The sequence below is a fragment of the Serratia sp. EC4 genome (assembly GCF_059652115.1).
The window spans coordinates 1-57516 of record NZ_JBNIDE010000007.1 but is presented as its reverse complement, the minus strand read 5'-3'; the positions used below and the strand labels follow the sequence as shown (position 1 = coordinate 57516).

Genomic DNA, 57516 nt, shown 5'->3' with positions numbered 1-57516 from the left:
CTGTTCCCTAACCTGACGGTGGCGGAAAACATCGCCATCCACCGTTACCTGCCCGGCGGCCACTTCTGGGTGCGCAAGCGGGTGATGCGACAGACGGCGCTGGACGCCATGGCGCGGGTCGGCGTGCACATCGATCCCGATAAAAAGGTGGAAAAACTGTCAATCGCCGATCGGCAGCTGGTGGCGATTTGCCGCGCCATCGCCGCCGAGGCGCGGTTGGTTATCATGGACGAACCGACCGCCTCGCTGACCCGCCAGGAGGTCGACGGCCTGCTACGGGTGGTTAACGAACTGAAAGCAGCCGGCATCTGCGTGGTGTTCGTCAGCCACCGATTGGATGAAGTGATGGAAGTCGCCGATCGCATCAGCGTGATGCGCGACGGCAAACTGGTGGGCACCTGGCCGGCCAGCGAACTGGACAGCCATGAACTGGCGTTCCTGATGACCGGCCAACGCTTCCATTACAGCCCGCTGCCGCCGCTGCCGCCGGCCGAACAGGCGCCGCTGCTCGAGGTGCGCAACCTCAGCCGCGGCGAGAAATACCGCAACGTCAATCTGGCGCTGCGCGGCGGCGAGATCGTCTCGATCGTCGGCCTGCTCGGCGCCGGCCGCACCGAACTGTGCCTCAGCCTGTTCGGCATGACGCGGCCGGACAGCGGCGAGATCCGCATCGAGGGCCGGGCGGTGCAGCTGCACAACAACCGCGAAGCGGTGCGCCACGGCATCGGCTATGTGTCGGAGGATCGCCTGACGCAGGGGTTGATCATGGAGCAATCGATCTACGACAACACCATCGTCACCGTCTTCGATCGGCTGCATACCTCGCTCGGGCTGTTGGATCACGCCAAGGCGACCGAGCTGGTCAACCGGCTGATCCGCGATCTGAACATCAAGGTGTCCGACAGCGCATTGCCGGTGAAAACCCTGTCCGGCGGCAACGCCCAGCGCATCGCCATCGCCAAATGGGTGGCGACCCAGCCGAAGATCCTGATCCTCGACTCGCCCACCGTCGGCGTGGACATCGCCAACAAAGAGGGGATCTACCAGATCGCCCGCGATCTGGCGCAGCTGGGCATGGCGGTGCTGATGATCTGCGACGAGATCCCGGAAGCCTATTACAACAGCCATCGGGTGATGGTGATGCGCAAGGGCGAACTGATCGCCGAATTCGCGCCGCACCAGAGTACCGAACAACAGATCGCCGAGGTGGTGAATGGATAAGTCATTATTGGCCCGCCTGGCCGGGCGACACGAGTTTTATCTCGGCCTGTTGGTGTTGCTGCTGGCGATCGGCCTGAGCGCCGGCACCGATGAGTTTCTGACGCTCGGCAACCTGACCGATGTCGCCACCAGCTACGCCATTCTCGGCATCCTGGCCTGCGGGCTGTTCGTGGTGCTGATCGCCGGCGGCATCGATATTTCGTTCCCGGCGATCACCGCCATCGCCCAGTACGTGATGGCCAGCTGGGTGATCCAGCACGGCGGCAGCTTCCCGCTGGCGTTCGCCCTGGCGATCGGCGTCGGCCTGCTGCTCGGGTTGGTGAACGGTTTCCTGGTGTATTGGCTCAAGGTGCCGGCGATCATCATCACCATCGCCACCCTCAACCTGTTCTACGGCCTGCTGGTATACGCCACCAACGGCACCTGGCTGTACGGCTTCCCGGACTGGTTCATGAACGGCATCAACTGGTTCTCGTTCCAGGGCGCCGACGGCTACGACTACGGCCTGACGCTGCCGCTGCTGTGCCTGCTGGCGACCATCGTCGTCACCGGCGTGCTGATGAACCGCACCCGGCTGGGGCGCCAGATCTACGCCATGGGCGGCAACCGCGACGCGGCGTCGCGCCTGGGGTTGAACCTGCTGCGGCTGCACTTCTGCGTCTATGGCTATATGGGCATTCTGGCCGGCGTCGCGGCGGTGGTGCAGGCGCAGATCACCCAGTCGGTGGCGCCCAACTCGCTGCTCGGCTTCGAGCTGACGGTATTGGCGGCGGTGGTGCTGGGCGGCACCAGCATGAGCGGCGGCCGCGGATCGTTGACCGGCACCCTGCTCGGCGTGGTGCTGCTGGCCTTCCTGCAAAACGGGCTGACGCTGCTCAGCGTCTCGGCCTATTGGCACCAGGTATTCAGCGGCGCGATCATTTTGATCAGCATCAGCACCACCGCCTGGAACGAAAAACGCAAGCTGCTCAAGGAGATCTGACATGACGCAGTTAACTCGGTTGATCCCAAACGATCGGATCATTCGCCTGCAGGGCGCGATCATCATCGCGGTGGCGCTGCTGTTCGCCGGGCTGCTCGGATCGCGCTTCTTCAGCCTCGGCAATTTCCAGTCGATCGCCTCGCAGCTGCCGATCCTCGGCCTGCTGGCGCTCGGCATGGGCATCACCATGCTGACCGGCGGCATCAACCTGTCGATCATCGCCGGCGCCAACGCCTGTTCGCTGGTGATGGCGGCGATCATCGTCAGCCATCCCGACCAGCCGCTGTTCCTGGCGCTGGCGCTGTTGGCCGGCCTGTTGGTGGCGGTGGCGATCGGCGCGCTGAACGGCGCGCTGGTGGCCTGGATCGGCGTTTCGCCGATCCTCGCCTCGCTCGGCACCATGACACTGATCACCGGCCTGAACATCCTGCTGTCCAACGGCGCGGTGATCTCCGGCTTCCCGGCGGCGATTCAATTTCTCGGCAATGGCGCAGTGCTCGGCGTGCCGGTGGCGCTGATTCTGTTCCTGCTAGTGGCGGTCGGGCTGTGGCTGCTGCTGGAGCACACCACGCTGGGGCGCAGCCTGTACCTGATCGGCTCCAACGAGCAGGCCACCCGCTTCAGCGGCGTGAACACCGCGCGGGTGCAGATCGCGGTGTATATCCTGTCGGCGCTGCTCGGCTGGGGCGCCGCGCTGCTGATGATGGCCAAGTTCAACTCGGCCAAGGCCGGCTACGGCGAATCTTATCTGCTGGTGACCATTCTGGCCTCGGTGCTGGGCGGCATTAACCCGGACGGCGGTTTCGGCCGCATTCTGGGGCTGGTGCTGGCGCTGATCGTGCTGCAAATGTTGGAAAGCGGCCTCAATTTGCTGGGGGTCAGCAGCTACCTGACCATGGCCCTGTGGGGCGGCGTGCTGATCCTGTTTATCGCGTTACAGAATCGAAAAGCTTAGGAGAAAACAGATAATGGCGAGCTATTTTATTGGCGTAGATGTGGGCACCGGAAGCGCGCGCGCGGGCGTATTCGATCTCAATGGGCGCATGGTCGGCCAGGCCAGCCGGGCCATCGATCTGTACCGGCCGAAGGCGGATTTCGTCGAGCAGTCGTCGGATAACATCTGGCAGGCGGTGTGCAATGCGGTGCGCGACGCGGTCAACCAGGCCGACATCAACCCGATCCAGGTCAAAGGGCTGGGCTTCGACGCCACCTGTTCGCTGGTGGTGTTGGATAAAGAAGGCAAACCGCTGACCGTCAGCCCCTCCGGCCGCACCGAGCAGAACATCATCGTGTGGATGGATCACCGGGCGATCGCCCAGGCCGAGCGCATCAACGCCACCAAACACCGGGTGCTGGACTTCGTCGGCGGCATCATTTCGCCGGAGATGCAGACGCCGAAACTGCTGTGGCTGAAACAGCACATGCCCACCACCTGGGCCAACGCCGGTTACCTGTTCGATCTGCCGGACTTCCTCACCTGGCGCGCCACCCAGGACGCCACCCGTTCGCTGTGTTCAACGGTATGCAAGTGGACCTATCTCGGCCACGAGCAGCGTTGGGACAAGAGCTACTTCCAGCAGATCGGGCTGGAAGACGTGCTGGAACACGACGCGGCCAAGATCGGCAGCGACGTTAAAATGATGGGCGAGCCGCTGGGCCACGGCCTGACTCAGCGCGCCGCCGCTGAAATGGGACTGATCGCCGGCACGGCGGTGAGCGTATCGATCATCGACGCGCACGCCGGCACCCTCGGCACGCTGGGCGCCACCGGCGTCTCCGGCGAGGTGGCCGACTTCAATCGCCGCGTCGCGCTGATCGGCGGCACCTCCACCGGCCATATGGCGATGTCGCGCACCGCCCGCTTTATCGGCGGCGTCTGGGGGCCGTATTACTCGGCGATCCTGCCGGAATACTGGCTGAACGAAGGCGGCCAGTCCGCCACCGGCGCGCTGATCGACCACGTCATCCAGTCGCACCCGTGCTATCAGGAGCTGCTGGCGCAGGCGAAAACCCAGGGGCAGACCATCTATGAGGTGCTGAACGCCATTCTGCGCCGCATGGCCGGCGAACCGGAGAACATCGCCTTCCTGACGCAGGACATTCATATGCTGCCGTACTTCCACGGCAACCGCTCGCCGCGCGCCAACCCGACGCTGACCGGCATCCTGACCGGGCTGAAGCTGTCGCGCACGCCGGAAGACATGGCGCTGCACTACCTGGCCACCATTCAGGCCATCGCGCTCGGCACCCGCCACATCATCGAAACCATGAACCACAGCGGCTACAGCATCGATACCATCATGGCCAGCGGCGGCGGCACCAAGAACCCGATCTTCGTGCAGGAGCACGCCAACGCCACCGGCTGCGCCATGCTGCTGCCGGAGGAGAGCGAAGCAATGCTGCTGGGCGGCGCGATGATGGGCACCGTGGCGGCCGGCGTATTCGACACCTTGCCGGAGGCGATGAGCGCCATGAGCCGCATCGGCAAGACGGTTACGCCGCAGACCAACCAGATAAAAAGCTACTACGACCGCAAATACCGGGTGTTCCACGAACTGTACAACGACCACATGAAATACCGCCGGCTGATGCAGGAGGAGGCGTGATGCAGCAGGAATGGCGGCAGGCCGTACAGGGCTGGCAAACTTACAGCCGGGAACTGGCGCAGCTGGGCGAGCGCCTCGACGCGCACACCTGGCAGCGGCTGCTGGGGCTGCTGGCCGGCTGCCGCGGTAAAATCGCCGTCACCGGCGTCGGCACCTCGGGAATTGCGGCGCGCAAGATAGCCCACATGCTGGCCTGCGTGGAGCGACCGGCGGTCTACCTCGACGCCACCGGCGCGGCGCACGGCGATCTGGGCTTTCTGCGCGCGGACGATCTGCTGATCCTGATCTCGCGCGGCGGCAATTCCGACGAGCTGACCCGTCTGCTGCCGACGCTGCAGACCAAGGGGGTGCCGCTGATCGCGGTGACGGAAAACCCGCACTCCGCCATCGCGCAGGCGGCGCAGCTGACGATCGCCACCGGGGTGCAACAGGAAATAGATCCGCTGAATATGCTGGCCACTACCTCGATCGTGCTGGTGTTGGCGATCTTCGACGCCGCCTGCGCCTGCCTGATGGCGCGCAGCGGTTACGACAAGAGCGCCTTGCTGGCGGTGCATCCGGGCGGCGGCGTGGGGAAAAGTTTGCGAGAGGAAAACTGAGGGCCCGACACGGCGGGCCCGGCAGGACATTACAGCGGCATGTAGATATCGAAACGGTGGCTTTTGGTCAGCGTGGCGGCGTGCGCCGGCACGTCGGCCAGCGGCGGCGCGTAGTCCGGGCGTTTCACCACCACGCGCTTGGTCGCCAAACGGCGCGCCGGTTCCAGCAGGCCGTCGGCGTCATCGTCGCTGCCCACCAGCGATTGAAACACCCGCATTTCTTTCTTCACCAACGCGCTTTTCTGCTTGTGCGGGAACATCGGATCGAGATACACCACCTCGGGGCGCGGGCTGAGATCCGCCAGCGCCGTCAGGCTGGAGGCGTGCAGCAGCGTCAGACGCTCGCGCAGCCACGGGCCGATTTCCGCATCCTGATAGCCGCGCTGCAGACCGTCGTCCAGCAACGCCGCCACCACCGGATTGCGCTCCAGCATCCGCACCCGGCAGCCCAGCGCCGCCAGCACGAAGGCGTCGCGCCCCAGCCCGGCGGTGGCGTCCACCACGTCCGGCAGGTAGCTGCCCTTGATGCCGACCGCCTTGGCCACCGCCTCGCCGCGGCCGCCGCCGAAGCGGCGCCGATGCGCCATGGCGCCGGAGACGAAATCGACGTAGATCCCGCCCAGCTTCGGCTCGTCGCGCTTGCGCAGTTCCAGCCGCTGCGGGGTCAATACCAGCGCCATCGGCGCGTCGTCGTCGGACGTCAGCCGCCAGCGCTGCGCCAAAACTGACAAGGCGCCGGGATCGGCGCCTGCTTCACACAATAAACACACGCTCACGTGTCGGGTTATCCTTTAATGCCGTAATGGCGCAGCATAGCATCCAGCTGCGGCTCGCGGCCACGGAAGCGTTTGAACAGCGCCATCGGCTCTTCCGACCCGCCGCGCGACAGGATGTTGTCGAGGAAGGATTTGCCGGTTTCGGCGTTGAAAATCCCCTCTTCTTCGAAGCGCGAGTAGGCGTCGGCCGACAGCACTTCCGCCCACAGGTAGCTGTAGTAACCCGCCGCGTAGCCGCCGGCGAAGATGTGGCTGAAGGCGTGCGGGAAGCGGCCCCAGCTCGGCGAAGGCACCACCGCCACCATTTTCTTCACTTCCGCCAGCGTCGGCAGGATCTGCGCGCCTTTTTCCGGGCTGTATTCGAAGTGCATGCGGAAATCGAACAGTCCGAATTCCAGCTGGCGCAGAATGAACAGCGCCGCCTGATAATTCTTGGCCGCCAGCAGCTTGTCGAGCATGGCCTTCGGCAGCGGCTCGCCGCTCTGGTAGTGGCCCGAGATAAACGCCAGCGCTTCCGGCTCCCAGCACCAGTTTTCCATAAACTGGCTCGGCAGTTCGACCGCATCCCACGGCACCCCGTTGATGCCGGAGACGCCGGCGGTATCGATCTGCGTCAGCATGTGATGCAGACCGTGGCCGAATTCGTGGAACAGCGTGGTCACTTCGTTATGGGTGAACAGCGCCGGCTGGTCGCCCAGCGGACGGTTGAAGTTGCAGGTCAGGTAAGCGACCGGTTTTTGCAGCGTGCCGTCGGCCTTGCGCAGGCTGCCGACGCAGTCGTCCATCCAGGCGCCGCCGCGTTTGTTCTCGCGGGCGTACAGATCGAGGTAGAAGCTGCCGCGCAGCTCGCCGTCGGCGTCGAACAGATCGAAGAAGCGCACGTCCGGATGCCAGGTTTCCACGTCTTTACGCTCTTTGGCGGTGATGCCGTAAATGCGTTTCACCACTTCGAACAGCCCTTCCACCACCCGCTGCTCCGGGAAGTACGGGCGCAGCTGCTCGTCGCTGATGGAGAACAGGTGCTGCTTCTGTTTTTCGCCGTAGTAGGTGATGTCCCAGGCGTCGAGCTCGTCCACGCCATAGTGCTGTTTGGCGAAGGCGCGCAGCTGCGCCAGCTCTTGCTCGGCCTGCGGGCGGGCGCGTTTGGCCAGATCGCTCAGGAAGCCGATCACCTGCTCCGGGCTTTCCGCCATTTTGGTCGCCAGCGACTTGTCGGCGTAGGTGGCGAAACCCAGCAGCTGAGCCAGCTCGTGGCGCAGCGCCAGCGTTTCCGCCATCACTTCGCTGTTGTCCCATTTGCCGGCGTTCGGCCCCTGGTCAGAGGCGCGGGTGGCGAAGGCGCGGTACATCTCTTCACGCAACGCGCGGTTGTCGGCGTAGGTCAGCACCGGCAGGTAGCTCGGCATGTCCAGCGTCAGCAGCCAGCCGTCTTGCTCTTTGGCCTGCGCCATCGCCTGCGCCTGCGCCAGGGCGCTTTCCGGCAGGCCGCTCAGCTCGGCTTCGTCGGTAATCAGTTTGCTCCAGCCCATGGTGGCGTCGAGCACGTTGTTGCTGTAGGTGGAGCCCAGTTCGGACAGGCGCGCGACGATCTCGCCGTAGCGCTGCTGTTTGTCCGCCGACAGGCCGATGCCCGACAGTTCGAAGTCGCGCAGCGCGTTGTCCACCGCCTTGCGCTGCGGCACGCTCAGCGCCTCGAACGCCGCGCCCTCTTTCAGGCTGCGGTAGGCCTGGTACAGCCCTTCGTGCTGGCCGACCCAGGTGCCGTACTCGGACAGCAGCGGCAGCGCCTGCTCATAGGCGGCGCGCAGCTCCGGGCTGTTTTTCACCGAGTTCAGGTGCCCGATCGGCGACCAGATGCGCGACAGGCGATCGTCCGACTCCGCCAACGGCTGACACAGATTGTCCCAGGTGAACGGGCCCGGCTGCGCGACCACGCGCTCTACCGCAGCGCGGCAGTCCGCCAGCGCGGATTGCACCGCTGGCACGATATCTTCAGGGCGGATCGCCGAGAAAGGCGGCAGGGAAAACGGGGTCAGCAACGGATTTGTCATAGGGCAGTCCTGATTAGCGTTGGGGCCCGCCGCACGGGCGAGCCTTAAAATGCGTATGAATCTCTAACATGGAGCCAGGCAGCAGGAAAATCAATGCCCGGCGTTGATCGTTCGTGCCTTAAATGGCGCTTTGGCGGATGCGGGCAGCCAGCGCCGCCAGCTGCTCGTCGTCGGCACGCGCGGCGTCATGGGAGGAAATATAGCCTTCGTAACGCGCGAAAAACTTCGGCGAGGTCGATTCGATCGGCCGCCACTGTTCCAGCGACGCGGTGCCGTGCAGCGGGATCAGTTTGGCGTGCACGTGGTCGACGCCGTAGCCCTCAAACACCATGCCGCAGCGGCCGACATCGTCGAACGCGCGATCCAGCTGCTTTGCCACCCGCTTGGTCGCCAGCATCAACGCGCTCAGCACCTCGTCCGGCAGGTCAAAGGCGTAGCTCGGGTGGTGCGCCTTGGGGATCACCACGCTGAAGCCGTCGGTGTTGGGAAAGATGGACAGGAACGCCAAATGGTCGTCGTCTTCCCAGATTTTATGGCACGGCGCCTTGCCCGCCACGATGTCGCAAAAAATGCAGCTCATCCTTTCTCCTTGTGATTCACAGCGTTTCAACCCATTCGAACTCTTCGAACACCAGCCACATGTCCGGCGCAAAGGTGCCCTCGCGGGTGAAGAACGCCTGATGCCCCTGGCGCCAAAACGCCAGGCTTTTGTCGCCTTCACCCTCTTTGGCCGCCATCTCGGCGGTCACCCGATCGTAGCGCACCAGGCGCAGCGCCAGGGTTCTGATCACGCAGGCCGGTTCGCCGCGGCCATCGAGAACGATGCTGTAATCGCCGATCCGCGGGGTTTGTTCCCGACGATAGCTCGCATAGGAACTGCAGGTGGCGGTTTTATCCCCGCTCAGCACCAATCCCAGCAGTTCGTCGGCTAACGCCGGGCCGTCGCCGAACGCCCAGCGCGCCGCGTCGGGGTAATTCGCCAAAATCGCCTGTTTGCTCATCGTCCTGTCCCTTTCTGTTAACGTCTGCGGCAACGGAGTCCGGTTTTTCCCGGCCAGACAGTTTATACTGTGCAGATTATAAGCCTTATTGCATTGAATGCTCCGTCTGCGGAGCACAAGGAACCGCCACCCGTCATGTTAAGTTATCGCCACAGTTTCCACGCCGGCAACCACGCCGACGTGCTCAAGCACACCGTTCAGAGCCTGATCATCGAGTCGCTGAAGGAAAAAGAGAAGCCGTTCCTGTATCTGGATACCCACTCGGGCGCGGGCCGTTATCAGCTCAGCGGCGAACACGCCGAACGCACCGGCGAATACCTGGAAGGCATCGGCTTGCTGTGGCAACGCGACGATCTGCCGGAAGAGCTGGCGGCCTACATGAGCGTGGTGCACAACTTCAACCGTTCCGGCACGCTGCGCTACTACCCCGGCTCGCCGCTGATCGCCCGCCAGCTGCTGCGCCCGCAGGACAAAATCCACCTGACCGAGCTGCACCCGAGCGACTACCCGCTGCTGCGCAGCGAGTTCCAGAAAGACGAGCGCGCCAAAGTGCAGCGCGCCGACGGCTATCAGCAGCTGAAATCCCAGCTGCCGCCACTGTCGCGCCGCGGCCTGATCCTGATGGACCCGCCGTATGAAATGAAGACCGATTACCAGGACGTGGTCAAAGGCATTCAGGAAGGCTACAAGCGTTTCGCCACCGGCACCTACGCGCTGTGGTACCCGGTGGTGATGCGCCAGCAGATCAAACGCATGCTGCGCGATCTGGAAGCCACCGGCATTCGCCGCATCCTGCAGATCGAGCTGGCGGTGAAACCCGACAGCGATCAGCGCGGCATGACCGCCTCCGGCATGATCGTCATCAACCCGCCGTGGAAGCTGGAACAGCAGATGAAGAACGTGCTGCCGTGGCTGCACAAGGTGCTGGTGCCGTCGGGCATCGGTCACCATCTGGTGAACTGGGTGGTACCGGAATAATCCCCATCAGGGCGCGGTTTGCCGCGCCCTGCGTCCACCTATCGCAGCCATCGACGCAATCTTTGCGACAAACCCCGGTCAGGCGTTAAACTCTTACCCTCTTCAAATTCACAACTCATGGAAATCCCAGATGACGAAACATTACGATTATCTAGCAATTGGCGGCGGCAGCGGCGGTATCGCATCGATCAACCGGGCAGCCATGTACGGCCAAAAGTGTGCGCTGATTGAAGCCAAAGAGCTGGGCGGCACCTGTGTAAACGTGGGTTGTGTACCGAAAAAAGTCATGTGGCACGCGGCGCAGATCGCCGAGGCCATCCATCAGTACGGCCCGGACTACGGCTTCGACACCACCGTCAACGCCTTCGACTGGAAAAAGCTGGTCGCCAACCGCACCGCCTATATCGACCGCATCCACAATTCCTACGACAACGTGCTGGGCAAGAACAAGGTCGACGTGATCAAAGGCTTCGCGCGCTTCGTGGATGCGCACACCGTGGAAGTGAATGGCGAAACCATCACCGCCGACCACATCCTGATCGCCACCGGCGGCCGCCCGAGCCATCCGGCTATTCCGGGCGCGGAATACGGCATCGACTCCGACGGCTTCTTTGAGCTGGACGCCATGCCGAAACGCGTCGCCGTCGTCGGCGCCGGCTATATCGCCGTAGAGATCGCCGGCGTGCTGAACGCGCTGGGCGCGGAAACGCATCTGTTCGTGCGCAAGCACGCGCCGCTGCGCACCTTCGATCCGATGATCGTCGAAACCCTGGTGGAAGTGATGAACACCGAAGGACCAAGCCTGCACACCGAATCGGTGCCGAAAGCGATCGTCAAGAACGCCGACGGCAGCCTGACGCTGCAGCTGGAAAACGGCAAGGCATTCACCGTCGACTGCCTGATTTGGGCCATCGGCCGCGAACCGGCGACCGACAACCTGAACCTCGGCGTCACCGGGGTGAAAACCAACGAACAAGGCTACATCGACGTCGATAAGTTCCAGAACACCAACGTCAAAGGCATCTATGCGGTGGGCGACAACACCGGCGCGGTAGAGCTGACCCCGGTCGCCGTGGCCGCCGGCCGCCGTCTGTCCGAGCGCCTGTTCAACAACAAGCCGGACGAACACCTGGATTACAGCAACATCGCCACCGTGGTGTTCAGCCACCCGCCGATCGGCACCGTCGGTCTGACCGAGCCGGAAGCCATCGAGAAATTCGGCGCGGACAACGTGAAGGTGTACAAATCCTCCTTCACCGCCATGTACAGCGCCGTGACGCAGCACCGTCAGCCGTGCCGCATGAAGCTGGTGTGCGCAGGTAAAGAAGAGAAAATCGTCGGCCTGCACGGCATCGGCTTCGGCATGGATGAAATCCTGCAGGGCTTCGCGGTGGCGGTGAAGATGGGCGCCACCAAGAAGGACTTCGACAACACCGTGGCGATCCACCCGACCGCGGCGGAAGAGTTCGTCACCATGCGCTGAGGCGCAACCTCGCCGGGTTCCGGCGCGTAACAGGCCAGGCGCGAAAGCGTCTGGCTTTTTTATTTATCTCGCTCGCCTCACGGCGCCCGGCGGTAATGATCGCGAAGAAACACCGGCAAATCGTTCGCCGGTGAAGCAAAGGGCACCTGATAGAGCATATCGCCGACAAAACCGCGATGATAGGTAGCGTGGTTGACGACATGCAGCACGATTTCCTGGCGCGTCATGCGGCCTTCCCCCCCGCCGACGAACTCGAAATGCACCACCTGCGCCAGCGCCTCCGGCGACCAGCTGTCCACCTGTTCGATATACCAGCGGTCCATTTCCTCCACCGCGCACCGCAAGTCGTCAAGCGCAGGCGTTTGCTCGGTGTTGCGCGCGAGGTAGCCATGCTTGCGGCCTTGCAGATGGTGCCTGAAGATATCGTCCACCACATACACATGATTCAAGGTATGCACCATATTGCCGAAACGGGTCGGGCGCGGCCGCAGCGCTTCGCCTTCCGGCAAGGCCGCCACACAGTCAAAGGTCAAGGCGTTCGCCCAGGCTTTGTAACGCACCAGCATTTTCAAGGTATCGATGGCCGTTGCAGACATACTGCTCACTCCTTATCGGATGAAAATCGATATTCAGCTCAGCCGCACGCGGTGCGGCGGCGCGTTCTACGCCGCGCCAATCCCTTGCAGCCGCCCTTCGACCTGCGTGCGCGTATCGCCGCCCACCCAAATCCGGCCGCTCGCGTCGCGGGTGACATGCACGCGTCCGTTGCGCCCACGGCAGCGCCCCTGAGCGGCGATATAGCCGCCGCTGACCACGCCGGTTGCGAACAACCACTGGGCCAGGGAGGCATTGAGGCTGCCGGTGACCGGATCTTCAACGATAGCGCCAAGATGATCGCTCAAAAAGGCGCGAACTTCGAAGGCTGCGTCACCATCGGCATGTGGGCCGACGACGCCAATGTCGACCCTGCGCGACCAGCTTCTCGCCGGCGTCAGGGAAAGCACACGCTCGGCGCTGGCCAGCCGGATCCCCAACCACCCCGGACCGTTATCGATCCAGGCGGCATCGAGCGCCTCCTCAGGCGCGATCCCCAAAAACCGCAGCGCGTCGGCCAACGCCGCTTCTGAAGGCGCCCCGGAGCGAATCAACGGCGGCGCGGCAAAACACAGCCGTCCGGCCTCGCGGCGAATGCTCACCAAGCCCGCCCCGCACTCCTGGATGATCTCCGTCTCATTGCGCGGCATACCCTCCGCAGTAAGCCAGGCATGACAACTGCCGAGCGTCGGGTGCCCGGCAAACGGCATTTCACGATCCAGCGTGAATATCCGCACCCGGTAATCCGCCTGGGGGTGCGTCGGCGGCAGCAAAAAGGCCGTCTCCGACAGGTTGAACCAACGCGTCAAACGCTGCATGTCCTCCGTCGACAACGCTTCGGCGCCCGTGATCACCGCCAACGGATTGCCGGCGAGCGGCCCGGCGCCAAAGACATCCACCATCTGCATGCCAAAAACCATCGCTTCTCTCCTCAGGTTAACGCCGGGCGTTCATTACCCCCGCGATATCAACAGCTCCAGGCCCGCCAAAGCGAACAGCAGCGCAAGCGTTCCTTCAATCCAGCGCCTCACCCGGGTGTAAAACGCGATCATCGGCGCCGTTGAGAACAGCAGGGCATACCCCCCGAAAATCGTCACGCCGAGCAGCGCGCAACCGCCAATAATTGCCGGTAAAACCTGCTCAGGCGCGCCTTGCCGCAATCCCAGCGACATGATCGCCATCCAGGACATGATGGCCTTGGGATTGCCGAGATGCATCAGCACGCCCTGCCGATAAAGCGCCCGATAAGGCCGCGCATCGCGCCCCGCGGCCATGCCCGACGTCGCGGCGGACGTGCGTAACGCGGACTTTCCGGCGCGCAGCGCCAGATACAGCATATACACGCCGCCAACGATCTTGATGGTCCACAGCGCCTGCGCATACGTGGCCAACACGGCGGAAAGGCCGGTCGCGGCCAACATCGCCCAGCACAGCGATCCGGTCATCACGCCGGCGGCCAGCACCAATGCGGGCCTGCGGCCGTCACGCATCGCCACGCCCATGATCGCCATGTTGCTGGGGCCGGGGCTGGCGGTTGCGAGGAGATAGGCGCCGTAAACCAACGCAAGCTGACTGACCATCATGGAAAAACTCCGCTGACCCGCCTTACGGCCGAGCCGTTGTTGAAAACGCCGGGACTCCTCACCAACATAGTATGTGTTACACTTTTCGCCTATTTAAATAGTGTCACGTGACACTATATTCTTTCTCCGGAGAGCGACCATGCGGCTTCAATCCCCCTGGCAACCCCGCCTGGCCAACGTAGAAGCCACTACCGTCGAACGGCTGGTGCTGGCGTTGGCTGACGACATTATCGAGGGCAAGCTGCAAGGGGGCGATCGTTTGCCGGCTCACCGTCCCCTCGCCTGGCAATTGGCGATCGGTCTGGGCACGGTGACCAAAGCCTACGCCATCCTGGAACGACGCGGGCTGGTTCGCAGCGTGAAAGGCCGCGGGATGTTCGTGGCGATTCGCCGCGCCCGTGAAAAACGCGAAATCGATCTTTCATCCAATGCGCCGCCGGCGATGCTTACCGATCGTTTGCTGGCGCGCACGCTGGCCGGCATTGCGCGGAAAATGGATGCGGACCATCTGAACTTCTATTCCCCTCCGACCGGGCATCTGGAGCACCGGCGTTTGTTGGCCCGCTGGCTGGAAAACGCCGGCGTCACGATCGATCCGTCGCACCTGGCGCTGACCAGCAATGCCCGTCAGGCGATTTCGCTGGCGTTTGACCTGGCCTGCGGGCCACGCGGCACGATACTGACGGAAAGACTCACCTACCCCGGCGCGATCGCGCTGGCCCGGCGTAAAGGCCATCGCCTGATCGGCGTGGAGATCGATGCGCAAGGCATGGTGCCGCAGGCGCTGGCGAGCGCGCTCGAGCGAGTCTCCTCCGGCCATACCGCGGTCTATCTGACACCGACGCTGCATAACCCGACGACCGCCACCATGAGCGCCGAGCGCAGGCAGGCTATCGTCGAGATATGCCGGCAGGCGAATGTCTGGATCATCGAGGATGGCGTCTACGCGCTGGGTCACTCTGCGGCGCCTGCGCTCGCGGCTTTAGCGCCCGAGCGGGCGTTCCATGTCAATGGCCTGTCGAAAACGCTCGGCCCGGGGTTGCGGATCGGCATGCTGACTCTGCCGCCCGGCATGCAAACTGCGGCGGAAGAAGCCTTGCAAGATATTCCTTTCGCGCCTTCGCCACTGTCTTGCGCTGTGGTGGAGGAGTGGCTGTCCAGCGGCGCAATCGAGACGATACCGCAAGCGTTGCGCCATGAGGCTCAGCGAAGAGTGCATCTGGCCACCTCGATATTCGATGCCGACGACTGCGTATCGCATCCCGACGCTTATCATGTCTGGCTGCCGATGCCGCGCGAAACCGCCGAGTCGGTGGCCGCCGCCGCCGCATTGGCCAACGTAAAGGTGACGCCGCCGGACACCGTGATGGTGGCCCGCGACGAACGTGCGACGGGCATTCGCCTGTGCCTGGGTTCCCCCTCGCCGGATGAGCTAACGGCAGGCCTGACGCAGCTGGCACAGCTGTTGAAAGAGCATCGGAACGGCTGACAAACGGAAGAGAAAGGTTACGCGCACGGGCCGACCGGCTCAGGACTGTTCTTTTTGTGCGGTTTACTATTCCCTTCGCACCCGCCTGCTTTTTCTGCCATTATTCTGCCTGATAAATTAGCGGGACTGATACAACCTCCCCGCGCCTCTGGAGAACACCGATGCTGTTCAAACTATGCAAAACCCTTGCGATGGCCTGCGTGGCCCTGATTATCGCCCAGAGCAGCGCGCTCAGCTTTACCCTAGAAGTGGCGGGCAAGATCGACAACGTGACCGACCCGGTCAAAAAAAGCTATCTGTTCACCGATAAGCAGCTGTTGGCGATGCCGGTGCGCAGCATCACCACCTCCACTTCCTGGACGCCGCAGAGAAAATTTGAAGGGATTTCGGTGGCCGATATCCTGGAGCGCGTCGGCGCCAAGGGCGAGACGCTGACTTTCTACGCGCTGAACGATTATTACATCGACGTGCCGCTGTCCGACGTCAAGAAATACAACATGATCCTGGCCTACAGGATGGACGGGGAAATGCTGAAGCTCAGAAACTTCGGCCCGCTGTTCCTGGTTTACCCACGCGACGCCGCCGGGCCTGAACTGAACTCGCCGTTGTACAATTCACGCTTTATCTGGCAAGTCGACAGGATCGTGATCAAATGAAGCTGACGACCTTTAAGAACGGCAGCAGGCTGGCGATCCCGGCCATCTTTGCCGCGCTGTTTTTAGTGGCTTCGACCGTCACGCTCTATTACTACAGCGCCACCCTGTCGAAAAAAGGGCTGTATGCCATCGCCGGCACGCAGGAGAATTACTCCTGGTCTATCGCCAAGTTCTCCATCAAGCTGGCGGAGTTCGACACGCTGGTCGAGCAGCAAAGCCATGCCGCGCAGGTGGACAGCGACAATCTGCGGCTGCGGTTCGAAATCCTCTATTCGCGCTTTTACGTGCTGGAAACCGTCTCCGAATCCACGCAACCGCTGTACGCCGAGCCGGGCTACCCGGAAGTGGTCAAGCAGATGCGCCTGCAGATGGATCGCATCGATAAACTGCTGGATAACCCGAAAATCGACTTCAGCCAGGTTTTCGCGGCCATGAAGGCCATCAAGCCTTACGCCATCGAAATGGCCAACCTGACCGACCACGCCGAGGTGAAGCAGCGCACCGCAGCCTATGAGGATTACATCGAGAAACGGCACATTATTTTCTATGGGCTGGTGATCGTCATGTTCTCGGTGATCGCGCTGATCGCCATCACCCTGATCGTGTTCCGCCAGCAGCGGCTGACCATTCGCCAGCAGGCCAAAGCCATTGAGGCGGAGAAAGCGACGCGCACCAAAAACGCCTTCCTCGGCGCCATCGGCCACGAGCTGCGCACCTCATTGCAGAGCGTGATGTCGGCCATCGACGTGCTGGTGAACACCCGAGTGTCGGCGGAGCATGCGGACACTTTCCAGCGGCTGGAGACCGCCGCGCAGCAAATCGAAAGCCAGATGAAGGATCTGACCGACTACGCGCACCTCGACAGCGGCATGATGGAATTGCGCATCGTGCCGTTCGACGCGCAGAAGCTGATCGCGGAAACCGCCAACGAAATCGCCACCCTGACCCGCAAAGAGCAGGTCAAACTGAGCTGCGAAGTGGAGTGCAGCCACCTGTTGGTGCACTCCGATCCGCTGCGCATCCGGCAGATTATCGTCAACCTGCTGACCAACGCCTACAAATACACCGAAAGCGGCAGCATTACGCTGCACAGCTGCCTGCGCCGCCAGCCGGGCGGCAATTCGTTGATCATCGAAGTGACCGACACCGGCATCGGTATTGAAAAAGACCAGCTCGATCAGATATTCAAACCCTTTACCCAGTTGGATCAGTCGCATACCAAACAGTATGCCGGCGTGGGGATGGGGCTGGCGATCGTGCACGGCCTGGTGACGCTGCTCAACGGCACCATCACGGTATACAGCGAAATCAAGAAAGGCAGCACCTTTATCGTCAGCATTCCGGTGCAGATCAGTGAAGAAGAGCGCGCCGACGAGCCCGCCGCCGCCAATGCCCCCCTGCAGCAAAAGCCGCAGCAGGTGCTGGTGGTGGATGACAACAAGTCGGTGGGTGACGCCTTTGCGGCGCTGCTGGACAAGCTGGGCTACCAGCACGAACTGTGCGACTCGCCGGAGCGCGCGTTGCAGAAACTGCTCAGACGCCCTTACGACGCGCTGTTGCTGGATCTGCAGATGCCGGGCATCGACGGCGCCGCCCTGGCCAGGCAGCTGCGCAATCGTCGCGGCCCCAACCGCCATGTGCCAATCATCGGCATCAGCGCCTATACGCCGGAGCAGCTGACGGCGGATCAGCGCGCCCTGTTCGATAACTACCTGATGAAACCGGTTCGGCTGGATGCGCTGTCGAGCGCGCTGGCCGAGGTGTTCCCCGCTAAAGATTAAAACAGCGTTGCAGTGCGGCTTCGATCACATGGAGCCGCACCGGTTTTTCATAAGGACCGAGCACATCGTACTCGCGCATCGCCTGAGCGATCTCCGACTCGCGTCGGTCGGTGCCCAGTTCGCCGGTCAGCACCAGTACCGGCGCGTCCGGGTTGTCGGAGGCGCGGATGGTGGCGATACAGCGATCCGCCGTTTCCTCACCGATCAGCCAGTCCACCACGTAACCGTCGAACAGGCTTTGCTGCAGCGCTTGGCAGAAGCTGTCGACATCGTAAAACGCCACTGCGTTGAAACCGCAGCCGCCGAGGTACTTGGCCAGCTCATCGGCCGCCTGATGCGAATCGTCCAATACCGCGATGCTCAACCGCTCGTCATCGCCGTAACCGGGCCGAATTTCTATCAGTTCGACGCCGTAACGCGGGCCTGCCGGCGCCTCATCGGCGCGATAGATATGCCATTGCCCCTCCACGCGCAGCGCCACAAATTCCGCCGGCCGCCCGGCAGGAAGTTCGTCGCCAATGTGCCCGACGCAGGGCATCGCCACCCCCGCCACGAAAAAGATGGCATCACGCGCCATGTTTGGCTCGGTCGTCTCATGTTCGGCGCTCAAATCGGCGATCGCCGCCGGCGTTTCTCCCAACGCGGCCGCGACGCTGTTGATCTGTTCCAGCGTCCAGGGGCTTTGCCCTTTCAATTTGCGGTGCGCATGTGAAAAACTCAGATCCAAGATGCGGCTGAGTTCGCGGGCATGCTGACGTTTTCCAATCCCGTAATGTAAAAACAGCTCCCTGACCCGATTGGCAATCGACTGTGAATCGAATTTTTGATGATTGTTATCCATTTGTTCCTTCGATTTTTTTTACTGATTTATCAGTCGTTTTGATTATTTCTGCTGAAAAAGCCACACCTAAAACTAGCATCCCATGCAATTATGCGTTAAAAACGTTGCTTGACATACCATGTTGTATCGTCAAACATGGTATCAAAAGAGACATACAGCAATACACTATAAAAAATAACACCAGCACGATTTTTAATAATAACCATAGTAACACCAGGGAAAATTTGTTCCGTTGCCGCTACTGAGACGATGCTCACATCGCTTGGACTGCATAAGCAAAACGGGGCTTGAGCCTTTAGCGCTAATCTGTTTTACCCACTTTTAAGCCGGGATCCGTCAGGGTCCCGGTTTTTTATTGCCCTGGTGCCGCGCCATCATACGGACTCACCCCGCAGCCGCAAATAAAAACGGAGCCGGCATGCCGGCTCCGTTCACCCTGTAATGACCGCTTGGCTTAGAAACGCCAGGTGAAACCGGCGTTGACGCTGTTGTCCTGGTGGTTCTGCGACAGCAGCCCGCCGTAGCCCAGCGACAGCGAGGCGTTCTCGTTCACCGCCACTTCCGCCCCTGCCTTCAGCACCATCCCGTCGCGCGACACCGGCACGCTGTCCACCACGAACGGCGCGTTGCCGCCGTTGAACCGCAGCCCGGTGCCACGCTCCAGCCCGCCGTACTGGTGTTGCCACCCCAGCTCGCTGCGCAGCGCCACCGTCGTGCCCGGGCTCACCTGCCACTCAGTGTCCGCGCGCAGTCCCAGCGTCGACACCGTCGCGTCGGTGTGCTGCTTGTCGCCGCGCAGCGCCGCTGCGCCGCCGCTTTCCGCGATGCCGTTGTTTTCGAAGTTCACGTACGCCAGGTTGACGAACGGCTCCAGGTTCAGCCACTCGCCCTTCACGCTGTAGCCCGCTTCCGCGAACAGCTGCTCGGTGCGCGCGCTGTACTTCGCCGTGTCGCGGTCCGACTGCATCCCGTAGTTCACCGACCGCTTGGTGTCGATGCGGTGCCAGGTGTAGCCCGCCCCGCCGCGTAGCGCCAGCGCCCCGAACTGCTTGTCGCCGTACGCCGCCAGGTGGTAGTTGTCGCTGTCCGCCTTCGACCCGTACCCGCCGTGCAGCGAGGTGCGGGTGTAGCCGGTCGCCACCCCCAGCCGCCAGTCGGCCGCCGCCGCCGAGTCCAGCCCCACCAGCACCCCGTAGGTCGAGGCCTGATAGCCGGTGGCGTTGGCGTCGCCCGACGCATGGTCCCACGCTCCCAGCAGCTGCGCCCAGGCGCCGTCCTCGTCCGCCTTGATGGCCGACGAGCTCGCCAGCCCTTCCGCCTGACGCAGACGCCCGTTCAGCGCCTCACGCAGGTAGCGGCTGTCGTTCACCAGCGCCGACGCGATATCCGCATGGATTTGCCCCGACAGTTGACGGAACGCCTGCCGCGCCTCGCCCGCCGTGCCGCTGTTGAGCAGGCTCTCGTACACCGGGTTGCCCGCCGCCAGCGCATCCGCCGCCGCCGCCACCGCCCGTTCGTTCGGCGTCTGCGCCACGCTGGCGAAGCTTGTGCCGTTGCGCCCGACGCTCAGCGTTACCCCGGTCGGCTGGTAGCTCAGCCCGGTGCCGAGGAACAGGTAGTTCGGCGCCACCGCGTCAAACTGCCCGCTCACCCCCTGCTGCGCGCTCAGGATGGTGTACTGCTGGCCCAGCAGGCTGCGCACCTCGCTTTGCGTCAGCAGGTTGCTGCTGTCCTCCAGCGTGACCGCCACCTCACCGCCGCCGATCGTCGCCGCTCCGCTGCTCTGGATCCGATCGCTCTGGCCGTTCGGGCCCACTTCCACCGCATAGCGCGAACCCGGCTCGAAGCTGACGTTGCCGGCCACGTTCAGGGTGCCGATCGAGTTGCCCGGCGCCACGGTGCCGCCGCGGCGGGCGGTCAGCGAACCGACCGTGCCGCTGCCGCCGACGATGCCGCCGCTCTGCACGCTGACATCCGAGGTGACCGAGCCGTTGATCGCCAGCCGCCCCTGATTGACCAGCGTCGGCCCGGAATAGGTGTTGGCGCCGGTCATGACCAGCGTGCCCCTCCCTTCTTTGGTCAGGCCGCCATGGCCGGAGATGTTGTTGGAGTAGACTTCCAGTTCGCAACTGATGTCGTCACACTTTCTGGCGTGCAGCGTGCCGGCATCCACCTCGGCGCCCAGACCCGGAATATTGGCGACAAACTGGGTCGGGCCGTAGGCCACGCCCGTCGGATCCGGAATGCGGAACTCCGCAGGAATATCTTCGACGGTATAGAACATGCCCGGGCCGTTGATGGCTTTGCCCAGGTTGATCATCCCCCAGCCGTAGAGCGCGTCGATGCCCGGCGCGCCCATGTCGGTGGCGGTGGTTTTCAGCACGTCGGCAATCTGCGCCGAGCTCATGTACGGGAAGCGCTGCAGCAACACCGCCACCGCGCCGGTGACGTGCGGCGTCGCCATCGAGGTGCCGTTTTTATTGCCGTAGTCCGACACCAGGTTGGCCGGATCGGAACCGTTGGCCACGGTGCTGTAGATTTTGCTGCCCGGCGACGAGACGCAGAAGCTGGCGGTATAGCCGCAACGGGAAGAGAAGCTGCTGATGGTGTAAGGCACGCTGTTGGTCGATGTCGCATCCTGCGCCACGCTGGCGACCGACAGCCAGTTCGGCGCGATGTCCGGCACGAAATAGGCCAGGCCGCTGATCACATCCGGCTGATTGTAGTTGCCGTCGTTACCGGCGGCGAACAGCACCAGAATATTTTTGCGCGCCGCGTCGATGGCGCCCTGATAGCCTGCGCCGGCCAAACTGCCGAGCAGCGGTTTGACCTGATCGAACTGTTCCTGCGCATCCTTCAGCTCAAAGTGCAGCGCGTTGGGATCGCGGCCGCCGTCGGACAGGAAATCGGGAATACTGACGCCCCAGCTGTTGTTGATCACCCGCACGCCGCTCTTGATCATCGCCTGCCAGCCGGCATTGGTGACGGCGCCGTCCAGGCCGAGGAATTCGCCGTAGGCCGGGCCGTCGTTGTCATTATCGACGCTGATCACCTGCGAATCGAAGGCCACGCCGTGCATGCCGACGCCGTCGCGGTTCGCCGCGCTGATGCCCGCGACGTGCACCCCGTGATTGCTCAGCATGCCCTGTGAACCGCTGTAGAAGTGGAAGGTGCCGTCGAAGTAAAAGCGATCGCCGGCGTTAATCCCCGGCCGGTGCGGATCGGTATAGGCGCGATAGCCTTCGGTGACCACGTTGATCAGTTTGCCGTCGCCGGCGAACTCGGGATGGCGGTTGACCGGGGTATCGAAAATGCCCACCTTCTGCCCTTTGCCGGTGTAGCCGGCGGCATAGGCCTCATCGGCGTGGATCGCCCCCAGCCCCCAGTTGGCGTTGAATTCGGCGCTGCGCCAACTGGCCGGATCGCCGGCTTGGCCGCTCACCTCGTGCGGCGCCGCCTGCGCATACCCCGCCAGCGCCATGCAGCAGACCAGCGCGTTCAGCCGCCACGGCGAGCGGCGAGCGTTTCCTTTGCTATCAAAACCCGTTGTTGTTGTCATTTCCTTACCTTTTGCTTGTTATTGGCCGACGCCCCAGGTGCGCCGGGTTCTCATTAGCAGGATGTGAAAAAGGAACCGCCCGCAGGCGGTTCCCGTACAAGGATTGAGTCGATGTTGCTTAGAAGCGCCAGGTGAAGCCGGCGTTGACGCTGTTGTCCTGATGGTTCTGCGACAGCAGCCCGCCGTAGCCCAGCGACAGCGAGGCGTTCTCGTTCACCGCCACTTCCGCCCCCGCCTTCAGCACCATCCCGTCGCGCGACACCGGCACGCTGTCCACCACGAACGGCGCGTTGCCGCCGTTGAACCGCAGCCCGGTGCCACGCTCCAGCCCGCCGTACTGGTGTTGCCACCCCAGCTCGCTGCGCAGCGCCACCGTCGTGCCCGGGCTCACCTGCCACTCAGTGTCCGCGCGCAGTCCCAGCGTCGACACCGTCGCGTCGGTGTGCTGCTTGTCGCCGCGCAGCGCCGCTGCGCCGCCGCTTTCCGCAATGCCGTTGTTTTCAAAGTTCACGTACGCCAGGTTGACGAACGGCTCCAGGTTCAGCCACTCGCCCTTCACGCTGTAGCCCGCTTCCGCGAACAGCTGCTCGGTGCGCGCGCTGTACTTCGCCGTGTCGCGGTCCGACTGCATCCCGTAGTTCACCGACCGCTTGGTGTCGATGCGGTGCCAGGTGTAGCCCGCCCCGCCGCGCAGCGCCAGCGCCCCGAACTGCTTGTCGCCGTACGCCGCCAGGTGATAGTTGTCGCTGTCCGCCTTCGACCCGTACCCGCCGTGCAGCGAGGTGCGGGTGTAGCCGGTCGCCACCCCCAGCCGCCAGTCGGCCGCCGCCGCCGAGTCCAGCCCCACCAGCACCCCGTAGGTCGAGGCCTGATAGCCGGTGGCGTTGGCGTCGCCCGACGCATGGTCCCACGCTCCCAGCAGCTGCGCCCAGGCGCCGTCCTCGTCCGCCTTGATGGCCGACGAGCTCGCCAGCCCTTCCGCCTGACGCAGACGCCCGTTCAGCGCCTCACGCAGGTAGCGGCTGTCGTTCACCAGCGCCGACGCGATATCCGCATGGATTTGCCCCGACAGTTGACGGAACGCCTGCCGCGCCTCGCCCGCCGTGCCGCTGTTGAGCAGGCTCTCGTACACCGGGTTGCCCGCCGCCAGCGCATCCGCCGCCGCCGCCACCGCCCGTTCGTTCGGCGTCTGCGCCACGCTGGCGAAGCTTGTGCCGTTGCGCCCGACGCTCAGCGTTACCCCGGTCGGCTGGTAGCTCAGCCCGGTGCCGAGGAACAGGTAGTTCGGCGCCACCGCGTCAAACTGCCCGCTCACCCCCTGCTGCGCGCTCAGGATGGTGTACTGCTGGCCCAGCAGGCTGCGCACCTCGCCTTGCGTCAGCAGGTTGCTGCTGTTCTCCAGCGTGACCGCCACCTCGCCGCCGCCGATCGTCGCCGCTCCGCCGCTCTGGATCCGATCGCTCTGGCCATTCGGCCCCACTTCCACCGCATAGCGCGAACCCGGCTCGAAGCTGACGTTGCCGGCCACGTTCAGGGTGCCGATCGAGTTGCCCGGCGCCACGGTGCCGCCGCGGCGGGCGGTCAGCGAACCGACCGTGCCGCTGCCGCCGACGATGCCGCCGTTCTGCACGCTGACGGCCGAGGTGACCGAGCCGTTGATCGCCAGCCGCCCCTGATTGACCAGCGTCGGGCCGGAATAGGTGTTGTTACCGGTCAGCACCAACGTGCCGATGCCCTGTTTGGTCAGGCCGCCATGGCCGGAGATGTCGTTGCTCCAGAAATCCAGGCCGCACAACACATCGCTGCAGACGCGCTCGGTCGGTTTGCCCTTGTCCAGCACCGCGCCGACGCCCGGCAGATCCACTACAAACTGGGTCGGGCCGTAAGCCACGCCCGTCGGATCCGGAATGCGGAATTCTTCGGGAATATCCTCGGCGGTCACCAACATGCCCGGGCCGTTGATGGCCTTGCCCAGGTTGATCATCCCCCAGCCGTAGAGCGCGTCGATGCCCGGCGCGCCCATGTCGGTGGCGGTGGTTTTCAGCACTTCCGCCACCTGCGCGCCATTCAGATACGGGAAACGCTCCATCAGCACGGCAACGCTGCCGGCCACGTGCGGCGCCGCCATCGAAGTGCCGCTGTATTTGGCGTAACCGGTCGTCAGATTCTCCACGCTGGTGCCTTCGATTACCGAGCTGTATACCCGGGTGCCCGGCGCCGAGACGCAGAGGCTGGCGGTGTAACCGCAGCGAGAAGAGAAGGTGCTGATGCTGTAATCGCCGGTATTGGTCGGATCCTGCAGGCTGGCGACCGACAGCCAGTTCGGCGCGATGTCCGGCACAAAATAAGCCAGACCGGCCATGGCATCGGGGTTATTCAGATTGCCGTCGTTACCGGCGGCGAAGATGGTGACCACGCCGCTGCGGGCCGCGTCGATCGCGCCCTGATAGGCGCCGCCGGGCTTGGTGCCGAGGATCTGTTTGATCTGATCGAACTGCTTTTGCGCATCGTTTACTGTGAAATGCGGATAAGCCGGGTCATAACCGCCCTCATCAAACTTTTCGGTGATGCCGATGCCCCAGCTGTTGTTGATGATGCGCGCGCCGCTGGCCACCAGCGCATCCCAACCGGCCTGGTACACCGCGCCGTCGTTGCCGAGGATGATGCCGTCCTCCGGGCCGGGATCGCCGTTTTCCGCGCTGATGATCTGCGCGTTGAACGCCACGCCGTGCATGGCGCCGCCGTCTCGGCTGCCGGCGGCGATGCCGCCCACGTGGGTGCCGTGCGAACCGAGCGTGCCATCGGAATCCACGCTCGGCGTGCCGTCATAGCGGAAAGCGTCGCCTTTTTTCACCGGAATATAGGGGTCGGTATATTCGCGGATGCCTTCGGTAACCAGATTGATCACCTTATTCTCACCGGCGAACTCCGGGTGCTTGGCGTAGACTGGCTGATCGAAAATGCCAAGTTTGATGCCTTTTCCGGTATAACCGGCGGCGTAGGCCTGGTCGGCGTGGATTGCCCCCAGCCCCCATTCCGCATTGAACTCACTGCTGCGCCAGCTGGCCGGATCGCCCGCTTTGCCGTTCTCTATATAGCTGGAGGCCTGCGCCCCGCCAATCGCCGTCAGGCAGATCAGCATCGCGCTCCATTGTGCGCGATTAACTCCGATTTCAGGCCAGCCGAAGGCCGCCCGAGCGGATTTGACTCCTCTAAGTTTCTTCTCCATCCCAGATACCGTCCGTTGTTGTTTGCAAATGTTTTATAAGATTTTTTGTGTAACAGTTTGGTAACACCAAATAAATAAAGCACAACAATCTCAAGTGCGCTTAATGTGTCATCCGGCAGCTCGACGGGAGGAGAGAATGTTTCAAGGGTGAATCAGGCCAGTGCCGATAAGAAATGACAATGACGTTTGCCGGTATCAAAATGGCGATAACACGTGAAGGGATAAATTATAATCTGCTGATAAATAAAAATATAACCTAGGGAGACATAAAGAATACGGCCGCCTGAAAAGTGCTTAACAGGCGTCTTTTATCACTTTTAATTATAAATTTTGCCAATATTCACTCAGTGAATTATGCTGGTTTTTCACTCGGTCATCGGCAAAAATTGGATTATCCTGCTGATGTTTTTTTGCAGTTCGTCGCGTCCTCTTCCGCCTGACGCAGAATGGCTTTGGCCATCCATTGCGTGACGTCCTGAATGCTCTCAAGCTCCAGCCCCCAGATATCTTTCAGCACCAGGAACACCTCCGAGCCGTAAATCAGCGAGAAAGCATGAATCACTCTCTGCAGAGAGTCCGGCGGCAGTTTGCCCTGCAGCGGTTCCACCGCCAGCGCCAACAGACGCTTGCGGTTGCCGCGCACGAATTTCTCGCCCGGCGTCGCGTGCGCCCACTGTTGCAAAGAGAGTTGCAGCGCCGCGCGCAATGCTCCCTCGTGCCGCTCCATCTGAGGATAGGCGAAAGTCAGCAACTGCCGGATGCGTTTCAGGGCGTCATCGTCTTGCGGGCGCCATTCCAGAATAGGCCCCAGGCTTTCCGCCACCACGGCGCTAATCAGCGCACTCTGGGTCGGAAAATAGCGGTAGGCCGTCGCACGCGATACCTGCGCATGCGCCGCCAGTTCGGTGATCGAAGGAAACGCCCCTTCGTCATACAGCGTCATCGCGCTGGCCAGCAACAAACGGTAGGTTTTTGCCCGGGTGGAAGTCAGTGAAGGATCAAACGGGGTGGGAAAGGCATCTATCGGCACATAAACCTCATGCATCTGCACACGCTTGCGCAACAGAGGATGCGCCTCTGTCGACTGGCTGCCGGCAAAGCGCCGGCCACGTTGAAAAGCTCAAAAATGAGACAGGAGTCCCATTTTGCACTGAGCTGCCCTTGCAAAAATGATACTGCCGTCTCATTATATAAATACATTAATCAATTTAATTTAAACGCCAACACCAGGGCACCCTATAAAAATATAACAAAATGATTTTTAAATAAAAACTAGAAACACCCCAGGGAAATACATGAAAGACACTTCAAATTTTGTCTATATTGCTACCACAGCAGATACGAAAGGACAAGAGCTGGAGTATGTACGGCGGCTGATCGCTGCCCTGAATTTACCCACGCGAACCGTCGATCTTTCCACTCGTCGCTTGCCGTTTGACTCCCCGGCCGATATCGGTCCAGAGGACGTCGCACGCCACCATCCGGCAGGCGCCGACGCGGTCTTCTGCGCCAGTCGCGGCCAGGCGATCGCCGCCATGGCGACCGCTTTCGAACGTTTTATCCTGACGCGCCGCGATATCGCCGCCTTGCTTGGCCTGGGCGGTTCCGGCGGCACCGCCATCATCACGCCGGCCATGCAGCAGCTGCCGATCGGCCTGCCGAAAGTGATGGTCTCGAGCATGGCGGCGGGAGACGTTTCCGCCTATGTCGGCGCCAGCGATATCAACATGCTGTATTCGGTCACCGATCTCGCCGGCCTGAATCGCATCTCGCGACGGGTGCTGGGCAACGCGGCGCGCCAGATAGCCGGCGCAGTGCACTTCGCCGCCGTCGACTATCACGACAACAATCCCGCGATCGGCCTGACGACGTTTGGCGTCACCACGCCCTGCATTCAGGCGTTGGTTGCCGAGCTGGGATCGCAATGGGATTGCCTGACGTTTCATGCGACCGGCAGCGGCGGCAGATCGTTGGAAAAACTGATCGATAACCGCCAACTGCACGGCGCCATCGATTTGACCACGACCGAAGTGGCCGATTACCTGTTTGGCGGCATGCTGCCCTGCAATGCGGATCGTTTCGGTGCCATCGCGCGTACCGGCATCCCGTGCGTGCTCTCCTGCGGCGCGATAGACATGATCAACTTCGGCGCGCCGAATACGGTGCCGGCTCGCTATGCCAACCGTCTTCGTCACCATCACAATCCGCAAGTGACGCTGGTGCGCACCAGCGCACGGGAGAATGCGTTAATGGGACGTTGGATGGGCGAAAAAATCAACGCCTGCGCGGGCGAAGTGCGTTTCGTTATCCCGGCGGGCGGCGTATCGGCTTTGGATGCGCCCGGCCAACCGTTCTGGGATCCGGCGGCGCTGGCCGCCTTTACGCAAGCGCTGGAAGAAACGGTGCACGCCACCGGCAAACGCCGGTTGATAAAAACGCCTTATCATATTAACGACCCGCGCTTTGCGCAGGCCGTTGCCGAACAGTTTCGGCACATTGTCGGCGGAGAATGATGATCACCCACGGCAAAGCCTGCCGGTGATAACGCCAAATAGAAAAAGGGCCAGACAAATAGTCTGGCCCTTTATTATTTACCGCGAGCGAATATTACTGACCGGCGGACATCTGCTCCTTCATTTTATTCATGTGGTCCATCATCTTTTGCTCGCGTTTCTGATAATTCTCATTGTATTGTTTTTTCTGCTCAGGCGTCAGCAGGTTATACATTTTATTTTCCGCTTTGGCGCGTGCCAGCATGCGTTCGGATTGCGCTTTACCGATCGCGTCAATTTGCGCCTTCGCCTTCGCTTCGTCAAAGCTGTCGGAAGCGACCAGATTGTGCAGCGCCTGGCGCTCCTCTTTCATGCCCGGCCCGCGCTTCTGGTGCGACTCTTTCATGATATCGCGCATCTGCTGGCGCTGCTGCTCGGTCAGGTTCAGCCCGGCGAACGGGCCGCCTTTGCCTTCACCCTTGTGATGCATCATTTTCATCGGCGCCGCATCCGCCGCCGGAGCCGTCGCCGTATCGGCGGCGAACGCCGCGGAAGCAGAACCCAGAGCCAGCGTGGAAGCAATAAATAAAGCCGTCAATTTACGCATAATCATTTCCTTAAAAATTTTCTTCATCAGGAGCGCTGTACGTTAACAGGCTCATTCGTTGTCGGAGATAATAATAGGCTGATAAATTTCAAGTAATGCGAGGGTGTGTAAACTTTTTAAAACCCGCCTCGGATTTATTCACCAATTATGAGAAAACTATGAAGATGGCGTTTATTTGATGGAAATTTTAATTTCTCGGCAAAAATCCCCCCGGTGGAGTTATTTTTCCGCTTTCCCCTCATCGCTATAATTTACTCACCTGCACGGCAACCTTGCATCAACCGTTTTCCGATAGCAGGGGAAATCAGTAAGCATCACACGATCCGATGTTCTCCTACACTTTAAGACAAGCAGCGCCGGGCGACGTTTACACCGCAAAACTAATCATTGCTTATATAATAGTTTCCATCACCCGCCCCGCCTGTGAAAACCTGTTATATGATGCACAGATGCGTACGGCGATCGCTTTCGGGCCAACAGGCTGCCCGGGGCTGTGCCGCCCGCCCGCCCGTGCTCTTTTGAGGAATCGTCATGCCCGCAGACCAAGGCCCTGAGCTTCTTAGCGCTCACTTCGGCACCCAAAGCCCCCACTGGCGGCTGGCGTTTGACAGCAATGCCCTGGAGCTGTCCGCCGTTAAGGGCAAAGCTCATATCGCGGTAGCGCTCAGCGCCATGGAAGCGGCGAAAATCCGCCGTCTGACCGGCGTGACCGCCAGCCTTGAGCTGACCATTACGTTGGCCGGTGAACCGCTGCATCTGCATCTGGTCGGGCGCCGCGTCAACAACCTCGAATGGGCGGGCACGGCTTCCGCCTTCAGCGACACCCAATCGGTGGCGCGCGACCTGGTGCACGGCCTCTCCTTCGCCGAGCAGGTGGTGTCCGAAGCCAACTCGGTGATCGTGATCGTCGATCAGCACGGCCGCATCCAGCGCTTCAACCGACTGAGCGAGGAGTACACCGGACTGCACGAACACGAGGTGATCGGCAAAAACGTTTTCCAGCTGTTTATGAGCCCGGAAGAAGCCGCCGCTTCGCGGCGCAACATCGCCGGCTTCTTCCGCAACGGTTCGTCCTATGAGGTGGAACGCTGGGTAAAGACGGTCAAGGGCGAACGGCTGTTCCTGTTCCGCAACAAATTCGTGCACAGCGGCAGCGGCAAAAACGAAGTCTTTCTGATCTGCTCCGGTACCGACATCACCGAAGAACGCCGCGCGCAAGAGCGGCTACGGGTGCTGGCCAACACCGATCTCATCACCGGCCTGCCGAACCGCAACGCCATCCAGGACAAGATCAATCACGCCATCGCCACGCGCGGCGAAGAGAGTTTCGGCCTGGTGTACCTCGATCTCGACAACTTCAAAAAGGTCAACGACGCCTACGGCCATATGTTCGGCGATCGGCTGCTGGTCGAGGTCGCGCTGGCGATCCTCGGCTGCCTGAGCCCGGATCAAGTGCTCGCCCGCCTCGGCGGCGACGAATTCTTGGTGCTGGCGCCGCAAAGCGATCGCGAGCGCCTGCAAACGCTGGCGCAGCGCATTATCGACAGGCTGAAGACCCCTTTTCGCATCGGTCTGATTGAGGTGTATACCGGCTGTTCGATCGGCATCGCGCTGTGCCCGGAGCACGGCAACGATCTCGACAGCCTGATCCGCAGCGCCGATACCGCCATGTACGTCGCCAAGGAGCACGGAAAACGCACCTATACCGTCTTCTCGCCGGAGATGAACAAACGCGTCGCCGAATACATGTGGCTGGACACCAATCTGCGCAAAGGGTTGGAACAAAATCAGCTGGTGCTGTATTACCAGCCTAAAATCGACGCGCACAGCGGCGAAGTGCACAGCGTGGAAGCGCTGGTGCGCTGGGATTCGCCGGAGCGCGGCCTGATCCCGCCGCTGCAGTTCATCTCCTATGCCGAGGAGTCCGGCCTGATCGGCCCGTTGGGCCAATGGGTGCTGCAAACCGCCGCCGGGCAGGCGGCGCGATGGCAAGAGCAGGGATTGAATCTGCGGGTGGCGGTCAACCTCTCTGCCCGTCAGCTGGCCGACGACGGCATCGTCAACGACCTGCTCGGGGTGCTGCACCGTCACCGCATGGCCCCCTGCCTGCTGGACTTCGAGTTGACCGAAAGCAGCCTGATTGAAGACGAGAACCGCGCGCGCGCGCTGATCACCCGGCTGCGCGAACTGGGCGCGCAGGTGCATCTCGACGACTTTGGCACCGGCTATTCGTCGCTGGCGCAGCTGGCACGCATTCCTCTGGACGCCATCAAGCTGGATAAAAGCTTCGTGCGCGGGGTGAATTTCAATCCGGTATCGCAATCGCTGGTACGCGCGATCGTCGCGGCGGCGGAGGCGTTGGCCTTCCGCGTGATCGCCGAAGGGGTGGAGACCGAGAGCGAAAACCACTTCCTCGACGAGGTCGGCGTGGACGAAAAACAGGGCTTTCTGTTCGCGCGGCCAATGCTCCCGGAACAGCTGGAGCATTGGCTGCAGTCCTATCGCCCGCGCTCACCCTCCGCATGAGGCGGGCGCGTTAACGTTAGCCGGCACGACGCAGGTTCAGGGTATGGCGATCCTGCAACATCACCAGCCGCTCAATGTAGGCACGGTCTTTTTCCTCAATGGTAAAGGCCGAGTGCACCCAATCTTCGGTAATGTCCATCAGCTCGGAACGCGTCAGCTGCAACACGCGCTGACGCGCCCGCAGCATGGCGCGCATGCCGTTGAGCTTCGGCCGGATGGTATCGATGAAGGTGCGCGTCGCCAGGTAGGCGTCGCCGGGCTGGAACAGCTGGTCTACCAGCCCGCGGCTCTCGAACCACTCTGCGGTGTGCGACTCGCCGCCCCAAATCAGCTCCTCGGCCAAGCGCATGCCCGCCTTGCGCGCCACCAGCGAGTAACCGCCCATACCGGGAAACAGGTTGAACGCAATCTCCGGGAACCCCATGCGCGCATTGTTTTGCGCCAATACGAAATGGTGCGCCAGCGCCGCTTCAAAACCGCCACCCAGCGCACTGCCTTCAACCATCGCAATGCTGATCGCGCCGGTGTCGAAACCGCGTGCCGCCGCATGCACGCAGTCGATGCAGGCGCGCGCGTAGGCCATCATCGCCTCGCGCTTGCGGTTTTTGATCGCTTCGGCGAAGAACTGCAGATCGCCGCCGACGTTGAACATGTTCGGCACCAGCGAGCCGGTGACCCAGAAGTCGAACCGCAGCGAAGACTCCTTCGCCGCCTGCGCCAGCGTCATGATGTCTTCAATCAACGCCTGGTTGAAGCAGGGGCGCGGCGCGGCGCGCAGCAGCATCCACATGATGTGCCGCCCCTCTTCATAGTAGGCGGAGATCTGCGACAGATTGCCCGCTTCGGTAAACGGACGACAGGTGGGGTGATTAAGCAATTTCATAAGACCTTCCAGTTTTTCTGTTGATGACGGATGAGACCGTTCCAGCCCCTACGGCTGCAGCGGAGCGGCGAGCGGCAAAGCGCGACGCCACATCATGAGTAAACGCTTTCTCGCCGACGAAACAGATAAAAATTGGAGGTAGAGAAGTGAAAAAAACCGAGGCGCCACGGGGTTTTCATAGGAATTTTACCTATCGCGCCATCCCCGGCATTTCATGCCGGGCGCTAACGCGTTAAGCTCGGAAATTGACCGTTTGCCGCCCCGGCGCTCAAAACGCCGCAGGGCTTTGGCTATAATCAACGCTGATACATGCCGTTTAACGTTAAGGAAATCGTGAAGTAATGCCTACAGGACCAGACCAGGAACGCCGCCAGCCCACACAAGACACGCCGCCGAAGCCGCTTATCGCCATCAAGACCGGCCATGAGACGCTCGACCGCCGCATCAGCGGTTTTTCACGTCTGATTGAACGCATCAAAGCCTGGCCGAGCGTGGCGCACCTGCTGCGCGCCGCCGAACGCTTTAACGATCGGCTGGGCAGCCAGTTTGGCGCCGCCATCACCTACTTTTCATTCCTCTCGCTGATCCCGATCCTGATGGTGTCGTTCGCCGCCGCCGGTTTCGTGCTGGCTTCCAACCCGGATCTGCTGGCCCGCTTGATCAACCGGATCGTCGGCAGCATCAGCGATCCGACGTTGGCCAGCACGCTGAAGAATACCGTCAACACCGCCATTCAGCAGCGCACCACCGTGGGATTGACCGGTCTGGCGCTGGCGCTCTATTCCGGCATCAGTTGGATGGGCAACCTGCGCGAGGCGATCCGCGCGCAGTCGCGTGACGTCTGGGAGCGCAATCCGCAGGATCAGGAGAAAATCTATTTCAAGTACACCCGCGACTTCATCTCGCTGACCGGCCTGGTGGTGGCGCTCATCATTACGCTGTCGCTGACCTCGGTCGCCGGGTCGGCGCAGGCGGCGATCGTCAACGCGCTGGGGTTGGACGGCATCGAATGGCTGCGGCCGGCGTTGACAACGATCGCGCTGTCGATCTCGATTTTCGCCAACTATCTGCTGTTCCTGTGGATTTTCTGGATGCTGCCGCGCCACAAACCGAAGAAAAAAGCGCTGCTGCGCGGCACCTTGCTCGCGGCTATCGGCTTTGAGGTGATCAAGTTCGTGATGACGATGACGCTGCCGCAGGTGGCGAAGTCGCCTTCCGGCGCGGCCTTCGGCTCGGTGATCGGGCTGATGGCGTTCTTCTACTTCTTCGCCCGTTTGACGCTGTTTTGTGCCGCCTGGATCGCTACCGCCGACTACAAAGGCGACAAAGCCTTGCCGGAACGCGAGCCGCCGGCCCCCTGAAGCCATGCAATCGTGCCGGTGTTATCGCACACGCCGGTACTTTCCTCTGGTTAATAAGCAAAAACCCAGTCAATCCCTCTAAATCATGCGGCATGACATTCGGAAAACCAGCATAACAAACTACCCATTCACTTTTCTTTCCCGTTTTTACAGCCATTCCCTCTGTATGAAACCCATTTCTCAACGTTTAACGCTACAGAAAAGAAGCCCGGTAAAACATTAGTCTTTTTAACCGGTTAGCGGCGGCGTTGCCCAAAGTTACAGCGTTGAAAAGGCGGAATGCTGTCACTAAGATGGATTTTTACCCCCTCCAACAATAAGAAATAGATATGCAAGCCACCATCGCACCCCCACTCGACGCCGACGACGCGTCTACACCGGTGAATTCCCGCGGGAAAGTCATCGTCGCCTCGCTGGTCGGCACCGCCATCGAGTTCTTCGACTTCTACATCTACGCCACCGCCGCGGTGATCGTGTTCCCGCACATCTTCTTCCCGCAGGGCGACCCGACCACTGCGACGCTGCAGTCGCTGGCCACCTTCGCCGTCGCCTTTGTCGCGCGCCCTATCGGCTCTGCGCTGTTCGGCCACTTCGGTGATCGCGTCGGACGCAAGGTCACGCTGGTCGCCTCGCTGCTGACCATGGGGATTTCCACCGTGCTGATCGGCCTGCTGCCGAGCTATGAAACCATCGGCATCTTCGCCCCTATCCTGCTGGCGCTGGCGCGCTTTGGGCAAGGCCTGGGGCTGGGCGGCGAATGGGGCGGCGCAGCCCTGCTGGCGACGGAGAACGCGCCGGCCAAAAAGCGCGCGCTGTACGGTTCTTTCCCCCAGTTGGGGGCGCCTATCGGTTTCTTCTTCGCCAACGGCACCTTCCTGCTGCTCTCGTGGCTGCTGAGCGACCAGCAATTTATGGAATGGGGCTGGCGCGTGCCGTTCATCCTCTCCGCGGCGCTGGTGCTGATTGGCCTGTATGTGCGGGTATCGCTGCATGAAACGCCGGTGTTCGCCAAAGCGGCCAAGGCCGGCAAACAGGTGAAAGTGCCGCTCGGCACGCTGCTGAGCAAGCATCTGAAAGCCACCATACTCGGCACCTTCATCATGCTGGCGACCTACACGCTGTTTTATCTGATGACGGTGTATTCGATGACCTACGGCACCGCGCCGCAGCCGTTGGGCCTCGGCTACTCCCGTAACAGCTTCCTGTGGATGCTGATGGTGGCGGTGATTGGTTTCGGCGTGATGGTGCCGATCGCCGGTCTGCTGGCGGACGCGTTCGGCCGCCGCAAGACCATGATCGCCATTACCCTGCTGATGATCGGCTTCGCGTTCCTGTTCCCGACCCTGCTGGGTTCCGGCAACCAGGCGCTGGTGATGGGCTTCCTGCTGTGCGGCCTGAGCATCATGGGGCTGACCTTTGGCCCGATGGGCGCGCTGCTGCCGGAGCTGTTCCCTACCGAAGTGCGCTATACCGGCGCGTCATTCTCCTACAACGTCGCGTCGATCCTCGGCGCGTCCGTGGCGCCTTATATCGCCACCTGGCTGGCGGCCCACTACGGGCTGTTCTACGTCGGCATGTACCTGGCGGCGATGGCCGGGCTGACGCTGCTGGCGCTGCTGCTGATGAAAGAAACCCGCCACCAGTCGCTGTGATCCGCTGCGGCCCCCTCACTGCGGGGGCCGCACGCGTTGTTCGTTTCCTGTCATAAAACCGGGCTATGCTGAATGTTTCTCTCGGTAACAGGATCGGCCGATGTCTTTGCGTCGTGGGGTATTTGTCTGCGTGGCGCTGCTGGCGGCTCTCGCCATCGCGCTCTATTACGGGTTGAAGCCTGACCATCCCGATGCGCTATGGCGCATCGTCAGCCAGCAATGTCTGCCCAATCAGCAAGCGCATGACAACCCGGCGCCCTGCGCGCAGGTGGATGTGCCGGCCGGTTTCGTGGTGTTTAAAGATCGCAACGGGCCGCTGCAATACCTGCTGATGCCCAGCGCCAAAATCACCGGTATCGAAAGCCCGGCGGTGCTGGACGCCGCCACGCCGAATTTCTTCGCCCAGGCCTGGCGCGCGCGCCACGTGATGGCGGAGCGTTATGGCAAACCCATCGACGACGGCGATATTTCACTGGCGATCAATTCGGAATATGGCCGCACGCAAAACCAGCTGCACATTCATATCTCCTGCCTGTCTCCGGCGGTAAAACAGCGGCTGGCGCAGATTGGCCCCGATTTCATCGAGCAATGGCAACCGCTGCCCGGCGGCCTGTTGGGACATGACTATCTGGGGCGGCGGGTGACCCCCGCCGAACTGGAACAACAGGGCGCCTTCCGCCTGTTGGCTTCCGGCCTGCCGCGCGCCGACGGGCGCATGGACAGCTTCGGCCTGGCGATGACCGCGCTGCCGGACGGCGATTTCCTGCTGCTGGCGACCGAGCGCAGCCTGCTGCCGTTTACCCTGGCCTCGGCGGAAGAGATCCAGGATCACGACTGCCGGGTGCTCACGCCGCCGCCGCACGCCTGATTATTTTTTGCCTTTCATCTCCCGCAGGATCTGCCCGCACGGATTCTCCTCGCCGCCCTCACTGGGCGAGACCAGCGCCAGCAGCGCCGCCGCCGGCGTCAGCACCGCCCCCAACGCCACCGCCGCCGCACCGCGCGCGATCAGCGGTCCGGCTTTCACCCCGGCGTCGGGGTGCTTGAAGGTCCCTTTCACGTACAGCGGCGAGCGCAGGGTCAGCACGCGCATGCCCTTGCTTTCCGGATCGATGGACAAATCCAGCCGTTCGGTGGCGAGGTTGGTGTTGCCGGTGATGTTGATCACCGCGTTCTCGGTGTCGAACACGAACAGCCGCGGCGCGGCGACGCCGCTGCGGATGCCGACGTCCGCCGCCGCGCAGTTGATGCCCACCACGTCGTCACCGAACAGCTGCGCCACCAGATAGTTGCCGACGTTCAGACCGAGGATCTCCATCAGGCTACGGCTGATCACCCCGTTATTGATCAACAGGCGCAGGTCGCCGTTGCTGGTCGCCAGCAGCTCGGCCACCGAATTGCCGCTGCCCGTCAGCCTGGCGTCGCCGTTCATCTGCCCGAGGCTGCGCTTCATCGCCGCCACGTTCGGCAACAGCTGTTTGAGCTGGAGTTTGCGCGCGTGCATATCTACCTGACCGCGCATCGGCTTTTTGCCGCCGTCGAGGCGCACGACGGCGCTCAGGCTGCCGCCCGCCATCCCGAAGCGCAGCGGATCCAGGCGCAGTTCGCCATTGTTCAGTTTCAGGTGCGTGGCCAGATCGCTCAGCGGCAAATCGCTGCCGCGTTCAATGCGCGCGGCGACAAACTTCACGTCCGCATCCATCTTGCGCCAGCTTTGCGTATCGAACTGTTCAACCGGCAGCACCTTATCCGCCGGCTGGCGGCTCTTCTCGCCGCGGCCGGCTTTGGCGGCGTTGGAATCCGCGCCGATCAGCGGCGCCAGATCCGCCAGCCTCAGCTGCCGGGAGCTCACCGCGCCACTCAGCGTCGGCCGCGGTTTAGCGGCAACGTATTTCAAGCTGCCGTGAATATCGCTGTCGCCGATTTTGCCGTCGAATTTCTGATATTCGAACACGGCGCCGCCCGGCTGGTGCAGGCGGGCAATCAGATGGCCATCGGTCGCATACGGCGGCGTGTTCGGCAGCAGCACGCCGGTCAGGCCATAGAGATTCCCCAGGCTTTCACCGGAAAATTTCAGCTGCACGTCCAGGCCGCCGAGGTTCAGCGGATCGGACAAGGTGCCCGCCACCGCCACCCGGGTGCTGCCGGAGCGCACGTCGGCCTGCAGCGGGAACGGCAGATCGGCGCTCTGCAGTGACAGCATGCCGCCGATCTTGCCGCTGCCGCTCAGCGGTTCGCCGTTATATTTGCCTTTCACCTGCCAGCCGAAAACATAATCGGGTGTAGCGCTCTTGCCGCCGCTCTGTTTGCCGGTCACTTCACTGAACGGCAGCGGTTTGCCGAGCGGATCGATAACGGCGCGGAAATCCGCCTTCAGCGTGGCGTCTTTAAAGGCGATCTGTCCCTTGTCGAACACGATATCGTGAACGGTGAACGACCAGGCGGAAGGCGGCTGCTTGGGATCCTGGCCGCCGGCCAGGTCAAACGTCCAGTTGTTGTCGCCGTTGGCCAGGCGTTGCAACGACGCATTCGGCTGCTTGAGCCAGATGCGCGGGACAAGCAGTTCTTTCCTCAGCAGCGCCAGCGGTGCGATGCTGGCGTCGACGCGCTGCAGCGTCACCATGCTGTCGCCGGGGATGTTTTTCGGATTACCCAACCACACGTCTTCGGCATGAATATGCGGCCAGGGCACCCAGGCGCGCCAGCCGCCCTCATCCGGGTTACGCGACCAGTCGACGCCCAGATCGCCGCGGATGGCGAACGGCCGCCGCAGTTCGGCCGACACTTTGTCGTTGATGGTGGGCTTGAGTCGATTCCAGTCGAAGGTAGCGATGAAGATCGCCAGTGCAGCGATCGCCAGCAGCACAATGCCGCCCAACCAGCTGAAAACCTTTCCTGTTCTTGTCATAGCGGCTCCCTCAGCGCATAAGCCAGGCTGCCGAATAAAAGGAAAAGGAATTAGCAGCCCCGTTTAAGCCTAGCTGAGGATAGGCCGGAGTTCACGCCGGCGCGCCGGGCGCGGCGAACAGCGTCGGCACGCTGTGCAGCGTTTCAAAGCACGCCGGACGGGAAAGGTAGTAGCCCTGTGCGGCCAACGCGCCGGAACGCTGCACCAGGCGCCACTCCTGCTCGGTTTCCACCCCCTCGACGATCACCCCGTCGCTGTGCTGGTTCATCATCTTGATCAGGGTGCCGAGCAGCTGCACCCCCTCTTCCGACTGTTTGAGCAAGGTGAACAATTCGCGCGCCACCTTGATGTATTGATACCGCCAGGCACCGACGGCGGAGAAGTTGGCCAGCCCGCTGCCGAAATCATCCAGCCACAGCCGCTCGCCGCCGACAATCTGCTGCAGCGGGCGGTTTGATGCCGTTGCGGCGTGCTCCACCAGCTCGAAGCGCAGATAGGGCATCTCGGCGATCTGCCGTTGCAACGCGCGATGACGCTGCAATGCTTGCAGCGCGATGCCGTCGATATTGACCGATACCATCACTGCGTGGCGGATGAACAACGCCTGCCAGCGCTGCAACAGCGCCAGCTGTTCCTGAACCACCCGCAAACGCTGGGCGACGCCGAGCGAGGCAAAATACTGTTCCGGGGATTGCCGCTTGTCCGGCTCATTCGGGTGATGCACCGCCGTCAGCAGTTCCACCGCCAACAGCGCGCCGCTGGTGCGATAAATCGGCTGGAAGGTATACAAGCGCCGGCATTGCCGCCAGTAGCGCCGCGATTTGGCGCAGGCATAGAGGGCAAAACAGGGCGCCAGCAGACCCGAGATCAGATTGGTTATCATCGGTACTATCGCCGTGGCGGGGAAGTGAGAGCGCTGCCGCTGTTTCTTTACCCAACTTATCGGCCACGCCACGTAAAACTTTAAGCACGAATTGCCGCACGCTTTCCTCTTCACCCTGTCGGCGTTGGCCGATCGCGATCATAAAAAATTAAAACACTGTTTTAATTTATTGACTCCCTTATCGCCTTGCGTGGAGACTGGTGGCTGTTGCTTCTTCTTTAGCCAGGGCTTATTGACGATGACTATCCGAAACCTCGCCGTGATCGGCGAATGCATGATCGAGCTGTCACAGCAGGGCGCACAGCTGACGCGCGGCTTTGGCGGCGATACCCTCAACACCGCCGTCTACCTCGCCCGCCAAATGCCGAAACAGACGTTGCAGGTGCATTACGTCACTGCGCTCGGCACCGACAGCTTCAGCGGCGAGATGCTGCAGGCCTGGCGGCAGGAGAAGATCGAGACCGGGTTGATTCAGCAGTTCGACAACAAGCTGCCGGGCCTGTACGTGATCGAAACCGACGCCGCCGGCGAACGCACTTTCTACTATTGGCGCAATGACGCCGCCGCCCGCTATTGGCTTGCTGGACCGCAGGCCGACGCACTGTGCGAGCGGCTGGCGCAGTTCGATTACCTGTACCTCAGCGGCATTAGCCTGGCGATCCTCGCGCCTGCCGACCGCACGAAGCTGCTGGCGTTGCTGCGCCGCTGTCGCGCCAACGGCGGCCAGGTGATCTTCGACAACAACTACCGCCCGCGTCTGTGGCCAAGCCGTGAGGAAACGCAGCAGGCCTACCGCGAGGTGCTGGCCTGCACCGACATCGCCTTTTTGACGCTGGATGACGAAGAATTGCTGTGGGGCGCGCAGCCGGTTGAACAGATAGTGACGCGCACGCAGGCGCTCGGCGTCGGCGAGATCGTTATCAAACGCGGCGCGGATGCCTGTCTGGTGTTCAATCTGGAGGGGGAGCGGCTTGAGGTGCCGGCGATCGCGCTGCCGCCGGAGCGCGTGGTGGATACCACTGCGGCGGGCGACTCTTTCAGCGCCGGCTACCTGGCGGTGCGCCTGAACGGCGGCGGCGCCCGGCAGGCGGCGCAGCGCGGCCACCAGCTTGCTGCGACGGTGATCCAACATCGCGGCGCCATCATTCCCGCAGCGGCGATGCCCGCATAATCAATAAGGCGGCGGCGAAGTCGCCCCGCCGCCCACGCAATGGATCCCAGAAGCATTGATCAGAGGATGATTGAAAGAATTTCCCTGGCGTTGGCTTATTTCCGCCCAGAGCTGCTAAGCTCGGGTCTTGGCATTGCCGTCTTTTTGAATTTATTAGCCGAGTATAAATTTCAATCCGCCGCACTGACTAGCTGGACTTTGGTGCAGGTCGGGCTGAGCCGCCGAACGACAGGGAGGTTACCGATGGCCGTCACATTCGCCAACGCCGTCGCCGCAAGACTGCATCTTGATGGCCGGCTACAGGCCTTCAGCCAATTCAAATACGCTTACTTGACCTTCAACAAACATCATCCCGATCGCCATCTGTTGGTATCGAGCTACCCGCAAGAATGGCTGGACATCTACAGTGCCAATCGCTATCAGCGCATCGATCCCGTCGTGCGCGCCGCCCATAACCGCTGTGCGCCCTTTATGTGGCACGACACCGCCCTCACCACCGAGGATCGGCATTATCGGAAGATCTTCAGCCAGGCGCGGGAGTACGACATCGTGCACGGCTGCAGCTTTGTTTTGCACGATCACGACAACAATCTGGCGATCTTGTCGATCAGCGCGACGGCGGCCGATGACGCCGAACTGCGGCAGCTAATGGAGGAAGAAAGGGCCAGCCTGCAGATGGTCTTGGTCGATACCCACCAGCACGCGCTTGCGTTGGCCAGCGCCGAGGCGAGCCGAAAGGATCGGCTCTCGCCGCGCGAAGGGGAAATTCTCTATTGGGCCAGCCAGGGCAAAACCTATAATGAGATCGCGCTGATCCTGGGGATCAAAACCGGCACGGTGAAGTTTCATATCGGCAATGCGGTGCGGAAGCTGGGGGTCGCCAACGCCAAACACGCGATCCGGCGCGGCCTTGAACGGCAACTGATCGCGCCGCCTCAGGCATAAAAAAGCCGGCATTGCTGCCGGCTTTTTGTTTTTTATCTTGCGGAAAATCAGCCCGCAACGGCGATACGTTTCATGTCGGTCATGTAGCCGCGCAGTTTGCGGCCGACGGTTTCGATTGGGTGGCTGCGCACCGCTTCGTTCACGTCGCGCAGCTGCGCGTTGTCCACCGCCGTACCCGCCACAGCCTTACCCAAATCGCCCGCCTGCAGGGTGGTCATGAAGTCCTTCAGCAACGGCACCGCCGCGTTGGCGAACAGGTAGTTGCCGTACTCCGCGGTATCGGAGATGACCACGTTCATTTCATACAGACGCTTACGCGCAATGGTATTGGCGATCAACGGCAGCTCGTGCAGCGACTCGTAGTAAGCCGACTCTTCAATGATGCCGGCATCGACCATGGTTTCGAACGCCAGCTCAACGCCCGCTTTCACCATCGCCACCATCAGCACGCCATGATCGAAGTACTCTTGCTCGCTGATCTTGCCTTCAAACTGCGGCGCATTCTCGAACGCGGTTTTGCCGGTCTCTTCGCGCCAGGTCAGCAGTTTCACGTCGTCTTCCGCCCAGTCGGCCATCATGCCGCTGGAGAAGGCGCCGGAAATGATGTCGTCCATATGCTTCTGGAACAGCGGCGCCATGATGGTTTTCAGCTGTTCGGACAGCGCATAGGCGCGCAGCTTGGCCGGGTTGGACAGGCGATCCATCATCAGCGTGATGCCGCCCTGCTTCAGCGCTTCGGTGATGGTTTCCCAGCCGAACTGAATCAGTTTCTCGGCGTAAGCCGGATCGGCGCCTTCAGCAACCAGCTTGTCGAAGCACAGCAGAGAACCCGCCTGCAGCATGCCGCACAGAATGGTCTGCTCGCCCATCAGGTCAGATTTCACTTCAGCGACGAAGGAGGATTCCAGCACGCCGGCGCGGTGGCCGCCGGTCGCCGCCGCCCAGGCCTTGGCGATCGCCATGCCTTCGCCTTTCGGATCGTTTTCCGGGTGAACCGCAATCAGGGTCGGCACGCCGAAGCCGCGCTTGTACTCTTCACGCACTTCGGTGCCCGGGCACTTCGGCGCGACCATCACCACGGTGAGGTCTTTGCGCACCTGCTCGCCCACTTCAACGATGTTGAAGCCGTGGGAATACCCCAGCGCCGCGCCGTCTTTCATCAGCGGCTGCACCGCACGCACCACGGAAGAGTGCTGCTTGTCCGGGGTCAGGTTAACCACCAGATCCGCCTGCGGGATCAAATCTTCGTAGGTGCCGACCTTAAAGCCGTTTTCGGTCGCCTTGCGCCAGGAAGCGCGCTTCTCGTCAATCGCTTCTTTGCGCAGGGCATAGGCGACATCCAGACCGGAATCGCGCATGTTCAGTCCCTGGTTCAGGCCCTGGGCGCCACAGCCGACAATCACCACTTTTTTACCTTTCAGGTAGCCGGCTTCGTCAGCAAATTCGTCGCGCGCCATAAAGCGGCATTTACCCAATTGCGCCAACTGCTGACGCAGGTTCAATGTGTTGAAATAGTTAGCCATGGTGGTACTCCGGTTTGATGTTGTCTTGCATTGTTATTTTCATTCCCCGCCCTGTCTGTGCGGAGATTCGTTAAACTCAATGTATAACAGGAAATGCGTTGCTTAAATTGATATATTGAGAACGTGACATTGCAATTTTTGCAACACTCTCACTGCGAGCGTATCGATATGGATTTACGTGATTTAAAGCTGTTCCTGCATCTGGCCGAAAGCCATCACTTCGGGCGCACCGCCAAGGCGATGCACGTCAGCCCGTCGACGCTCTCCCGCCAGATCCAGCGGCTGGAAGAGATCCTCGGGCAGCCGCTGTTCCTGCGCGATAACCGCACCGTGCAGCTCACCGACGCCGGCGAACAGCTGAAAGAATTCGCCCAACAGACGTTGCTGCAGTATCAGCAGCTGAAACACTCGCTCGGCCAGCACGGCCCTTCGCTGAGCGGCGAACTGCGGCTGTTCTGCTCGGTGACCGCGGCGTACAGCCACCTGCCGCCGATCCTCGATCGCTTCCGCGCGCAGCACCCGCTGGTAGAGATTAAGCTGACCACCGGCGACGCCGCCGACGCGGTCGACAAGGTGCAATCCAACGAGGCCGATCTCGGCATCGCCGGCCGGCCGGAAACGCTGCCCGCCAGCGTGGCGTTCACCAAAATCGGCGAAATTCCGCTGGTGCTGATCGCGCCGGCGCTGCCCTGCGCGGTGCGCAGCCAGGCGTTCGCCGACAAGCCCGACTGGGCCGAGATCCCGTTCATCCTGCCGGAGCACGGCCCCTCGCGAAAACGCATCGAGCTGTGGTTCCGCCGCCACCGCATCAGCAATCCGCTGATTTACGCTACCGTCGGCGGCCACGAGGCCATCGTGTCGATGGTGGCCCTGGGCTGCGGCATCGCGCTGATCCCAAGCGTGGTGGTGGACAACAGCCCGGAGCCGGTGCGCAACCGCATCTCGCAGCTGGATAACATCTCGATGGTCGAACCCTTCGAGCTGGGGGTCTGCGTTCAGAAAAAGCGCCTCAGCGATCCGTTGATCGACGCCTTTTGGCGGTTGCTGCATCCCCGCTGACGCGGGGTTTCAAAGGTCTGCCGGATCGATCTGCTTCCTCGCCTCTACCTGCATCAGCCAGTGGTAGAGCGGCTCAAGCTGCAAAAACGCCCCGGCCAGCAGCGGCGCCAGATCGGCGTTGAACAGCTTTTCCACTTCGCTGTCCGTCACCATCACCGCAAACGACTTGCGGTTGTACCAGGTGGCGATCTCCGCCGCCTGCTCCTTCACCAGCGGGCGCTTGTAGCTTTCGCCCACCAGCTCGAACGGCGGCCGGCAGCAGGCGGCCACCTCCAGGAAAGGCTGCGGCCGTTGTTTCAGCGTATGGCGGAACAGATCCATGGTCGGCTTGTTGGCGCTGTAGTAGCCGAGCCCATAGCGCAACATGTCCGGCCCCAGTTCAAAAAAATAGACCGGCGCATCTTTCCAGTCTTTGCTCGGGCGTTTGAACGTCAGCCACATGCGGCTGCGGTAGCGCGACTTGTCGTGAGAAAACCGCGTATCGCGATGAATGCGCGACAGCGTTTTGCCGATCGCCGGGCGAGTCTCAAACTGCGGATCGATCGCCAGCATGCCGGGAGCCAACTGCTCCACCAGCGCGCGAAACGGCGCCAGCAGTTCGCGATCGTAGATGTCGCGGTTGCCGTCGAACCACGCCTTATCGTTCTCGATCCGCACCTGCTGCAGGAAATTCAGGCCCTGCTGGCTAAAGCCGGAGAAAGGTTGCGTCATAAGTTTTTCCGTTCTGACGGTTTATCGGGTGTTGCGCAGATCTTCCCTCTGCCAACGGCGTTTGATAAACACGCGCCGACGCGTGCGGAAATAGGCGACATACAGGTAGAACGCCGCCCGGTTGCTGAACAGCGCCCCGCCAACCGCGCCCCCCAGCAGCAGGGCGCCGGTGGCGATGCCGGTCATGCCCGCCGCCCACGCCGCCGCGGCGCCGAGACAACACAGACTGAGCATGCCAAGGTAATATTGCAGCAATACCACCCCGCTGTTTTTACCCTGCACCAGTTGGAACAGGATCAGCGTCATCCACACCGCCACGATCGCGCCGCTGCCCATTAGAACGGCGGCAGAAGTCTTGCCGCTCCAGGCGGCCGCCACGTCCGTGGCCAGGCCCATCACGCCCGCCAGCCCCAGCGTCAGGCATACCATCAGCAACATGACATTGCCGACGCCCGGCGGTGACAACCGCTGGCCCGGCGTCAGGAAATGCTGCTCAAGCTGCGCATCCACGCCGGCAAAAAGCGCACGATCGCGCGCCGCGATTTGGCTTTCCATTTCCCGGCCCTGCACAATCAGGCGTTTAATCATCCAGTCCGCCATTACCTCACCATCTGCGGCAATTTCTGCATAATGCCCACAAAATACTGCCCGGTGGTTTTCACATTCACCGGTGCAGACAGGGTGCCGCTGATGCCGCTGCCCACGAACGTCAATGAGTTATTGAGCGCCGAATGCAATTGCTGACGCAGCCCGTTTTGGATCGCTTCCGTCGGATAGCGCTTCGGGTATAAACCGTTCTTCACCATCTCTTTCAAGACGTTATTGGAAATCCCCGGGTTTTCCGCCCGAATGATGTTTTCGGTCAGCCGCTTCCTTTCGCTGCGGGGCATGCTTTTCAGCCATTCCGTCGCCTTGCGCGCCGAAATGCGGCGCATGGCGCGGTAGGTCATCGTCGCTTCCTTCAGGGCGGCCCCCGCGCTGGCCAGCGAGATCACATCGAGCACGGTACTGGTGGCGATATACCACTGCTCTGAATCGAGCTGAGCCAATTCATCGCCTTTCCCGTCATAAAGCTTGTTGACGCGGTACAGCCCATTACCGCATTGCAACGCACTGGCGGCCATGCCGGCATAGCCCAGATAAGCCACCGCCGAGCTGGTGCCGCCGGTAAACGGCACGGCGACGCTGCCCGACGCCAGTAAAAAGACCGATACCAGCAGCGTTCCACACGACAGCGCGGCCGAGGCCAGCTCTTTGCTGACGCTGGGTTTGCTCAGCGCTTCCGACAGCGTATTGGTCGCGGCAACGCGCGAGGTATGAGCCACCGTTTTGCTGATGACCACGTGGGTGACCTGCGAAGCGTTCGAATAACCGGTGTGCTGCGTCGGGCGGACTAAAAATGAGTTTTGCCCGTCGGAAAAAATAATCCCCACGCCATGAAAGGCGAGGCTGCAGTCCAGCGAGTCCTGCAAGGCTTGCAGATTAATATCGCGATAGAACTCTTGTACCCCGGCATTGCCCAACAGGCGGGCAAATTCGGCGTTGGTCAAATCGTCTTCGGGAGAACCGAACGGCGTAGAAAAAGCAGTTTTCATTGTCGTGCATCCCTATACGTCAGAAGTCTTGGCAGTATAAAAATGCACGACAAAATCACAACCACGCAACCCATAAACTGACTAATGCGTCACGGTTACTTATCAATCCGGCTCACCCCTGCAAAAAGAAGCGGAACGCCGGGTTGTCGGTTTCGTCGTGGCAATCGTAGCCCAGCGCCTGCAGGTGCCGCTCGAATTCCGGCTCGCTTTGCGCCAGTTCAAAGGCCGCCAGCACCCGGCCGAAGTCGGTGCCGTGGCTGCGATAGTGGAACAACGAGATGTTCCAGTGCGTGCCCAGCGTTTGCAGGAACTTCAGCAGCGCGCCCGGCGACTCCGGAAACTCAAAGCTGTACAGCCGTTCGCGCAGCGGCTTCGACGGACGCCCGCCCACCATGTAGCGCACGTGCAGCTTGGCCATCTCATCGTCCGACAGATCCACCACCTGATAACCGCCGGCGTTGAGTTCGTCGATGATCTCCCGTCGTTCGGCGTGGCCGCGCGTCAGACGCACGCCGACGAAAATGCAGGCGTTGTCGGCATCGGCGTAGCGGTAGTTGAATTCGGTCACCGAGCGCCCGCCCAGCAGTTGGCAGAACTTGAGGAAGCTGCCCTGTTGTTCCGGAATGGTCACCGCCAGCAGCGCTTCGCGTTGTTCGCCCAGTTCGCAGCGCTCGGAAACGTAGCGCAGCCCGTGGAAGTTGAGGTTGGCGCCGGACAGCACGTGCGCCAGACGCTCGCCCTGAATGTTGTGCTGCTGGACGTACTTTTTCAGCCCCGCCAGCGCCAGCGCGCCGGAAGGTTCGGCGATGGCGCGCACGTCCTCGAACAGATCTTTGACCGCCGCGCAGATGGCGTCGCTGTCCACGGTGATCACGTCGTCCAGATACTCACGGCACAGGCGGAACGTTTCGTCGCCGATGCGTTTCACCGCCACGCCTTCGGCGAACAGCCCGACGCGCGCCAGATCCACCGGATGGCCGGCATCCAGCGCCGCGCGCAGGCAGGCGGAGTCTTCCGCTTCGACGCCGATCACTTTGATCTGCGGCATCAGCTGTTTGATCAGCACCGCCACCCCGGCGGCCAGGCCGCCGCCGCCGACCGGCACGAAGACCCGATCCAGATGCGCGTCTTGCTGCAGCAGCTCCATCGCCAGCGTGCCCTGCCCGGCGATCACCGTCGGGTGATCGAACGGCGGCACGAAGGTCATGCCCTGCTGTTGGGAAAGTTCAATCGCCTTTGCCTTGGCCTCGTCGAAATTGGCGCCGTGCAGCAACACTTCGCCGCCGAAGCCGCGCACCGCATCCACCTTGATGTCCGCGGTGGACACCGGCATCACGATCAGCGTTTTGATGCCCAGCCGTTTACCGGAGAAGGCGACGCCCTGCGCGTGGTTGCCGGCAGAAGCCGTCACGACGCCGCGCGCCTTCTGCTCTTCGTCCAGCCCGGCGATCATCGCATAGGCCCCGCGCAGCTTGAAGCTGTGCACCGGTTGGCGATCTTCGCGCTTCACCAAAATGGTGTTGCCGAGGCGCGAAGAGATTTTGCTCATGGCCTGCAACGGGGTGACCTGCGCCACCTCGTAGACCGGCGAGCGCAGTACCGCTCGCAGATATTCCGCGCCGCAGGGGGCGCTGGGTAGGGGTTGAGAGACCGCCATGCTGCTTATCCCCCCAGTTTGCTCTTGTCGCGCACCGCGCCTTTGTCGGCGCTGGTGGCCAACGAGGCGTAGGCGCGCAGCGCGAAGGACACCTGACGTTCACGGTTTTTCGGCGTCCAGGCCGCGTCGCCGCGCGCCAGTTCCGCCTCATGCCGCGCCGCCAGCTCCTGCTCGCTGACGTCCAGCTGGATGCCGCGATGAGGAATGTCGATGGCGATCATGTCACCGTCCTGCACCAGGGCGATCAGGCCGCCGCTGGCCGCTTCCGGCGAAGCGTGGCCGATGGACAACCCGGAGGTGCCGCCGGAGAAACGCCCGTCGGTGATCAGCGCGCACGCCTTGCCCAGCCCCATCGATTTCAGGTAAGTGGTTGGATAAAGCATTTCCTGCATGCCCGGGCCGCCTTTCGGCCCTTCGTAACGGATAACGACCACGTCTCCCGCCACCACTTTGCCGCCGAGGATGGCGTCTACCGCCTCATCCTGGCTTTCATAGACTTTGGCCGGGCCGCGGAAGGTGAGGATTTCTTTGTCCACGCCGGCGGTTTTGACGATGCAGCCGTTTTCCGCCAGGTTGCCGTACAGCACCGCCAATCCGCCGTCCTGACTGTAGGCGTGCTCACGGGTGCGGATGCAGCCTTCCTTGCGGTCGGTGTCCAGCGAATCCCAACGGCAGTCCTGAGAGAATGCCTGCGTGGTGCGGATACCGGCCGGCCCGGCGGAGTACATTTTCTTGACGCTTTCGTCGCGGGTCAGCATCACGTCGTAGGCTTCCAGCGTCTGCGGCAGGGTCAGCCCCAGCACGTTGTTCACCTCACGGTTCAGCAAGCCGGCGCGATCCAGCTCGCCGAGGATGCCGATCACGCCACCGGCGCGGTGCACGTCTTCCATGTGATATTTCTGCGTGCTCGGCGCCACCTTGCACAGGTGCGGCACTTTGCGCGACAGGCGATCGATGTCCTCCATGGTGAAGTCCACCTCGCCTTCCTGCGCCGAAGCCAGCAGGTGCAGCACGGTGTTGGTCGAGCCGCCCATGGCGATGTCCAGCGTCATGGCGTTTTCAAACGCCGCCTTGTTGGCGATATTGCGCGGCAGCGCGCTCTCGTCGTCCTGCTCGTAATAGCGTTTGGTCAGCTCGACGATGCGCTTGCCGGCGTTGAGGAACAGTTCCTTGCGATCGGCGTGGGTGGCCAGCAGCGAACCGTTGCCCGGCTGCGACAGGCCCAGCGCTTCGGTCAGGCAGTTCATTGAGTTGGCGGTGAACATGCCGGAGCAAGAGCCGCAGGTCGGGCAGGCGGAACGCTCGATCTGCTCGCTGTCGGCGTCGCTGACGTTCGGGTTCGCGCCCTGGATCATCGCGTCCACCAGATCCAGCTTGATGATCTGGTTGGAGAGTTTGGTCTTGCCGGCTTCCATCGGACCGCCGGAGACAAAGATCACCGGAATATTCAGGCGCAACGCCGCCATCAGCATGCCCGGGGTGATCTTGTCGCAGTTGGAGATGCACACCATCGCATCGGCGCAGTGGGCGTTCACCATGTATTCGACCGAGTCGGCGATCAGCTCGCGCGACGGCAGGGAATAGAGCATGCCGCCGTGGCCCATGGCGATGCCGTCATCCACCGCGATGGTGTTGAACTCTTTGGCCACGCCGCCGGAGGCTTCGATCTGTTCGGCGACCAGTTTGCCCAGATCGCGCAGATGCACATGGCCAGGCACGAACTGGGTAAAGGAGTTGACCACGGCGATGATTGGCTTGCCGAAATCGGCGTCGGTCATCCCGGTCGCGCGCCACAATGCGCGGGCACCCGCCATATTGCGGCCGTGGGTGGTGGTGGCGGAACGGTACTTAGGCATGCTCTTTTCACTCCAAATGTATTTATGACAGGCGGCGAACGAACCGCCTGGATATTCTTATCTTGTCTGTCTTGTCGTCCGCCACGCTGCGCGGCGAACCTTGTCGTTACGGATTGACCGGATCCAGCCAACCGTATTTGTCTTCGGTCTTGCCGCTGAACAGGCCGAAGAACGCCTGCTGGATCTGTTTGGTCACCGGGCCGCATTTGCCGATGCCGACCTGAATGCCGTCCACGCTGCGCACCGGCGTGATCTCCGCCGCGGTGCCGGACATGAACACTTCGTCGGCCAGGTACAGCGATTCGCGCGACAGCACCTGCTCGCGCACCTCGAAGCCCATGTCTTTCGCCAGCTTGATGATCGCGTCGCGGGTGATGCCCGGCAGCGCCGAAGAGGTGAACGGCGGGGTATAGAGCACGCCGTCTTTCACTTCAAACAGGTTTTCGCCCGCCCCTTCGGAAATGTAACCGTGCACGTCGAGCGCAATGCCTTCCTGATAGCCGTGGCGACGCGCTTCGCTGCCCACCAGCAGGGAGGAAAGATAATTGCCGCCGGCCTTGGCCGCAGTGGGGATCGTGTTTGGTGCGACGCGGTGCCAGGAGGAGACCATCGCATCGATGCCTTGATCCAGCGCTTCTTCACCCAGGTAAGCGCCCCAAGGAAACGCCGCGATAATCACGTCCGTTTTATAACCGGCCGGCGGGTTGACGCCCATGCCGACATCGCCGACGAACACCAGCGGGCGAATGTACGCGCTGACCAGATTGTTCTTGCGCAGCGTAGCGCGGCAGGCTTCCATCAGCTCGTCGACGCTTTGCGACACCGGCATGCGGTAGATTTTCGCCGAATCGTGCAGGCGCTGCATATGCTCGCGATGACGGAATACCACCGGCCCCAAGTGCGAGTCGTAGCAGCGCACCCCTTCAAATACCGACGTGCCGTAATGCAACGCGTGCGACATCACGTGCACTTTGGCCTCGGCCCAAGGAACCATCTCACCATTGAACCAAATGTAATCGGCTTTCTTTGTCATTGTTATTTATCCTTCTCGGCGCCTCAGGCGCGTATTTGTTGTGATGTTGGCTGCTGGATCTCGACGCAGGAGACGTCCATCAGTTTGCTTAATTGAGATGACAACAGGGCGACCGGGCGCGGGCTGGCAACGGTCAATTCGATATTGATGCTGTCGGCGTTGGCCGGGGAAACCATATTCATAGCACAAACCTGAAAGCCGCGATGACGCACGACCCGCAATACGCGCTCTAACATTTCGGGGCGAAAACGCGCCTGGATCGAGAGTTGATGCTGCATCATGATATTTCCTCCAACATGGTTTCGTTGCCGGCGCCCGGCGGCACCAGCGGCCAGACGTTTTCGAGTTCGTCGATAGAGACCTGCAGCAGATAAGGGCCTTCGGTGTTGAACAGCGCCTCGAGCGCGCCCTCCACCTGATCCTTGCGGCTGATGCGCTGGCCGGGAATGCCGAAGGCGGCGGCCAGCATCAGGAAGTCGGGGTTATCGGACAGGTTGGTTTCGCTGTAGCGGCCGTCGAAGAACAGCTGCTGCCATTGGCGCACCATCCCGAGACGCTGGTTGTCCAGCAGCACGATCTTCAGCGGCAGCTGTTTGCGCTTGATGGTGCCCAGTTCCTGCACGTTCATCATGAAGGAACCATCGCCCGAGACGCAGATCACCGTATCTTGCGGACGGGCAATTTGGGCCCCTACCGCCGCCGGCACGCCGAACCCCATGGTGCCGAGACCGCTGGAGGTGATGAAATTCTCCGGGCGCTCGAACGTCATGTGTTGCGCGCTCCACATCTGGTGCTGGCCGACGTCGGTGGTCACCACGCTGTTGGCCGGCTTGCGGGCGGACAGCTGGCGCAAGAACAGCGGCGCGTAGATCGGCTGGCCGGGGTGATCGTAGCGGCAGGCGTGCTCGGCTTTCAGCGCCGTCACCTGCTGCTGCCAGGCGGCGATATTCAGCGGGCGCTGCAACGCCGGCAGCAACGTTTTCAAATCGCCCTGCAGGGCCACATGCGCCTGGCGCAGCTTGCTCATTTCCGCCGGGTCGATATCCATGTGGATCACTTTGGCGTGCGGCGCGAAGGCGTTCAGTTTGCCGGTCACGCGGTCATCGAAACGCGCGCCGACGGCGATCAGCAAATCGCACTCCTGCACCGCCAGGTTGGCAGCCTTGGTGCCGTGCATGCCCAGCATGCCGAGGTACAACGGATCTTGCGCATCCGGCGCGCCCAGCCCCTTCAGGGTGGCGACGTTCGGCATGCGGGTCACCGCGATGAACTCGCGCAGCGCCGGCACCGCCTGCGCCATGCCCACGCCGCCGCCGACGTACAGCATCGGTTTGTGCGCCTGCGCCAGCAGCGCGGCCGCCTCGGCCAACGCCGCCGCCGGGAACGCCGGCGCTTCGTCGACCGGCATCAGATGCGGGTGCAAGTCGCCCTGCGCCAGCTGGATGTCTTTCGGGATATCGATCAGCACCGGACCGGGACGGCCGCCTGCGGCGATGGCGAACGCTTCCGCCATGATGCCCGGCAAGGCGTCCAGCGACTCCACCAGGAAGCTGTGCTTGGTGCAGGCCAGAGACAGGCCGAGAACATCGATCTCCTGAAAGGCATCGGTGCCGATCAGCGCGGAACCCACCTGACCGGTGATGGCGACAACGGGAACAGAATCGAGCAGCGCATCAGCCAGGCCGGTGATCAGGTTGGTGGCGCCGGGACCGGAAGTGGCGATGCAAACGCCGACTTTGCCGGTGGCGCGGGCGTAGCCGATGGCGGCCATGGCGGCGCCCTGTTCATGGCGGCACAGCAGGTGTTCCACGCCGCCGTCATACAACGCATCGTACACCGGCATGATTGCCCCGCCCGGATAGCCGAATACGGTATCCACCCCCTGCGCACGCAACGCTTGAACTACCCACTGAGCGCCATTCATGGTTATTTCCCCGCCTTACTTCGACAACTGCAGGATTTTGTTCTGTTTTTCATGTTCTGCCCCTTGCTCCACTTTTCTCTTGCCAATAAAAAACCCCCGGACCTGACGGTGCGGGGGTTCTCTTGCGATTCCGGCTTGTTTGCTAAGCCTTTCTTCGTCCAAGTGCAGCCCCGCACGGTGGGATAATAATCACCACCACGCTAATCACGACTAGGCTAATCACTTGGGCAAAGGCTTTCATAATGGGTTTGTTCACTGTGCTCATTCAGAACTAATGCTTACAGAGGTATCATAGTCGCGCGCGGCATGACAACACTTTTTTTGCGTTATTATTCGGCGCAATCTGGTCATACCTCACGCGAATCGCCCATCTTTCACACGTTGGCGCGCATACCCGGATTTTCTACCGCGTCGGTGATCGCCTTGCCGCGCGTATCCTTGCCGAAGAACACCAACAGGGCGATCGCTACCGCCACCGTACCAGCGACGATCGCCATCGCCAGGCCGTAATTATGCCCATGATGCTCGGCGATGGTGGCTTGCAGCGTGGCGTTGACCGAAGCGATCAGGTTACCCAGTTGGTACACAAACCCCGGCAGCACCGCGCGGGTGTTGGCCGGCACCAACTCGGTCAGGTAGGTCGGCACCACGCCCCAGGCGCCCTGCACCATGAACTGCATCAGGAAAGCGCCGATCCCCAACATCAGCGAACCGCTGGAAAACGCCCACAGCGGGATCACCGGCAGCGCCAGCAGCGCGGCAATGATGATCGCTTTTTTGCGGCCGATCTTTTCCGACAACGAACCGAAGAAAACACCGCCGATAATTGACGCGATATTGTAGCTAATGGCGATGATACTGACGGTTTTAGGGTCGAAACCGTGCTGAACTTTCAGAAACACCGGATACAGATCCTGCGTGCCGTGGGAGAAGAAATTGAACGCCGCCATCAGCAGCACCAGATAGCAGCATAGCTTCCAGTGGCTCTTCAACACCGGCAATAAAGCCGTGCTTTCTTTGCGCTCACGCGCCGCCAGCCACACCGGCGACTCCTGCACGCAATAATAAATAAACGGCAGCAGCAGGATCGGCGCCGCGCCGATGACGAACATGCCGCGCCAGCCGACCGTTTCGAACAGCAGGCCGTACACCACCGCCGCCAGCAGATAACCAAACGGATAGCCGGCCTGGAAAATACCCGACATCAGGCCGCGTGAGCGGTCCGGTATGGTTTCCATCGCCAACGACGACGCCACGCCCCAGATGCCGCCCATCGCGACACCGTACAACACCCGCAACAGCAAGAAGACCGTCAGCGAGGGCGCGGCGGCGGAGAGCAGCTCAAACACCGAGAAAAAGACGATATTCAACATCAGGATCGGTTTGCGGCCATACTTTTCCGCCGCACGCCCGAAGATCAGCGCGCCAATCGGGCGCACCGCCAGCGTGAGCAGAATCGCCAACGTGACCTGTTCCAGACCGACGTGAAAGGATTGCGCGATGTCGCTGAGTAAGAATACCAGCACGAAAAAATCGAAAGCGTCGAGCGTCCAGCTTGAAAAGCTGGCGATTGCCGCGTTGCGTTGCAGCGGGGTCCAACCAAACATAGTGTTATCCCTACCGTAGAGTACGAAGTCAGGAGGTTTAGCGGCTGCCGGGCAGAATGCGGCGGCGGTCGGAGCTTGTTAAAGAAGTGATTTTTCTTTTAATCAATTGTTAAATACACCCGTTAACCCTATGATTGCAATGCGTATGGGCCGCTAATGTGTTGCAGCCTTCAGCGAATTGTTAATGGGTATTGCCGCAGGTTGCGAGGCGGCTCGCACAATCTCATTTACTTCGATGAAAATAAGCAATTACGCTGCGAAACCCCTAGAAAAACCACCAATAACGCCGCGCAATGCCAGGATGAACCTCGCATCATGTCGTCCTCAGCAAGGAGAGCGATATGTCACTGGCGTTAATCTATAGCCGCGCCATCATCGGCGTTCAGGCCCCTTCCGTAACGGTGGAGGTGCATATCAGCAATGGCCTGCCCGGCCTGACGCTGGTCGGCCTGCCGGAAACCACGGTAAAAGAGGCGCGCGATCGGGTGCGAAGCGCCCTGATCAACAGCGGTTTCACCTTTCCCGCCCGGCGCATCACCGTCAATTTGGCGCCCGCCGATCTGCCGAAAGAAGGCGGGCGTTACGATCTGCCGATAGCGCTGGCGATCCTCGCCGCCTCCGAGCAATTGCCCCTCGCGCCGTTGGCGCGCTACGAGTTTCTTGGCGAGCTCGCGCTGTCTGGCTCACTGCGCGCGGTCAGGGGAGCGATCCCGGCGGCACTGGCGGCGGCTGATGCCGGGCGGCAACTGATCCTCTCGACGGACAACGCCGCCGAAGTCGGCCTGATCGCGCAGTCGCGCTCCCATACCGCCCAACACCTGCTGGAAGTCTGCGCTTTTTTGCTCGGCCAAGGCGAACTGCCGGTAGCGGCCACGCCCCCCGATGCGGACAACGCGTGCGAAAACGCCGACCTGCGCGACATCATCGGCCAGGAACAGGCCAAGCGGGCATTAGAGATCGCCGCCGCCGGCGGGCATAACCTGCTGTTGATTGGGCCACCGGGCACCGGTAAAACCATGCTGGCCAGCCGTCTCACGGGCTTGCTGCCGCCGCTGACGGAGGCTGAGGCGCTGGAAAGCCTGGCAATCGCCAGCTTGCAGCATCACATTCCCGCCGCGCTACCATGGCGCCAGAGGCCGTTTCGCGCGCCGCACCACAGCGCCTCGATGGCGGCATTGGTCGGCGGCGGCTCACTGCCGCGACCGGGCGAGATCTCGATGGCGCATAACGGCGTGCTGTTTCTGGATGAACTGCCGGAATTCGAGCGTAAGGTACTGGATGCGCTGCGTGAGCCGTTGGAATCCGGCGAGATCGTGATTTCACGCGCCAACGCCAAGGTCTGTTTCCCCGCCAGGGTGCAACTGATCGCGGCAATGAACCCCAGCCCGACAGGGCATTATCAGGGGTTGCACAATCGCGCCTCACCGCAGCAGGTGTTGCGCTATCTGGCCCGGCTGTCAGGGCCTTTTCTCGACCGTTTCGATCTGTCTATCGAAGTGCCGTTGTTGCCGCCGGGTACGCTCAGTCATCGGAAAGCTCATGGAGAAAGCAGCGAACAAGTACGGAAAAGGGTGCAGCAGGCACGCGCCCGGCAGCTCGAACGCGCCGGTAAAGTCAACGCGCTGTTGAGCAACCGTGAAGTGGAACGAGATTGCGTTTTGCAGGCGGCAGACGCCGAGTTTTTGGAAGCGACATTAAACACGCTGGGGTTATCGGTCCGCGCCTGGCAGCGCATCTTGAAAGTGGCGCGCACGCTGGCGGATTTGGCGGGAGATGCTGAGCTCGACAGGCGCCACCTCAGCGAAGCGCTGGGCTATCGCAGTATGGACCGTCTGCTGTTACAACTGCATCGCAGTCTGGAATGAAAATGGGGCCCGCAGGCCCCATCGTCTTTAGTCTTCGCTGTCGCTGTAATCTTCTACTGCGTCAGCCTGCGGTTTACCGCCGGACAGAGTATGGAATTTCTTCGGGCGACGTGTGCGCGCCAGATATTTAGCCCATACTTTTTCCTGCTCGGTAGCCGCTTCGCGCTCACCGCGGCACACTGCGACGAACAGCTGTTCTTCTTCAGTGGCCGGCTGGCGTTTACCCGAGTCCAACTCGTTAAACGCGTAGCCGAAGCGCTCTAGCAATTGCGCCTCTTTAATGGTGAAATCGCCGTGACGGGAGAACCCGCGAGGGTAATGTTTATTATCAAAAAAACGATTGGTCGTGGTGAAGCTATCCGCCATCTGACACGCTCCTAATTCTCTTATGGCCGTGCTGTTTATGGCGCGGAGTATTAGATAGGCTTGACAGCGTGTAAAACAAAACATTTAAATCTTAACGACAAATTTTTTTGGAGATAGGTGTGGATACCGAATTACTGAAAACCTTTTTGGAGGTCAGTAGAACGCGTCACTTTGGCAGAGCCGCAGAATCTTTGTACTTAACGCAGTCCGCGGTCAGTTTCCGCATCCGTCAGCTAGAAAACCAGTTGGGCGCAAATTTATTTACCCGTCATCGCAATAACATCCGCCTGACGCCTGCCGGCGAGCGGCTTCTGCCCTATGCCGAGAGCCTGATGAACACCTGGCAGTTGGCGAAGAAGGAAGTCGTGCGTTCGCTGCAACACACCGAGTTGTCGATCGGCGCTACCGCTTCGTTGTGGGAGGCCTATCTGACTCCCTGGTTGCAAGCACTCTATCAACAACGCGAGGCGCTGCAGCTAGAAGCCAGGGTGGCATTAAGGCACTCTTTGGTAAAACAACTGCATGAAAGGCAGCTCGATTTACTGATCACCACTGAACCGCCGAAGATGGATGAGTTGGCCAGCCAGCAACTGAGCAATTTCTCATTACGCCTGTTCTCATCCGCTTATCGTGACAAACAGGCCCCAATGCCCTACATCAAGCTGGAATGGGGAGCCGACTTCCACCAACAAGAAAACCGCATGTTGGAAGGTGATAACGTACCGGTGCTTACCACCACCTCCGCTCACCTGACGCGTCAGCTGTTAGAAACCACGGGCGGATGCGCTTTCCTGCCCAGCCATTGGGAAAAAGAGTACCCACAGCTGGTGGCCGCCACCGAGATCCCGCCGATTATCCGCCCACTGTATGCCGTCTGGTTGCAAAACAGCGATCAACAACCTTTGATTCGGCAATTACTTAAAATACCTTTAAATACCGCAGCCTAAAGCGCCATGGCGGCCTTAAAAGCCGCCACCGTGGTCTTGGCTGTCTATCATGCCAAAAGCCGCCCATCGCCTTCTGAGAGAAGAAAATGCAAAATGGTAGGAGAATCAGGAGGTCCGCGGGGGTAAAGATCGAAAGGCTATGGAGCAACTCGGATCAGATAAGCATCAGCATAGAGCAGCCGATGCGCTCTTTTCCAAAACGATAACGCTCTAAGGATCGGGATAATAGGCAAAAAAAACCCTTTGCTTTCGCAAAGGGTTCTTAATATGGCAGGGGCGGAGAGACTCGAACTCGCGACACCCGGTTTTGGAGACCGGTGCTCTACCAACTGAGCTACGCCCCTAAATCTCGCTTAACATTATGCCTGCTAATAAAGCAGGCATAATTAAATAAGTGGCGGAACGGACGGGGCTCGAACCCGCGACCCCCTGCGTGACAGGCAGGTATTCTAACCAACTGAACTACCGCTCCACCGATTCTTTTACGTTGCATCTTTCGATGCCGGCAACATCGCG

Annotated in this window: 47 protein-coding genes and 2 tRNA genes (1 of these 49 only partly in view); 20 read left to right on the top strand and 29 right to left on the bottom strand. The window is 61.5% G+C overall.

Features of this window, described 5'->3' with window-relative positions; all coding sequences use genetic code 11:
- The 5 genes in view from ACP39K_RS18380 to ACP39K_RS18360 are tightly spaced (at most 13 nt apart) and all read left to right on the top strand, a layout consistent with a single transcriptional unit that may run on beyond the window.
- Positions 1-1221, top strand: the 3' portion of a protein-coding gene (locus ACP39K_RS18380; RefSeq protein WP_028128101.1) for a sugar ABC transporter ATP-binding protein. 279 nt of this gene lie to the left of the window's left edge; the window shows 1221 of its 1500 coding nt (coding positions 280-1500); its start codon lies beyond the left edge, outside the window; it ends in the stop codon at positions 1219-1221.
- Positions 1214-2203, top strand: a complete 990-nt coding sequence (locus tag ACP39K_RS18375; protein WP_004930997.1) for an ABC transporter permease — start codon at positions 1214-1216, stop codon at positions 2201-2203. Before ACP39K_RS18380 ends, ACP39K_RS18375 begins: the two co-directional genes overlap by 8 nt.
- Position 2204: 1 nt before the next feature.
- Entirely contained in the window at positions 2205-3158 is a 954-nt protein-coding gene (locus ACP39K_RS18370) for an ABC transporter permease (protein ID WP_016930441.1), read from the top strand.
- A gap of 13 nt (positions 3159-3171) precedes the next feature.
- The gene (locus ACP39K_RS18365; RefSeq protein WP_016930442.1) at positions 3172-4809 is read left to right on the top strand and encodes an FGGY-family carbohydrate kinase; all 1638 of its coding nucleotides are present in this window, start codon (positions 3172-3174) and stop codon (positions 4807-4809) included.
- Entirely contained in the window at positions 4809-5408 is a 600-nt protein-coding gene (locus tag ACP39K_RS18360; protein WP_016930443.1) for a KpsF/GutQ family sugar-phosphate isomerase, read from the top strand. The genes ACP39K_RS18365 and ACP39K_RS18360 overlap by 1 nt, the downstream gene beginning before the upstream one ends.
- 29 nt (positions 5409-5437) lie before the next feature.
- On the opposite strand, the gene rsmJ is transcribed toward ACP39K_RS18360, so the two are convergent.
- From rsmJ to ACP39K_RS18340, 4 genes are all read right to left on the bottom strand, one after another.
- Positions 5438-6184 carry a 16S rRNA (guanine(1516)-N(2))-methyltransferase RsmJ gene (gene rsmJ, locus ACP39K_RS18355; protein WP_028128290.1) on the bottom strand — a complete coding sequence of 249 codons (747 nt, stop codon included), beginning with the start codon at positions 6182-6184 and terminating at the stop codon, positions 5438-5440.
- Between the two features lie 8 nt (positions 6185-6192).
- On the bottom strand, positions 6193-8235 hold the full coding sequence (prlC, locus tag ACP39K_RS18350; RefSeq protein WP_016930445.1) for an oligopeptidase A: 2043 nt from the start codon (positions 8233-8235) through the stop codon (positions 6193-6195).
- Between the two features lie 118 nt (positions 8236-8353).
- Positions 8354-8815, bottom strand: a complete 462-nt coding sequence (locus ACP39K_RS18345) for an HIT family protein (protein ID WP_033636385.1) — start codon at positions 8813-8815, stop codon at positions 8354-8356.
- A gap of 16 nt (positions 8816-8831) precedes the next feature.
- Positions 8832-9236, bottom strand: coding sequence for an ASCH domain-containing protein (locus tag ACP39K_RS18340; RefSeq protein WP_016930447.1), 405 nt, complete (start codon positions 9234-9236; stop codon positions 8832-8834).
- A 135-nt stretch (positions 9237-9371) separates the two neighbouring features.
- Here ACP39K_RS18340 and ACP39K_RS18335 point away from each other — a divergent pair, with 135 nt between their 5' ends.
- A complete protein-coding gene (locus tag ACP39K_RS18335; protein ID WP_004931012.1) occupies positions 9372-10214 on the top strand; it encodes a 23S rRNA (adenine(2030)-N(6))-methyltransferase RlmJ in 843 nt (280 codons plus the stop codon).
- 130 nt (positions 10215-10344) lie between these two features.
- On the top strand, positions 10345-11697 hold the full coding sequence (gorA, locus tag ACP39K_RS18330; protein ID WP_016930448.1) for a glutathione-disulfide reductase: 1353 nt from the start codon (positions 10345-10347) through the stop codon (positions 11695-11697).
- Positions 11698-11774: 77 nt separating this feature from the next.
- Here the strand turns inward: gorA and ACP39K_RS18325 are convergent, their stop codons facing one another.
- The 3 genes from ACP39K_RS18325 to ACP39K_RS18315 form a co-directional block, all read right to left on the bottom strand.
- Positions 11775-12293 carry a DinB family protein gene (locus ACP39K_RS18325; protein WP_044030067.1) on the bottom strand — a complete coding sequence of 173 codons (519 nt, stop codon included), beginning with the start codon at positions 12291-12293 and terminating at the stop codon, positions 11775-11777.
- A 66-nt stretch (positions 12294-12359) separates the two neighbouring features.
- Positions 12360-13211 carry a PhzF family phenazine biosynthesis protein gene (locus ACP39K_RS18320; RefSeq protein WP_033639165.1) on the bottom strand — a complete coding sequence of 284 codons (852 nt, stop codon included), beginning with the start codon at positions 13209-13211 and terminating at the stop codon, positions 12360-12362.
- A gap of 33 nt (positions 13212-13244) precedes the next feature.
- Entirely contained in the window at positions 13245-13874 is a 630-nt protein-coding gene (locus ACP39K_RS18315) for a LysE family translocator (protein ID WP_033639164.1), read from the bottom strand.
- A 139-nt stretch (positions 13875-14013) separates the two neighbouring features.
- Between ACP39K_RS18315 and ACP39K_RS18310 the strand changes: the two genes are divergently transcribed.
- The 3 genes from ACP39K_RS18310 (at position 14014) to ACP39K_RS18300 (ending at position 17800) form a co-directional block, all read left to right on the top strand.
- On the top strand, positions 14014-15363 hold the full coding sequence (locus ACP39K_RS18310; protein WP_115116381.1) for an aminotransferase-like domain-containing protein: 1350 nt from the start codon (positions 14014-14016) through the stop codon (positions 15361-15363).
- Positions 15364-15524: 161 nt separating this feature from the next.
- Positions 15525-16019: a putative pterin-binding protein gene (locus ACP39K_RS18305; protein WP_004931017.1), complete on the top strand. Its 495-nt coding sequence runs from the start codon at positions 15525-15527 to the stop codon at positions 16017-16019.
- Complete coding sequence (locus ACP39K_RS18300; RefSeq protein WP_016930453.1) at positions 16016-17800, top strand: ATP-binding response regulator; 1785 nt, start codon at positions 16016-16018, stop codon at positions 17798-17800. Before ACP39K_RS18305 ends, ACP39K_RS18300 begins: the two co-directional genes overlap by 4 nt.
- On the opposite strand, the gene ACP39K_RS18295 is transcribed toward ACP39K_RS18300, so the two are convergent.
- The 4 genes from ACP39K_RS18295 to ACP39K_RS18280 form a co-directional block, all read right to left on the bottom strand.
- The gene (locus ACP39K_RS18295) at positions 17790-18641 is read right to left on the bottom strand and encodes a helix-turn-helix domain-containing protein (RefSeq protein ID WP_016930454.1); all 852 of its coding nucleotides are present in this window, start codon (positions 18639-18641) and stop codon (positions 17790-17792) included. The two genes, ACP39K_RS18300 and ACP39K_RS18295, sit on opposite strands and share 11 nt — an antisense overlap.
- A gap of 454 nt (positions 18642-19095) precedes the next feature.
- Entirely contained in the window at positions 19096-22200 is a 3105-nt protein-coding gene (locus ACP39K_RS18290; protein WP_497008745.1) for an autotransporter outer membrane beta-barrel domain-containing protein, read from the bottom strand.
- A gap of 118 nt (positions 22201-22318) precedes the next feature.
- A complete protein-coding gene (locus ACP39K_RS18285; protein WP_330765413.1) occupies positions 22319-25342 on the bottom strand; it encodes an autotransporter outer membrane beta-barrel domain-containing protein in 3024 nt (1007 codons plus the stop codon).
- A gap of 478 nt (positions 25343-25820) precedes the next feature.
- Entirely contained in the window at positions 25821-26474 is a 654-nt protein-coding gene (locus ACP39K_RS18280; protein ID WP_042706136.1) for a TetR/AcrR family transcriptional regulator, read from the bottom strand.
- 250 nt (positions 26475-26724) lie between these two features.
- Between ACP39K_RS18280 and ACP39K_RS18275 the strand changes: the two genes are divergently transcribed.
- Positions 26725-27942, top strand: coding sequence for a Tm-1-like ATP-binding domain-containing protein (locus tag ACP39K_RS18275; protein WP_033639161.1), 1218 nt, complete (start codon positions 26725-26727; stop codon positions 27940-27942).
- A gap of 94 nt (positions 27943-28036) precedes the next feature.
- On the opposite strand, the gene spy is transcribed toward ACP39K_RS18275, so the two are convergent.
- The gene (spy, locus tag ACP39K_RS18270) at positions 28037-28528 is read right to left on the bottom strand and encodes an ATP-independent periplasmic protein-refolding chaperone Spy (protein WP_033641337.1); all 492 of its coding nucleotides are present in this window, start codon (positions 28526-28528) and stop codon (positions 28037-28039) included.
- A gap of 531 nt (positions 28529-29059) precedes the next feature.
- On the opposite strand from spy, the gene pdeR reads away from it, so the two are divergent.
- Complete coding sequence (pdeR, locus tag ACP39K_RS18265) at positions 29060-31054, top strand: cyclic di-GMP phosphodiesterase (protein WP_048795597.1); 1995 nt, start codon at positions 29060-29062, stop codon at positions 31052-31054.
- Between the two features lie 16 nt (positions 31055-31070).
- Here pdeR and ACP39K_RS18260 read toward each other — a convergent pair whose 3' ends face one another.
- Positions 31071-31937: a crotonase/enoyl-CoA hydratase family protein gene (locus ACP39K_RS18260; protein WP_016930461.1), complete on the bottom strand. Its 867-nt coding sequence runs from the start codon at positions 31935-31937 to the stop codon at positions 31071-31073.
- Between the two features lie 341 nt (positions 31938-32278).
- Here ACP39K_RS18260 and yhjD point away from each other — a divergent pair, with 341 nt between their 5' ends.
- From yhjD to ACP39K_RS18245, 3 genes are all read left to right on the top strand, one after another.
- Entirely contained in the window at positions 32279-33298 is a 1020-nt protein-coding gene (gene yhjD, locus ACP39K_RS18255) for an inner membrane protein YhjD (protein ID WP_033639159.1), read from the top strand.
- Between the two features lie 329 nt (positions 33299-33627).
- Positions 33628-34950, top strand: a complete 1323-nt coding sequence (locus ACP39K_RS18250) for an MFS transporter (RefSeq protein WP_016930463.1) — start codon at positions 33628-33630, stop codon at positions 34948-34950.
- 100 nt (positions 34951-35050) lie between these two features.
- Entirely contained in the window at positions 35051-35818 is a 768-nt protein-coding gene (locus tag ACP39K_RS18245; RefSeq protein ID WP_244757843.1) for a CDP-diacylglycerol diphosphatase, read from the top strand.
- Here the strand turns inward: ACP39K_RS18245 and ACP39K_RS18240 are convergent, their stop codons facing one another.
- Both ACP39K_RS18240 and pdeH read right to left on the bottom strand, forming a co-directional pair.
- Positions 35819-37858 (bottom strand): AsmA family protein, encoded by a 2040-nt coding sequence (locus ACP39K_RS18240; protein ID WP_497008744.1) that lies wholly within the window; start codon positions 37856-37858, stop codon positions 35819-35821.
- Positions 37859-37949: 91 nt separating this feature from the next.
- Positions 37950-38741, bottom strand: a complete 792-nt coding sequence (gene pdeH, locus ACP39K_RS18235) for a cyclic-guanylate-specific phosphodiesterase (protein ID WP_016930466.1) — start codon at positions 38739-38741, stop codon at positions 37950-37952.
- A 238-nt stretch (positions 38742-38979) separates the two neighbouring features.
- Between pdeH and kdgK the strand changes: the two genes are divergently transcribed.
- Positions 38980-39912 (top strand): 2-dehydro-3-deoxygluconokinase, encoded by a 933-nt coding sequence (gene kdgK / locus ACP39K_RS18230; protein ID WP_060444989.1) that lies wholly within the window; start codon positions 38980-38982, stop codon positions 39910-39912.
- 243 nt (positions 39913-40155) lie between these two features.
- Positions 40156-40857, top strand: a complete 702-nt coding sequence (locus ACP39K_RS18225; protein ID WP_033639154.1) for a LuxR family transcriptional regulator — start codon at positions 40156-40158, stop codon at positions 40855-40857.
- Positions 40858-40904: 47 nt separating this feature from the next.
- Here the strand turns inward: ACP39K_RS18225 and ilvC are convergent, their stop codons facing one another.
- Positions 40905-42380, bottom strand: a complete 1476-nt coding sequence (ilvC, locus tag ACP39K_RS18220; RefSeq protein ID WP_016930469.1) for a ketol-acid reductoisomerase — start codon at positions 42378-42380, stop codon at positions 40905-40907.
- Positions 42381-42548: 168 nt separating this feature from the next.
- Here ilvC and ilvY point away from each other — a divergent pair, with 168 nt between their 5' ends.
- Positions 42549-43439, top strand: a complete 891-nt coding sequence (gene ilvY / locus ACP39K_RS18215; protein ID WP_004929971.1) for an HTH-type transcriptional activator IlvY — start codon at positions 42549-42551, stop codon at positions 43437-43439.
- Positions 43440-43448: 9 nt separating this feature from the next.
- On the opposite strand, the gene ACP39K_RS18210 is transcribed toward ilvY, so the two are convergent.
- The 10 genes from ACP39K_RS18210 to ACP39K_RS18165 form a co-directional block, all read right to left on the bottom strand.
- Positions 43449-44150 (bottom strand): DUF2461 domain-containing protein, encoded by a 702-nt coding sequence (locus tag ACP39K_RS18210; protein WP_497008743.1) that lies wholly within the window; start codon positions 44148-44150, stop codon positions 43449-43451.
- 21 nt (positions 44151-44171) lie between these two features.
- Entirely contained in the window at positions 44172-44750 is a 579-nt protein-coding gene (ssi4, locus tag ACP39K_RS18205) for an immunity protein Sip4 (protein ID WP_197818724.1), read from the bottom strand.
- Positions 44750-45745, bottom strand: a complete 996-nt coding sequence (ssp4, locus tag ACP39K_RS18200; protein WP_016930472.1) for an Ssp4 family T6SS effector — start codon at positions 45743-45745, stop codon at positions 44750-44752. Before ssp4 ends, ssi4 begins: the two co-directional genes overlap by 1 nt.
- Before the next feature lie 112 nt (positions 45746-45857).
- Positions 45858-47402 (bottom strand): threonine ammonia-lyase, biosynthetic, encoded by a 1545-nt coding sequence (gene ilvA, locus ACP39K_RS18195; RefSeq protein ID WP_016930473.1) that lies wholly within the window; start codon positions 47400-47402, stop codon positions 45858-45860.
- A gap of 5 nt (positions 47403-47407) precedes the next feature.
- Positions 47408-49258: a dihydroxy-acid dehydratase gene (gene ilvD, locus ACP39K_RS18190; protein ID WP_033631836.1), complete on the bottom strand. Its 1851-nt coding sequence runs from the start codon at positions 49256-49258 to the stop codon at positions 47408-47410.
- A gap of 106 nt (positions 49259-49364) precedes the next feature.
- Positions 49365-50291, bottom strand: a complete 927-nt coding sequence (locus ACP39K_RS18185; RefSeq protein ID WP_016930475.1) for a branched-chain amino acid transaminase — start codon at positions 50289-50291, stop codon at positions 49365-49367.
- 23 nt (positions 50292-50314) lie between these two features.
- Entirely contained in the window at positions 50315-50572 is a 258-nt protein-coding gene (gene ilvM / locus ACP39K_RS18180; protein ID WP_004929955.1) for an acetolactate synthase 2 small subunit, read from the bottom strand.
- The gene (ilvG, locus tag ACP39K_RS18175) at positions 50569-52215 is read right to left on the bottom strand and encodes an acetolactate synthase 2 catalytic subunit (protein ID WP_089185121.1); all 1647 of its coding nucleotides are present in this window, start codon (positions 52213-52215) and stop codon (positions 50569-50571) included. Before ilvG ends, ilvM begins: the two co-directional genes overlap by 4 nt.
- 142 nt (positions 52216-52357) lie before the next feature.
- Positions 52358-52456 (bottom strand): ilv operon leader peptide, encoded by a 99-nt coding sequence (gene ilvL / locus ACP39K_RS18170; RefSeq protein ID WP_013814970.1) that lies wholly within the window; start codon positions 52454-52456, stop codon positions 52358-52360.
- A gap of 133 nt (positions 52457-52589) precedes the next feature.
- Positions 52590-53822, bottom strand: a complete 1233-nt coding sequence (locus ACP39K_RS18165; RefSeq protein ID WP_004929950.1) for an MFS transporter — start codon at positions 53820-53822, stop codon at positions 52590-52592.
- A 341-nt stretch (positions 53823-54163) separates the two neighbouring features.
- On the opposite strand from ACP39K_RS18165, the gene ACP39K_RS18160 reads away from it, so the two are divergent.
- Positions 54164-55687 carry a YifB family Mg chelatase-like AAA ATPase gene (locus ACP39K_RS18160; protein ID WP_016930477.1) on the top strand — a complete coding sequence of 508 codons (1524 nt, stop codon included), beginning with the start codon at positions 54164-54166 and terminating at the stop codon, positions 55685-55687.
- A 27-nt stretch (positions 55688-55714) separates the two neighbouring features.
- On the opposite strand, the gene ACP39K_RS18155 is transcribed toward ACP39K_RS18160, so the two are convergent.
- Positions 55715-56053 carry a MaoP family protein gene (locus tag ACP39K_RS18155; protein WP_004929946.1) on the bottom strand — a complete coding sequence of 113 codons (339 nt, stop codon included), beginning with the start codon at positions 56051-56053 and terminating at the stop codon, positions 55715-55717.
- Between the two features lie 119 nt (positions 56054-56172).
- Here ACP39K_RS18155 and hdfR point away from each other — a divergent pair, with 119 nt between their 5' ends.
- Positions 56173-57000, top strand: a complete 828-nt coding sequence (gene hdfR / locus ACP39K_RS18150) for an HTH-type transcriptional regulator HdfR (RefSeq protein ID WP_028128092.1) — start codon at positions 56173-56175, stop codon at positions 56998-57000.
- Positions 57001-57268: 268 nt separating this feature from the next.
- Here hdfR and ACP39K_RS18145 read toward each other — a convergent pair.
- Both ACP39K_RS18145 and ACP39K_RS18140 read right to left on the bottom strand, forming a co-directional pair.
- Positions 57269-57344, bottom strand: a tRNA-Trp gene (locus ACP39K_RS18145).
- Between the two features lie 51 nt (positions 57345-57395).
- Positions 57396-57472 (bottom strand) — tRNA-Asp (locus ACP39K_RS18140).
- Positions 57473-57516: the final 44 nt, after the last annotated feature.

What these genes read in the sequence shown, in the direction of transcription:
- ACP39K_RS18240 (WP_497008744.1), bottom strand. Translation starts at nt 37,858, where the DNA reads ATGACAAGAACAGGAAAGGTTTTCAGCTGGTTGGGCGGCATTGTGCTG.
- pdeR (WP_048795597.1), top strand. Translation starts at nt 29,060, where the DNA reads ATGCCCGCAGACCAAGGCCCTGAGCTTCTTAGCGCTCACTTCGGCACC.
- ssi4 (WP_197818724.1), bottom strand. Translation starts at nt 44,750, where the DNA reads ATGGCGGACTGGATGATTAAACGCCTGATTGTGCAGGGCCGGGAAATG.
- ACP39K_RS18370 (WP_016930441.1), top strand. Translation starts at nt 2,205, where the DNA reads ATGACGCAGTTAACTCGGTTGATCCCAAACGATCGGATCATTCGCCTG.
- ACP39K_RS18210 (WP_497008743.1), bottom strand. Translation starts at nt 44,150, where the DNA reads ATGACGCAACCTTTCTCCGGCTTTAGCCAGCAGGGCCTGAATTTCCTG.
- ACP39K_RS18160 (WP_016930477.1), top strand. Translation starts at nt 54,164, where the DNA reads ATGTCACTGGCGTTAATCTATAGCCGCGCCATCATCGGCGTTCAGGCC.
- yhjD (WP_033639159.1), top strand. Translation starts at nt 32,279, where the DNA reads ATGCCTACAGGACCAGACCAGGAACGCCGCCAGCCCACACAAGACACG.
- ilvA (WP_016930473.1), bottom strand. Translation starts at nt 47,402, where the DNA reads ATGGCGGTCTCTCAACCCCTACCCAGCGCCCCCTGCGGCGCGGAATAT.
- ACP39K_RS18155 (WP_004929946.1), bottom strand. Translation starts at nt 56,053, where the DNA reads ATGGCGGATAGCTTCACCACGACCAATCGTTTTTTTGATAATAAACAT.
- ACP39K_RS18225 (WP_033639154.1), top strand. Translation starts at nt 40,156, where the DNA reads ATGGCCGTCACATTCGCCAACGCCGTCGCCGCAAGACTGCATCTTGAT.
- ACP39K_RS18325 (WP_044030067.1), bottom strand. Translation starts at nt 12,293, where the DNA reads ATGTCTGCAACGGCCATCGATACCTTGAAAATGCTGGTGCGTTACAAA.
- ACP39K_RS18285 (WP_330765413.1), bottom strand. Translation starts at nt 25,342, where the DNA reads ATGCTGATCTGCCTGACGGCGATTGGCGGGGCGCAGGCCTCCAGCTAT.
- ACP39K_RS18260 (WP_016930461.1), bottom strand. Translation starts at nt 31,937, where the DNA reads ATGAAATTGCTTAATCACCCCACCTGTCGTCCGTTTACCGAAGCGGGC.
- ACP39K_RS18310 (WP_115116381.1), top strand. Translation starts at nt 14,014, where the DNA reads ATGCGGCTTCAATCCCCCTGGCAACCCCGCCTGGCCAACGTAGAAGCC.
- ACP39K_RS18165 (WP_004929950.1), bottom strand. Translation starts at nt 53,822, where the DNA reads ATGTTTGGTTGGACCCCGCTGCAACGCAACGCGGCAATCGCCAGCTTT.
- gorA (WP_016930448.1), top strand. Translation starts at nt 10,345, where the DNA reads ATGACGAAACATTACGATTATCTAGCAATTGGCGGCGGCAGCGGCGGT.
- ACP39K_RS18245 (WP_244757843.1), top strand. Translation starts at nt 35,051, where the DNA reads ATGTCTTTGCGTCGTGGGGTATTTGTCTGCGTGGCGCTGCTGGCGGCT.
- prlC (WP_016930445.1), bottom strand. Translation starts at nt 8,235, where the DNA reads ATGACAAATCCGTTGCTGACCCCGTTTTCCCTGCCGCCTTTCTCGGCG.
- ilvD (WP_033631836.1), bottom strand. Translation starts at nt 49,258, where the DNA reads ATGCCTAAGTACCGTTCCGCCACCACCACCCACGGCCGCAATATGGCG.
- ACP39K_RS18305 (WP_004931017.1), top strand. Translation starts at nt 15,525, where the DNA reads ATGCTGTTCAAACTATGCAAAACCCTTGCGATGGCCTGCGTGGCCCTG.
- ACP39K_RS18360 (WP_016930443.1), top strand. Translation starts at nt 4,809, where the DNA reads ATGCAGCAGGAATGGCGGCAGGCCGTACAGGGCTGGCAAACTTACAGC.
- ilvM (WP_004929955.1), bottom strand. Translation starts at nt 50,572, where the DNA reads ATGATGCAGCATCAACTCTCGATCCAGGCGCGTTTTCGCCCCGAAATG.
- ACP39K_RS18275 (WP_033639161.1), top strand. Translation starts at nt 26,725, where the DNA reads ATGAAAGACACTTCAAATTTTGTCTATATTGCTACCACAGCAGATACG.
- ACP39K_RS18345 (WP_033636385.1), bottom strand. Translation starts at nt 8,815, where the DNA reads ATGAGCTGCATTTTTTGCGACATCGTGGCGGGCAAGGCGCCGTGCCAT.
- ACP39K_RS18185 (WP_016930475.1), bottom strand. Translation starts at nt 50,291, where the DNA reads ATGACAAAGAAAGCCGATTACATTTGGTTCAATGGTGAGATGGTTCCT.
- ACP39K_RS18335 (WP_004931012.1), top strand. Translation starts at nt 9,372, where the DNA reads ATGTTAAGTTATCGCCACAGTTTCCACGCCGGCAACCACGCCGACGTG.
- ACP39K_RS18295 (WP_016930454.1), bottom strand. Translation starts at nt 18,641, where the DNA reads ATGGATAACAATCATCAAAAATTCGATTCACAGTCGATTGCCAATCGG.
- ACP39K_RS18280 (WP_042706136.1), bottom strand. Translation starts at nt 26,474, where the DNA reads ATGCATGAGGTTTATGTGCCGATAGATGCCTTTCCCACCCCGTTTGAT.
- ACP39K_RS18315 (WP_033639164.1), bottom strand. Translation starts at nt 13,874, where the DNA reads ATGATGGTCAGTCAGCTTGCGTTGGTTTACGGCGCCTATCTCCTCGCA.
- ilvL (WP_013814970.1), bottom strand. Translation starts at nt 52,456, where the DNA reads ATGAAAGCCTTTGCCCAAGTGATTAGCCTAGTCGTGATTAGCGTGGTG.
- kdgK (WP_060444989.1), top strand. Translation starts at nt 38,980, where the DNA reads ATGACTATCCGAAACCTCGCCGTGATCGGCGAATGCATGATCGAGCTG.
- ACP39K_RS18290 (WP_497008745.1), bottom strand. Translation starts at nt 22,200, where the DNA reads ATGACAACAACAACGGGTTTTGATAGCAAAGGAAACGCTCGCCGCTCG.
- ssp4 (WP_016930472.1), bottom strand. Translation starts at nt 45,745, where the DNA reads ATGAAAACTGCTTTTTCTACGCCGTTCGGTTCTCCCGAAGACGATTTG.
- ilvY (WP_004929971.1), top strand. Translation starts at nt 42,549, where the DNA reads ATGGATTTACGTGATTTAAAGCTGTTCCTGCATCTGGCCGAAAGCCAT.
- ACP39K_RS18300 (WP_016930453.1), top strand. Translation starts at nt 16,016, where the DNA reads ATGAAGCTGACGACCTTTAAGAACGGCAGCAGGCTGGCGATCCCGGCC.
- spy (WP_033641337.1), bottom strand. Translation starts at nt 28,528, where the DNA reads ATGCGTAAATTGACGGCTTTATTTATTGCTTCCACGCTGGCTCTGGGT.
- ACP39K_RS18250 (WP_016930463.1), top strand. Translation starts at nt 33,628, where the DNA reads ATGCAAGCCACCATCGCACCCCCACTCGACGCCGACGACGCGTCTACA.
- ilvC (WP_016930469.1), bottom strand. Translation starts at nt 42,380, where the DNA reads ATGGCTAACTATTTCAACACATTGAACCTGCGTCAGCAGTTGGCGCAA.
- ACP39K_RS18320 (WP_033639165.1), bottom strand. Translation starts at nt 13,211, where the DNA reads ATGGTTTTTGGCATGCAGATGGTGGATGTCTTTGGCGCCGGGCCGCTC.
- ACP39K_RS18375 (WP_004930997.1), top strand. Translation starts at nt 1,214, where the DNA reads ATGGATAAGTCATTATTGGCCCGCCTGGCCGGGCGACACGAGTTTTAT.
- ACP39K_RS18365 (WP_016930442.1), top strand. Translation starts at nt 3,172, where the DNA reads ATGGCGAGCTATTTTATTGGCGTAGATGTGGGCACCGGAAGCGCGCGC.
- ACP39K_RS18340 (WP_016930447.1), bottom strand. Translation starts at nt 9,236, where the DNA reads ATGAGCAAACAGGCGATTTTGGCGAATTACCCCGACGCGGCGCGCTGG.
- pdeH (WP_016930466.1), bottom strand. Translation starts at nt 38,741, where the DNA reads ATGATAACCAATCTGATCTCGGGTCTGCTGGCGCCCTGTTTTGCCCTC.
- ilvG (WP_089185121.1), bottom strand. Translation starts at nt 52,215, where the DNA reads ATGAATGGCGCTCAGTGGGTAGTTCAAGCGTTGCGTGCGCAGGGGGTG.